We start from the raw sequence: 57,339 nt of genomic DNA on the forward strand, positions 1-57,339 counted from the left end.
ACAGAAAATCAGAACAAATGTATTCCAAAATACAGTTAATTAGACAGCATTCTGATTTTAAATCTGTTTTTCAAGGCGATCGCAAAAGTTTTCGGTCTACTGAAATTATTTTGGTCAATACTCGAACCAGATGGTGCAGACGTGGTAATTTCTTTATCGGCAGTAGAGGTAGTTTTTTTCCGAGTCTGCTTCTTTTTGTTCTGTGGTGGAGAATCATTAAACTGTGCTGTTTTGCTACGTCCGCGCCCTTTCTTCTCCCATGTCTGAGTAGCTTCAATATCTACCAGCATTCGACGCTCGTAAAATGGCTCGCCCAAAAGCTTAAGCGCAGTGCGGTAATAGTCAGTTCGATTAAACACCTTTTCATCCGGTGGTCGTGTTTCCATAATTAATAAGGGCAACTGAGGTACATGAGCGTTGCGGTAGCCTAAATCATTGGATGCAGTATCCGAACTATTAATCTCATTTAAGCGTCTGGCAATTTGCCGTATCATGGTCGTCTTACCTACACCACTCGGTCCATATACCAATACGTGAGCAAATCCCGCAGGCTCCCGAATTGCACGCATTAGATGCATATCAACCTGCGCCAACTGGGGATGTCTTACAGCATACTCCTTGAATTGCGTAAGTTTTTGAGCGTAAACCATCAATTGATTGCGATCGCTTCACAAATAAGATTAAAATTCATTTTAATTTATCCGATTTCCATCTTGCCCATAAGCCTGCCAAGCTAAATCTATCAGACCGTCGGCGATCGCTGCTGCTACCACAGCATTACCTTTGCGACTGTCAATTGTAATGTGAGGTACAAGAGAATCTTGCAAACGTTCTTTAGCCACATCCACATTTACAAATCCGGCTGGGGTGGCGATGATTAAAGCTGGTCGAATTTCTTCCGCTTCAATTAAATCAACAAGTGCTGTGAGAGCGGTTTGCGCTTGACCGACAATATAAATGCCTTCTGGGTAACGTTTAGCTAAAGTTTCAATTCCCCAGGCAACACGAGTTTTGTCTTTTTGAGGACGTGTCAGCGCTTCCATGCTGCAATACACCGGATTGGCAAAAGTATTTTGAATGTGTTGGGCGATACCCATTTGTACCATTGACACATCTACAACAATCGTGGTACGCGCCGCTAGTGCTGCTGCTCCCGCTTGCAAAGCACGCTCAGAAAAGCGAATCAAAGACTTATACTCAAAGTCAGCCGTAGCGTAAATTACCCGTCGGACAATTTCATACTCTGCGGGTGAAAAGACATGTTCGCCAATTTCACTATCAATGATTGCCAAACTTTGAGCATCAGTTACGTGCCATTCCATCGGTATCAGCAAAAAGAGAGCTTTCAGCTTACAGCTTATCAGCAATAGAGAGGCGCGGAGTTAGGAGTTATGAGTTGTAGAGACGCGACCGATCGCGTCTGTACAGGAGGAGCAAAGTTAGGACTCAGCACTAGGAGAAGACCGGCTGAAAACAACTGAGAGATAGGCAACTAACGCACCAATGAGAAAACCGGAGATATTACGAACTATAGGTAGCCATTCCTGCGTCCGCGTTACTACTGGTCCAATACCGAAGGCAATAAACAAAATTCCCCACAAAGGCGAGAAAATTAAAGCCCATTGCCAAGCAAATGCTTGTTTATCGCTGCGGGGTTGACCTGCAAATCCACAAATTACCCCACCAAGTATAGAGCTAATCAGGGTGAGAATCCACTGCTCTCGTGGTAGTCCGGGAACGGCAATGCAACCACCTTTAAGCAAACAGCCTTTAACTGATTGTAAGGCTTGGAGAATCGCTTGGTCTTCGCCTTCTTCTCGGACAAAGTACAAGTTACCGAAGCGGGTTTGTAATTCGATCCAAAAAGTGCGCGGTAGAAGTTCATAAACTGCATCGCCGACACTAAAGCTGAGGATGTTACCCCCACGGGAATCGGCAACTAGCAAAATGCTTTTGTCATCCAAACCCCAAAATTTAATTACAGCGCGACCTGGGGTGCGATCGTATTGAGTCAAAACTCTCAGTTTCCAGCCGGTTTCAGCTTGAAATTGATTTAGGTCATTGACAAGCTGTTGTTCTTGAATGTCGGTGAGAGTTTTGGCTAAGTCTACAACTGGGGTTGGTTTGTCAGGTAGTAACTCAGGATTGTTATAAGCCAGTGCGCTTTGGGAATGCATCACCCAAATTGACCCAACCAAGAAAAATACAGTAATCGATACCAGAATTCGTCGCCAAAAACAATTCTGCATGGACGTTTTTATACAAATTTCAACAGTAGACGTAAAGAAGTTGTTTTAAAAGAATACGGTAAAAGTGATACTTCTTTACACTTGTTTACTTTACTCTAATCTAATGGTGTAGATCAAAGCATTGTTTCACATCCTCATTTTTGGGGCAATGGGCAATTGTTTAATGGGCAATGGGCATGGGGCATTGGGGAGCCAGTGCGTTGGGCGGGTTTCCCGACTTGAAGCATCTGGCGTCATTGGGAATTGGGCAATGGGCCCTATCGCAATGGGCAATGGGAATAGGTTTGGCTGTGCGCCCAAAGGAGGTCACGAACGCTATCTGCACCTGCCGATCCGTTGGGCATTCATGAGCGAATTGGGAATTAAAGAAGAAATAGTTCGCTCATCGTGAATAAATACGATTCTTTCCATGCCCGATGCCCACTTGGACGATGCCCACTTGGACGATGCCCGATGCCCCATGCCCTAGTCCTCAGACCATTCCTCAGCGGCAGTGGATTGAGGCAACGAATCTTCATCATCGAAATCCCAGTTAGCAGCGTCATTGTAATTGTTGTCATTGCGTTGGCGTTGCCTCTTGGCTTCTCGTTCTCGCAACGTCAGCGCTGATGAGGCATTGGGTGACAAACGGTCAACTTGTCGTTTGGGAGATTTTTGGCGTGTAAACGTTTTCCAGGCTGCTTTCACGCCAACAAATATGCTGCGCGTACCTATTTGAACGTTTTGCGCTTGCTTTCTGGCACCATCCAGGCTTTGATCGACTTGTTGAACAACTTGACTAGCACTTTTGACACCTTCACTGACATCATCAGTCAAGTCAGTGATTTCCATACCAGTGGTGCGGATAGCATTTAGAGTCGGTGGTAACTCTCGTGAGAGGGTATCAAATAATTTTTCAGCACTGCGGGCGGCTCTAGCTAATTCCTGCAAAGCTGGTATAGCCGCTATTAAAACAGCAGTTAAACTAACGGCGACCAAAAGAATCGATAGTCCCAGCCAAAACAGGGGGTCAATCACAGTTATGCTATTTATGGGCGATCTAGATTTGATGTTCGGGAATCGGAATTTTCTACTTGCACTTTTGCAGCGCTTCGGTTTTCTTGTGCGCTTTTTTGCTTCAAGACTTGGCTTTCTCGCGCAGTTGCATCTATCCCCGAGGCGATCGCATCTCGCAATCGATCCAATGTCTCATCCCAGTTTTTCATTGCGCTGGTAGACAGACGATCTGCCTGAATCTGGACGCTTGTTGATAAATCTTCTGCCAATTCTGGCAAAGCATCGGCAGATTTCTTTAATATTTTCCGCGTTTCGCGCCCTGTGCGTGGAGCTGCCAGTAAACCGGTCAAAGCACCGATGGTAGCTCCCAACATCAAACCGCCAATAAATACTCCAGAACGGTTGTTAGACATCTTCTTATTTTTCTCCTTACACCCATTTTAGGTGGGTTTTCACGCCTTGCAAGTCAAAATAATTTTACTTATCTTTTTTCAGTGACAATATCCTAGCTGGAATTGTTGCCTTTATTTCTCAATTGATTTTACTACTATCTTTTTCTTAAATTTTGTTCCTAACCCACGTTTAACAAAATAGCGCCCGTGAATTTGCTGTCCCACAAGCAGCAGGCTGAAGATTTGCCGCACTTGTTGAATTTGTACTTGTATCGAGTGGTTTCCCTGGCGCAAGTTGTGGATATTCTGCTGTCGTATAGAAATATTGGACGGTGCTTTGTCAAGTACCGCATGAGTGCAGCGTTCAGCAGCAGTTAACTGATTGGCTATGTTCGCCAACCGCTTTTTAAGTTGCCACACTCGCCGAGCGATATAAAGTAATATTAAGGAAATGACAGTATTAATAATAACAACTACTGTTACCATTTTTTACCTGGGGTAGATGCTTTCAGGGAGCTTGTTTTCAACAAACCCCTATTAATGATAGCGACAGCACCAAAAATATAGATCCAAATCTTCAGTAATCATAAACTAATAAATCATCAGCCCGATTTCTTGAAGAAATCGGGCTGATAGCAATACAAGCATTCTCACAAGTCAAGTAGGATTGCTATAGCTCAATACGCTTGGTATTAAGACTTGATCCTCCCTAACCCTCCTTAAAAAGGAGGGAATTAAGCCCCCCTTTTTAAGGGGAGCCACTTGCACAGTCAGGGTTTCCCACGCCAGTCCGCACAACGGGGCGGCACGTTTTGGGGGGAAGCTTCCCCCCAAAAGCTGCCTTGGGAAAATACGCAAGCAACTGGCTCGACTTGAGCAAAGTGGCGTGGGTTGGGGGGATTTACCAGAATCGAACAACACTAACACCAAGCGTATTGTGCTATAGCTTGCGATTAGCCGATTGTATTTGTACCTGGTATGTAGTAAGTAAGTGGGTTGAATTAAATATAAAACCACCTGCGGGTGTGTTAACTTATTTCATTACGGCAGCTTGGACTAATAATGGTGCGTTAAACTTCGTTATAACGCACCCTACTTGTTTTTTTCCCATGCTTTATGCTTTTTGCCCAACCTTAAGGAGTGATGTTTAATTGTACCGATTACTTACAAATATCAATTTGTTCTTGCCCAGCGAGTTCCTCTCCAAATACTAATAAACAAACCACTAGCAACTAAAGCTCCCAAATTCCATTTGACAGAAGACTTAATTAAACTTAAACCTCGAGAAGATTGAGTTGCTTCAGCTTGAGTTTGAATTTGTTTCTTAGCTTGAGAAACTTGTGACAATACTTGAGTTTTTAATTCGTCAGGATTTTTACCTTCTAATGAGCGACCTTGGCTTTTGATAAAATTATCAATTTGTTGCGGTGTAGCTTGATTCAGTTGCTTTTCAAACTGTTCGGCTTGAGATATTTGTTGCTTAGATAAAGTACTAATTTGAGCGGCACTTTGATTATTGAGCCGGAGAGTGTTACCAATTCCTAAAGGAATTAGTAAGAAAAACAATAAGGCAAATAACAAAGTTAACCAAGATAATAACTTTAATATAAGGAATTCCCATTTCGTTCGCGAATTCATTTCTCCAAAAAATACCAACACCAAACCGATTAACGGCACGGGTACTCGTTCAACCAGCGCTCCAAAAGTTTTAAATTCCCAAGCGGGGTTCATAAAGTTGGGTGGAACAAACATCTCAACGATGTCAAAAAGTGCTAATAATAGCAGACCATAGCCAAGCGATCGCAAAATAGTCATCGACCCTTGCTGACTAAAAGCAAACGCCTGTAACTCTTGTACTATGGGAGTAAATCTATCACTATTTGATTTAGTCATTTTGTTAGTTGTTGGTTGTTGGTTGTTGGTTGTTATTTGTTAGTTGTTATTTGTTAGTTGCTAGTTGATGTTATTTGACCACTATCCACTATCCCCTAACACCTATCCACTAACAACTATCGACTAACCACTATCCACTATCCACTTCAAAGTTTGGGAAAGCGGGGTTGCCACCATTGATGCCAGGAAAACCAGGCGTTTTCCAGTTTTTTGTAAGCAGCTTCTGGGGTAGAATTCTGTACAGGAATCGACAAATGCGCCCATAAACAACGTTTATCTTCGATTGGCTTTTTGCCCAGTAACCAAGGTAATAGGCGCTCTGTAGGGCGATCGTATAAAGACCGATTTTGGGTAAACTGTTTATAAGTGAACGTACTGTTCCCTTGTGGGTTAATACAGGCACTCAAATATGCTCGTCCTTTGTCAACCCCAAGCCCGTAGTAACCTACTTTATCTTGCTGACGCACCGCAGCAGAGGATGAAATCGAAGTGTATTCTTCGATAAGTTTGCTAACATCAAAAATTGTCACATAGCGCATTTCGATATTTAAGGACTGGTCTTTTTGAATGTATTGATAATGCTTTTGGGCAATGAGATTAGAATGTTCTTTAGTTAATGTTGGCTGGGAATATTTTGTATTTAACTGCCATTCTGATAATGGTACTGCATCTGGAAAAACCAAGGGGGTAAGCGTGCTTTTTTCGGCTTTGGGAAATAGAATGACTTTGCCCAAAACTAAAAAGACACCGCTAAAGGTGAGAGCCAAAAGTGGAAGGCGAAATTGTTTCCAAATAATCATCACCTTATTGAAGACTTGTGCTGTTTGTTTTTTGTTTCATTGATATTTAGTATAAACCAGCAAAATAAACCAAAAAATATGACAGCAATCATGGAAAAAATTAAAGAACCATCTCCATGATGCCAATATTCAAATGCTTCCGGATTGCCTTTTGCGACTATAACACCCATGACAGCAACTCGTACCCCATTGACGATAAATCCCAAAGTTGCCGCTACTATCGGCGCAAGAATTTTTTGCTGCCGATTTAGAGGAAACATTAAAATAAAAATTATTGCTAAACCCAATTGTTGGAAGATGATTTGTACACCAGAACAGCCACTAGCTACTTCTATACTTCCTGTTGGCAGATAAATGTTTACTCCAGAGCGAGTAATTTCAAAACCTGTGTACCAAAGGATAAAAGCGGCTAGTTTTGCCGTGAGTAAAGTTATATGCTTAATCAGGAATGATGGTAATAGTTTGGGTGCGCCAAGAAAAAACAGTGCTAGCAATTCTCCTTTATATTGTTTTAATCCGCGAAAGCCAGAAGCTAGCAAGGCAAGACCAAGGGCAAGAATGAAAGGAGAGAGAAATAGAAAGCCACCAAAACTTGTTAAAGATGCGCTTTTGAAAAGTATAATTGCAATGATTGACAGACCCAAAAAGCTGGGTAAAACTCCGCTTTCTAGATTTAAGCTGTGGCGTTTTTCCCAAATGAGAGAAGAGACAGCTATCCAAAATAAAAGACTGCTTCCTAAAAGACTAGGAATATTTGATTTCCAAGTTAAAGTTATGTGAATTGCAATTAAGCCTGCGCCTATTGCTAATAGCCAGAATTGGGCATTTTTTAAACGACTGACTGGGGTCAGGTGGATGGATTTCATGTAGATGTAGCGGCAGTTTCAGCTAATATTTAATAGGTAATGGGGAATCGGTAATGGGGAATCGGTAATGGGGAATGGGGATTTTCAGGGGGGAAAAGAGGTGCATGGGAAAGGGGAAAAGAACGCTTTCCCAATTACCAATTACCACGCTATTACCAATTACCAATTCGCTATTACCAATTACCAATTCCCAATTCGCTATTACCAATTCCCAATTTGCTTGTTAAACCTACTTAGGTTAGACTTTGGCGGCTTCTTTTTGTTGCTGCTGGCGTTTGCGACGTAAAGCTACACCGATACCACCGGCAGTTAATGAACCTAAGATGGTAAAAGGTTCGGGTACTGGCTCAGATGGTGTGGAAGCTTTGAATTTGCTGGTTACAAACAGACCATACACATTATCATCATTACTTGGGTTTTTAGTATTCAACTCGACGAACGTATCACCTGCTTTGATAAAAGGAGTGGCATCTGCGCTATTACCAAGGGCTAGATTATAAAGTTCATCATCAGTGCGAGGACCGCCAGAATCAGAGGCAAACGGATCTGGGTTAGTAGGACTATCGCCAATACCGCCGGCGGTGATTAGAGCACCATTAGCTCCCTCCCCATCATCTTGACCACCAGCAGAGCTGGTCAAGCGACGAGAAGTAGTAGAGTTTGTCGTCACGTCTACAGTGGTGAACTGACCAGATGGTTGAAAGCTGTAGCTACTGGAGAGAGATGTCAAGAAATCGCCACCGCTATAAGGTTTAGCAAAATTAAATCTTGTTGTATCACCTCCTGTAGCAAGCTCCCCATCAAGGATAAAAGACGAGAAGCCAGTGGTGCTGGCATCTTTATAAGCTACAACCAAAGTTTCTCCATCATTGTCTCCTAGCTCCTCAATAGTATGATTCTGCAAACCACCCAACGTACCAAGGATGTTGGTGACATCCCAAACTCTGGTAGTTGCTGGGTTCGCGTCAGGTATAAGCAAGTTTGAGTCAGCAACCTTCAACAAATTCCCGTTCAGTTTCACATCATTTACAGGACTTAAATCCCAAACAGAAGACGCATAAAGGTAGGCTTTGAGGATAGTTGCACCTACAGGTACGTTTGTTTGCAATGAGCCGTTGTTGCTGGTGCTACCAAAAGCGTCTACAGAGAGTGCCGCATCTTGGAAGGTATCACGAGCTATCAAGGCTGCGGATGCTGGCAAACTTGAGCCAACGAATCCAAAACCGACACCTAGTACTGCAAGTGTTTTTAGACTAGTTTTCCGTATTCCCAGTCTGGATTTGCTTTGAGGGACATTCCCCATCTGAATGCTAAATGCGCCCACAGCAATAGATTTTGCTTTAGAACCAGCTTTGCGTAACTTCTTTCTAACTTGAAATCTTGTCATTAAACTCACTTCCATACATAGGTAAAGGTTGATGGTAGATTTACCCGGTAGTGAGATTCGCTCTTTATCTCAAAGTTGCTGCACAAACTCCCGCAAGAGGCATTTACGCGGCGATAGGTGGGTGCTGTTTGTCACAAGAAAGCGCAGATACGACTTAAGTCTTTAATCTGGCTTTGACTTCGAGTTGCTGGCGATGTCTTCAGTGTTTCTTCTCGAGTTGCACAGTAATCAGTGTTGCTAGTTAGGTAGAAAAAATCAACTAGTAGAGGCTTGTCTTAATGAAATCTTTAAACTAGTGGAGGTTACTTTTAGATATATTCACCTACCAAAAGTTAGATTTTATAAGGGTTGTAGCCTAAATTTAGTTGTTTGTTGTATAAAATTTGTGTGAATACTCTTTAAATTGTAGTAAATTACTTAGTATTTTCTAATGTGCGTTTTCATACTTACATGTTGCACCACAACGCCGTCACCCTAGAAGGGTGCGGCTATACGTACAAAGCCTGCGTAGGCAGGCTTCAAAAACCTTAATTTTCCCTAGTTTTGTAGGGGAGCCACTGCGTTGCGGAGGCAGTGCGTTGCGGTGAGACCAGCGAGAAAGGGAGGGTTTCCCTCGTGCCGGCAAGGAGCGAACCCGCTCGTGAGGTCACGAACGTTATAGCACCTGCCGTCGGGTTTCCCGCGCTATCTGCAAGTGGCGTTGTGTTATGCCGTAGGAAGATCGCACCATCCTAGATTTTCGGTGCGTTAGGACGTTCCGTCCATAACGCACCCTACCAGATTATACTTGTATCTGTTTTAAGCACTCTCCGTGCTTACTACGAAAAAAATTAAGGTGGGATATTATACCCCACCTTATTTAATCACAACTTACACACAACTCAAAAAGGAAGCTATTATTTGTGATGACCACCCAGCCATTTGGCTGCTGCGATTCCCAAAACGGCTGCGACGACGGGGTTGCTGAGAAACTTGAGAATACCTGGTTGCTCGGCTAGGACTTCGCGGAATATGTCGGGATGGTTGTGATATGCGAAGGATGCGAGTTTGCTGACATCATCAGCGCTCATGCGACCGGCATGATGAGTGGAAAGTCCAAGCTGCTGCTCTAGATGACGCTCGTCCAATCCTCTTTGCTTGAGGTGTTTGAAAAACGATCGCGCTACATCATCGCGTTCGTTAGGTTTAATTTGCGCGATCGCCTTCTGCAATTCCGGTTCCATTTGGCTGGTTGGAATGCGATCGGGATGCAAAGATTTACCAAACATCTGACGACGTTCATCTGTAGTTGTCCGTTGAGCAAAATCGTCAAAGTTTTGATATTGCTTTGATGGATCTACTGGCGCATCATCCAACGATTCTACATTTCCCTGAGCCAAGTCGTTCATTATTTGACGCTTGTACTGATCGCTACTTGACACTTTACTTACCTCCATTATTCCGAAAGCTCATAGCTTTCTTTGTCAAATTTCCACGCAGCAACTAATTAACGTGCATTTATGTTGCTTGCTTTGATTTTTTCTTGGTAATTGTAAATTGGTAAAAACCCATTACCTATTACCAATTACCAATTACCGCGTTCCCCATGACCAATATCGAGTAATTAGGCGTTATACTCAATTTTATTGGTCTGAACATCATACTTAGTCGTCAAAATCAATTTCTTATCAGGTGCATAAACCAAAACTGTTAAGTCTTGATTGGGGAAATTCTTCCGGAAACCTTGCGCTAAAGATTTTGCCAAGTCTCGCACTTCGTTAGGACGAACTTGAGGGGAAATCACAACACCTAGTTTGTTATTATCACGCACGTAAGCATCACGAATTAATCCCTTCGATGATTGCACAACCCAGTCACCAAAGGTTTGTCCTGTGGGGGTATTTCCTCGCTCTAGTTCGGCGTAAGCTGTAGTTGTACCAATTGCTGGTTGATTAGTTGTGCGGTCAAGTTGTGCTACATTACCGCTACTGCAAGCAGTACTTATTGTCAGAACTAAAATCAAGACAAAAGCTGTCAAGATTTTCCGACCCCGCTGAAGCAGAATCATTTTTGTATCCTCCCAAAAATTACATTTGCGATCGGACAAAATATAGTAATCCTATCTAAGGTTTTTTAAACCCATGTTTTTCTAGCAACTACACTATATTTACGATTCGTTTAGGATTGCTATATTTCTTCTTTAACTGATGAATTTATTACTTTGCAGGTCTATTCATTACAACAATTTTCACATTAAGAAACTGCATTACTGCCGCAGAGACGTTTCACCGAAACGTCTCTACAGTAATTTATATATCTGAAAATCGCTGTTGGTAGTAAGCATCCCTTAATTTTTGAATTTAGTCTGCACATCTATCCTTTGCACCTTTATCCCCCATTCAAGGGGGATAAAAGGAGTGTGGGGATTTACGTTTTTCAGCCATCCAGTCAGGGAATGCACCCTATCCTACAGACCTTCAAACAAAAGCATTCTGCTTAGTCAATTGCTTTTTTGACGTTATCTTTTACGTCTTCAACACCGTGACGTACTTCGCTTTCGGCTTGCTTTGCTTTGCCTTCTGCTTTATCTTCTGGGTCGCCGGTAACATTTCCTAGAGCTTCTTGAGCTTTACCTTCTACATTTTTAGCAGCAGCTTTAGCGCGATCTTCTATGCTCATTTTTGTTGTCCTTATGAAGAATAGTTTTTATTTCAAAGCTTATTGAGAACTTTGAAATTGTTTTTTATCACTATTACAAACTACCTTAATGTTTTTACTGTAGCCTTCCGTCACAAGATATATTAGTTATCTATGCTGAAAGAGGGAGATAAGAAAATCAACAAGAACTAAGGTACTAAGAACAAATATAGCTATAGCAATCTGTTTAAAGTAGATCCCCGACTTCGAGCGAGAAGTCGGGGATCTGAATAATTGTTAACTATTTAGCTATTTAATAAAAAACTCGGTTTCTCTGCGGAACCGAGTTGATAAAGTTCTAAGTATTATTTTTATTTAATCCAGAAAACCCATTATACTATCTGGATCGTCAATCGTATTTGATGCTACTGGACGATCGCCCATTGCCGAGTAAGTTTGCGAAATTACTAATCCACTTGAGGTGATTGGACGAATCCCAGAATCGTAAACACTTTCAACAATTTCCATTGTATTCTCACCAATTGGACGAATTCCGGAAGCGTTCATTGTATGAGCAACATGCAAATCACCCGCGCTAGTTGGACGTACATGAGAGATAGCTAGTGTGTCATGAACTTCTACATTTGGTGACTCTAGCTTCACTGGTTTATTATCTTGCTTTTCTGCATCTGTATTCAAGCTATTACCTTGGTTATTTTTAACTTCCACTGTCGTGTCTCCCTTTAGCTTTGCAAGCTTTTGTCTAGGACTGATGTTTTACCAGTACTACTAACGCTCATGACCTAACCCCCTCTCGATTGTTAAGTAAATTTTACAATAATTAGTGAAAAAATGAATTTTTCCTTAATATTTAAAGTGTAACCTTAAAAAAGTTGCTATGGATATATATTTATTCAAAAGATACATATAAGTAAATTTAAATAGTAAATTTTTGTAATAAAAAGTGACGTTTTATTAAGTTTATCGTTCGGGTGTGCGATCGCGTTCGGTTAGTACTCAACGTAAAACACAGTGTATTCGCTACCATGAGATAGGGTATTTATAGTACATTTGTATGACAGAATTTTGTCTTCAAGCACCGTTTGTGCCGACAGGAGATCAACCACAAGCGATCGCCCAACTTACCACGAGTATCCAAGCTAACAACCATTATCAAACTTTACTGGGAGCGACGGGAACAGGCAAGACATTTACAGTCGCATCAGTAATTGAGAAGGTAGGGAAACCCACACTTGTATTAGCGCATAATAAAACCCTCGCCGCACAACTTTGTAACGAGTTGCGGGAATTCTTTCCCCACAACGCAGTCGAGTACTTCGTCAGCTACTACGACTACTATCAGCCAGAAGCTTATATTCCCGTCACCGATACATATATAGAAAAGACAGCTTCGATTAACGATGAAATTGACATGTTGCGTCACTCAGCGACGCGATCGCTTTTTGAACGTCGCGATGTCATCGTTGTTGCTTCCATCAGCTGCATCTACGGTTTAGGAATTCCCTCAGAATACCTCAAAGCTGCCATTCCCTTTCAAGTGGGTATGGAAGTTAATCAACGCGAGATTTTACGAGATTTAGCATCAGTTCAATATAGCCGCAACGATATAGAAATGGGTCGCGGTAAATTTCGCGTTCGAGGTGATGTTTTAGAAATTGGTCCAGCTTACGAAGATAGAATTATTCGCGTTGAATTCTTTGGCGATGAAATTGACGCAATTCGTTACGTCGATCCGGTGACGGGTGAAATCATTAAAAGTATACAAGCGGTGAATATCTATCCAGCGCGTCACTTTGTCACTCCAGAAGAAAGATTGCAAATCGCTTGTGATGAAATTCAAGCAGAATTAAAACAACGCAAAGCCGAATTAGAAGAAGCCGGAAAATTATTAGAAGCGCAACGGATAGATCAGCGGACGCGCTATGATTTGGAAATGCTGCGCGAAGTCGGTTATTGCAACGGTGTAGAAAACTATTCTCGCCACTTAGCCGGCAGACAAGCTGGAGAACCTCCAGAATCTTTAATTGATTATTTTCCTAAAGATTGGCTGTTAGTAATCGATGAATCTCACGTTACTGTGCCACAAATTCGCGGCATGTACAACGGCGACCAAGCGAGGAAAAAAGTCTTAATTGAGCATGGATTTCGTTTACCCAGTGCTGCTGATAACCGTCCTTTGAAAGCAGAAGAATTTTGGGAAAAGGTGAATCAATGTATTTTTGTTTCTGCGACACCGGGAAATTGGGAATTAGAAGTTTCTGATAGTCATGTGGTGGAACAAGTAATTCGTCCAACCGGAGTAATCGACCCAGAAATTGTTGTGCGTCCGACAGAAGGACAAATTGATGATTTGTTAGGAGAAATTAAAGATAGAGTTGACCTTCGCGAACGGGTGTTAATTACCACATTAACTAAGCGGATGGCGGAAGATTTAACTGAGTATTTGGAAGATAATGGGATTCGGGTGCGATATTTGCATTCTGAGATTAATTCAATTCAAAGAATTGAGATAATTCAGGATTTGCGCGAAGGTAAATTTGATGTGTTGGTTGGGGTGAACTTGCTGCGGGAAGGTTTGGATTTACCGGAAGTTTCGCTGGTGGCGATTTTGGACGCAGATAAAGAAGGATTTTTGCGTGCAGAGCGATCGCTCATTCAAACTATAGGTAGAGCAGCGCGTCACATTCGCGGCAAAGCAATCATGTATGCTGATAATCTCACAGATAGCATGATTAAGGCAATTGACGAAACTGACAGGCGGCGTGGTATTCAAACAGCATACAACAAGCTGCACAACATTACACCGCAACCGATTGTGAAAAAATCGAGTAATGCGATTTTGTCATTTTTGGAAGTATCGCGGCGGTTGAATGCAACTGAGTTAGAAACGGTAGATGAACATATCGACGAATTACCGTTAGAACAAATTCCAGATTTGATTACTTTGCTAGAAGCACAGATGAAAGAAGCGGCAAAGAAATTGGAATTTGAAGAAGCAGCAAAATTGCGCGATCGTATTAAGAATTTGCGCGATAAATTAGTGGGACGTTAAGCCAAATTTATAATTAAGTAGGAATGAGCGCACTCATGTCGTCAAAGCTTGAATTTACGTAAGGGCAATTCATGAATTGCCCCTACAAGACTTTAGGAAAGCGCTCATTCCTATTAAGGACAAAACCTCACTCTTAAAGCTGATGAACGCTATCACATTGAATATCCCCAATCTGGGTGCAGAGGGATTTAAGGAACTGTGCCAAGCTAATCAAAATTTGCAGTTAGAACGTACTGCGACTGGAGAAGTCATAATTATGCCTCCAACATATCCTTGGACAGGTAAGAAAAACTCTGGTTTGAATGCTCAACTATGGAATTGGAACGATCGCACAAATAATGGTATTGTATTTGACTCTTCCAGTGGTTTTACCTTGCCTAATGGTGCAGTTTACTCACCCGATGCTTCTTGGGTAAGTAATGAAAAATGGGAGGCTTTAACCCAGATTCAACAAGAAGAATAATTTTCTCCTCTTGCACCTGATTTTGTCGTGGAATTGCGTTCTAGTAGTGATTCCCTGAAAAAACTTAGAGAAAAAATGCAAGAGTATATTAACAACGGGGTTCGTTTAGGTTGGTTGCTTGACCCGAAGAATAAAACAGTAGAAATTTATCGTTTAGAGAAAGAGGTAGAAATATTGCAATCTCCTACAACTGTATCCGGTGAAGATGTTTTACCTGGGTTTGAGTTGAATTTAAATAAAGTGTGGTAGCACTCTTCTACTCAGATATTTTCACAGATCAATTCCCCTTTCTTGCAGTCGCCTTAACAAATCTTGATAGCGCTGTCGTTCTTCCTCCAACTGAAGCTGCACTGCTTCTTTGTCCTGACGTTCAGCTTCAGCGCGTTGTCGTTCAGCTTCAGCTCGTTGACGTTCAGCTTCAGCGCGTTGTCTTTCGTGTTCTCGTATTTGATCTAGTTCTACAGAAGTGAGAAACTTTCGTCCTGAGGGAGAGAAAATTTCCAAAGTATTCGCTGTAAGTTCAAAACGTATTTCTAAGCGAGGACTAACCCAATTATTTATCTCTTCAATAACTTCTAGATTCTCTTGCTCACGCAGCAACCCAGTTAATTCATTCGTCTGTGGATCGTAGATATAATACTCTTCTACACCGTGGCGTTGATAGAACAGCAGTTTATTTGCCATATCTTTAGTTTTGTTACCGGGCGATAAAATTTCAAATACCACCTGTGGGGGAATATTATCTTCTTCCCACTGTTTATATGAACCGCGTTTTCCTTTTGGTCTACCGAACACAACCATTGCATCAGGTGCTTGTCGGACTTTCACATCGCCTTGGACAGCATACCAAAGTAAATTACCTGCCACAAAGACATTATCCTGTAATGCGAATAAGATTTCTAAATTTTCTTTAATTTTTACTCTCCATTGAAATTGTTCGGTATTATCTGCCATCGGTTGACCGTCGCTTTCAGGGTAGATGACAAGAGCGGCTGTGTCCGGCGTTAGTTGTTGTACCATGCTTACAGTACCTCTATATTTGGCGTTTTCAGGCTGATATCAGTGTAGTTGGCACTAAGAAGGGAGACTCACATCGTTGTAGATAGTAATAATGTACTATATAGTTGCTCCGCCAACACTTAGGACTCATCATCAAATTTCACCCCAAAGTCAACGCCTAACACTTCCTCTATCCGTCTTAATGTCTCTATTGGTAAAGCTTTAGTCTCTTCAGCTTCAATCCTATACCAGTTCATCGTAGTCATAGGTATCTGACGGCAAATCTCCGCTAGCGAACGATTGTCAGCAATTCTTGCTTGACGCACGCGATCGCCCAAGGAAAGGAACCTCTAGCTCTCAGGACTTACGCAACTGGCACAAGCGACAGCGCGGCGTTGCGTAAGTCCTGGATGAGTTAGACCTTGCCTACGCTGTAATTAACGGAGTTAAAACCAGAGGGGAGCGAGGAAACTACACTACAGAGCGTGTTAAATTTTACTCAAACCACGTTCCTTAACTTTTCGTTACATACATCTAAATTTTTCCGCCGACTTACTTAGTCGTTGGGGTAGTGTCTCGACGAACAGTTTCACGCGCCTTTGTGTAGGTTTACACATGAAAAGAAGGAATGGAGAGCGATCGCGCACGCCTCGCAGCCGGCTGCACTTTTTAAACCTTATGGAACAAAAAGGAAAGTACATCACCAAAAGTAAACGCTTACGCCAACTTGAAAAACAAGTTGAGGAACTTCAAAAACAAATCGAGACTTTAACCATTTATCTGGATCGAAGTCACTCTATGCTATTGCGTTCCAATCCACGTTTGGCGGAATCTTTAAAGCGCGACTGGGAAGAAATTAATCCACCACCGCCAAAACCCAAACAACCAAAACAGCGGTATAAGACATTACCTCTATTACCCCGCGCCGACGCCCGTTTTAACACGAGATTCAAACGGGCGCTTCGTCGCCTCACCCCGCCCCAACAAAGTTTAGTTGTACGTTGAGGACTCGCCTATGAAAAAATAATGCCGCTTTCTTTTTCAAATGACTACTGCAATTACAAGGTTTAATGTGGGGGATTAGCTTTAATCCCCCTTCCTCACGGGACTACCAATGAATAAAACACGACAAAAAGACACAAAAAAACCCAATTCGCTTACGTCAACGCCTTGGGCTGTACTTACTTTCAAAGAAAAAGAAATTAGGATTGTTAGTCGATTTAAGACTATGTACGATGCCACTTGTTACGCAAGTATACTCCGACAAACTAATCCGGCGGGAAGATTTGAAGTGAGATTTTTATCAAGTGAGGCTTTTTGTGCCGATTAAAAACATCACCTACAAGCGGATTAAAAATCTACGTAACTACGAGTCAATAACCCTTGAGCCGCCGCAGGCATCGCGCACCCCAATAACTAACTAGAGTGAAACATTATGGTGCAATAGATGTAGGGTGCGTTACTACATTAACGCACCCTACGGACTACTAACTCTCACGCATAGACGTTTTAGACCGAACGTCTCTACTGTGGTCTATACATCTGAAAATGGCTGTAAATCGAGAAATAACAACATCTGCACTTCCCTACTTCCTATCACCATTCGCGTAAAGTTTTGTGTACCTGCGCCAGATGCCACATATAATCATCAATTTTGTATCTGTCGGCAGCTTTAACTATGTATTTACAAGCCATTTCAACATTATTGTGAGCCTCGTAATACAATCCTAGATAAAGATGACTGTAAAACTTGCCGCGTAGACGCGCAGCGGTGAGGGAGTCGCAGGGAAAGGACGCCAATGAGCGCGTCTGCCGGGGAACCCGCATATAGCGCAGTGGCTCCGATCAACCGTCGATTGCGAACTCCCTCTCCCGTTGGGCTTGTCGTGAGACATCGCCTTCTAATTCACCAACACTTAAAATATCATCTGGCGTACAATTTTCCGCATACAAATCGTAAACGCCTGGCATTACCCGTCGCGGGTCATTTTTCACCATTAATAGAGAATTGCGTGCCTCTGCCACACCCGCAAGCCTTGCAATGCAGAGATATCGCCACACTGTTTCTTCTACATCTTCGGCGTTCACCGTCAAATCTATCTCAAATCGAAAACGTGCTTCTGTGGAATGTCATAGATGGGGAAAATCGGTACTGTGGTCAAGCTGCCTTCTTCTCACAGTATAAATTTATTTAAGTGTGCAATTAGATGTTATTTTGCACCTACACGACAAAATCCAAAATCTGCCCACTGGCTAGAAGAAACTATGTAAAAAATTCTGTATTGTGAGGCTAGTTTATCAAAAATGAGTAAAAAAGCTTGTGGTTCCAATTAGAGACAATAATCCGATAACAATCACGCCTTATGTCACTTATGGGCTGATTGCTGCCAACGTCCTTGCTTTTCTTTATGAATCAAGTCTTCCTCCCCAAGCATTAAATGGATTTTTACATTTGGCAGCTATAGTACCGCGAGAACTAACCGCCAGTTTTTCCGGAATTCCTGTAAATCAACCAGTTCCAGAGTGGGCAACCTTGATTACTTCCCAATTTCTCCACGGTGGTTTGTTGCACTTGGGCGGTAATATGTTGTTTCTCTGGATTTTTGGCAACAACATTGAAGACAGATTGGGGCATTTCAAATATTTGCTTTTCTATATATCTTGCGGTGTTTTGGCAGGGTTAAGCCAGTGGTACTTTTCACAAAGTTCTAATATTCCATCTTTGGGTGCGAGTGGAGCGATCGCCGGCGTTCTGGGTGCATACATTCTCCGCTTTCCCCAAGCGGAAATTCTCGGTGTAGTTCCTCTAGGCTTTTTCTTCCCCACCTTTAGGGTTCCAGCTTATTTCTTTCTCGGATTTTGGTTTCTCCAGCAAGCTTTCTACGGAGTCGCAAGTTTAGAAACACCGGCTAACATCGGTATGGAAAACGGCGGAATTGCTTACTGGGCACACGCCGGCGGTTTTGTGTTTGGAGCGATTCTCGGTCCTGTGTTAGGTTTGTTTAGCGATAAATCTAACGACGATTATTTGTACAGACAGTGAAATAAAGCAAATTGACAACTCAGCATAAACTTTACTCGTAGTCAGCGCTGAAGCGCTGAAGCGCTGACTACAAACTTTCATTATTATACTAACCTACTTACCAGCCAGTGAAATTCCGCACCCTTTAACAACGGCAAGACAAACAGGATATATTGCAATTAATCAATAATAAGGAAAAACACCTGTGTTTCCCCTTTACGACGAAAACCCGACGCGAATCACCCCGTATATCACCTACGGGTTGATTGGGATGAACATCTTAGTTTTTCTTCATGAAATCAGTCTGTCAGGACAAGCATTAGAGCCATTTTTAGAGATGTATGCGGTGATACCACAAGAATTAACCACCAACTTTGCCCAAGAATGGACAACCTTATTTACGTCACAATTTCTACACGGTGGCTGGTGGCACTTAATCTCGAATATGGTGTATCTCTGGGTTTTTGGCAACAATATTGAAGACCGCTTGGGTCATTTCAAGTATATAATTTTTTATTTGGCGTGCGGCGCTTTAGCTGCTATGTGCCAGTGGTTTGTGGGGGTAAATTCGCAAATTCCATCTTTGGGGGCAAGTGGTGCGATCGCCGGAATTTTAGGTGCGTACATAATCCGCTTTGCCCATGTGAGAGTTGTTACCTTAATTTTCTTAGGATTTTTCGTCACCACCATCAGAGTTCCGGCACTGGTAATCATCGGGCTTTTCTTTGTCCAGAATATTATATCTGGTTTAGCCAGCCTGCAACAAGCCGCCAACATGAGTGTAGAATCAGGCGGAGTTGCTTACTGGGCACACATCGGCGGCTTTGTCTTCGGGATAATTCTCGGTCCTGTGTTTGGCTTATTTAGGCAAAGTGAGTAGAGGAGTGGGGGAGTGGGGGAGTGGGGGAGTGGGGGAGTGGGGGCAGGGGAACCAGTGCGGTCTTGGGGTTTCCCCAAGTGAAGCATCTGGCGTGGCAGGGGAGCCAGTGCGGTCTTGGGGTTTCCCCAAGTGAAGCATCTGGCGTGGCAGGGGGACAAGGAGGACAAGGAGGCACTCTTGCAGGGGAGCCAGTGCGGTCTTGGGGTTTCCCCAAGTGAAGCATCTGGCGTGGCAGGGGGAGTTTGTCTCTCCATCTCCCCATCTCCCCATCCCCCCCTCCCCCCACTCCCCAACGCCAGGTGCACGGCTGCCGGGGAACCCGTCCAACGCACTGGTGACTCCCCACTCCCCACTCCCCTCTCCCCCTAGACATCACCCAACAGACACTTCTCGTTCCTCAGGTGGATAGACTCGTGGTGCAATTGGTTGAGGCATAGAAACGATGATATCAGCGCCATTAATAACGGTTCCCAATAGCCCCAATTCAGATTCAGTTAATTGATCGACAGCTTCACCAAGCATGTTTTCTTGTGTATAATTTGGTCGTGTTACCAGCACTATGCCATCGCTGTAAGGTTGAATTAACAAGGGGTCATTAGATAAACTGAGAGTGCCAGTATCTAAAATTACTAAATCGTAACGTTGGCGAGCATCCTCCATCAGCTTTCGCATTTCGCTAGATTCTAAAATAGCGGCAGATTGGCGCACAGGACCCGCGCTAGGAACAATGTATAAATTTTCGACTCCGGGGACTAAATAAATACATTCGCTCAAGCTGCCGTAATAGCGTAGGGGTTCAACAGTGGCATCGGCATCGAGAGTAACATTGAGGGATTGGCAACGGCTATGCGATCGCAAATCTGTTTCAATAATCAAAGTTCGTTTGCCAGCACGGGCAGAGGCAATGCCCAAATTATAAGCACTCACCGTTTTTCCTTCCAAACTGCTGGTGCTAGTAATCAATACCACCTTCAAGTTTTTCCCACCAATGCGGCGCAGATTACTGCGGAACTTTTCATAATACTCTAAATAGGGAGACTCCGCAGAAAGTATTGTTGGCACTGCATCTAAACTTAAATCATCAACTGGCATTAAAGGCAATTCGCCCAGCAAATTGACTTCTCGTTGTTTGAGGTTGTCGCGGATATCTTCTTTGGTTTTGAAAGTCCCTTCCAGCGCTCCCAACAAAAATATCACCCCACCACCAACCAACAATCCAAGTATTGCACCTACACCTAAAGTAATTGGCACATTCTTAGGCGGTTTTTGGTCGCTAATGACTACTGGTGGTCTAGCAATGCTGAGACTAGTAACAGTTTCTGCTTCTGCGGTTCTCGCATCAGCTAGCTTTGTTTGCATTTGGTCATAGACGGCTTTTTTGAGGAGAATTTCCTGTTCTATACGCGATCGCTCCAGTTGCTTATTAGGTATTAACGAATACTCCTGCCGCAATCGCGCCTCTTGTTTGATTTCGTCAGTTAGTTGCTTTCGGAGAGTATCGCGTTGGGTTTCCAAAGCCACCAGTTGATTTGCCAACAGTTGGCGGGCTGGGTCTAAATTGCTATTGCTACGAATAGCCCCAGAGTTAGGAGTCAAAGCCGCAGCCGTACCGCCACCACCTACAACCTCAGCTGCACGTTGTTGCAACAGTTTTTCGGAAGTTTCTTTCTGACGTCGCAATCCAATCATTGTTGGGTGTTCTGGGCGCAAGTCTTTTCTAAGCAATTCAATTTGCGACTCAGTTTGATAAATTTGCGCTCGCAAGTTCGCAAGAATCGGATCGGCACTCAAAGCCGAAGATACATAAGCTTGGTTAACTGTCAACCCCAGCTTATTTTGCAAACTGGCAATTTGAGCATCAATACCAGACAGCGTTAATTGAATTTGCCGTTGCTGACCTTGGCTGGTGGTAACTGCTGCCAGCAAACTGCCATTTTCAGCAGCTAATATAGCAGGTCGTTGCAGGCGATCGTACCTTTCTAATTTCTGTTCAGCAGCTTGCAATTCTACCTTCGCTCGTGGTAAACGCTCGTTAATTTTGGCAATAATTGCCTTTAATCGTCCAGTATTAATCTCACCGCTTAACTTGACCATTGCTTGCATCAACGCCAGCACAGTCTCTTGTGCCCGCTTTGGGTCACTATCTTTATATTTGATTTGAATAATTGCCGGGGCTGCTGCTTCTCCTTCCTTGGCTGCTTGGGGAACACTAAGCGCCACATTTTCACCAATTGTTTTCGGCTTGACCTTTACTTGCGTTGCCACAGATTCAATTATCTGGTCTGACAGCAAAATTTCCTGGCTGAGTTCTTGCCCTTGCTGCTGGATTTGCGTACCAGTTGCTGAGAAAGAAACTGGCGGACGAGTGTAGGCAAGTGCAGCACTGGCTAGATAGCTAGGGGCTGGATCTGGTTGCACAGCTACCAGAGTTGACCCCGCTACAACTAAACCAAAACTGGCTAATCCAATCCACTTGTATTTATCAAAAGCAATAAGATAGCGCTTAACAATCGGTGGAGCCATGACAATAATCAATTCTTAGGCAGGTTTTAGCAGAAAGGCAGAAGCACGAACCAGATAAATCACATCTTTTACTTACTTTAAACAAGTTTTGCGATCAACAGCAATCAAGCAACAAAGTAACTACCTTCTGTCACCGCTAAAAGTGTCAAAGAAGCGGATAAAGCTTTCAACATTAAAGAAAGGTCGAGTAATCGTACTTAAAACATTAGTGATTTTACCGATAAGGTTTCGACCTACAACAATAACATCATTGTCTTGCAGCGGCACGTTTTGAGACGCATCGCCGGAAAGCGCCTTTTTCGCATCAAGTCTCTGGGTGACGGCTTTACCTCGTTCCGGATCGAAGCGAACAAGAGCAATGTCTCGGAGATTGGCAGTATCCGGATTAATTCCTCCTAAAGCATCTATAAAACTACTACCATTAGGTAGCGTTTGAGTGCCAATTCCACCAGCCGCATAGTTTAAAATGCGGATTCTAATTTGCGGTTGAGCTAGAGTTGAACGAGCTACTAAATTTCGGTCATAACCGTCATCAGCACCAATTTCTCGACGCGGTACAATGATTGCATCACCATCTTGCAGCCGTAAATTAGGTAATGAGCTAGCATTTTGCAACGTGGCATACAAATCAATAGTTTGTGAAATTATAGAACCATCAATTAACTTCCGCCGCACTTGCACTTGTCGCAGGTCTGCGTTTAGTGTCGAACCCCCAGCTATCAGCAACGCATCACCAAGACGGGGTGTCGGCGAAGCGATAGGATAAATTCCTGGACGCGGCACTTCGCCACTAATCGTAACTTGAACTGGTCGCGCCCCTGCCAGCCCGACTGCCACAACCGGATCGACCAAAATGCGACTTAAACCCAAGCGAATTTTTTCTTGAGCTTCTTCCAAACTCAAGCCTTGTACCGAAACTGTTCCCAATTGCGGCACTGTAATATTGCCTTCGGGATTTATTTGCGCTTGAAAACTCAACTCAGGACGTTGCCCTGTCAGTGATAAAGCGACAATTGGATCGACTACAAACCGATTTAAACCAGAGCGAATTTTTCTTTCTGCTTGTTGTAAAGTTAAACCTTGTAGCGACAAGGTTCCCAGTAGTGGCACTGTAATATTGCCTTCGGGATTTATTTGCGCTTGAAAACTCAAATCGGAAAAGCGCTGAACCACAACGCTGATTACATCTCCAGGTCCTAAGCGGTAGCGACCTGGAGGACGCTGAACCGTTATCCCCAATACATCTCCGGGTCCTAAAAGATAGCGACCGAGTTGGGGTGATATTCCGTCGTTTAAACCCGCAGGTGCAAAATCAACACTCGACGGGGGTGAGGGAGGTTGCCCTTGCCCCTGTCTTGGGGAGGGTAAAGGTTGAGCCACAACATCCGGGACAGATATTGTACAGAACACCCCTACCTGAAGACTAACAAGACACAAAGCGCTAAATACACGCCTACAAGAATCGGTAACTATGAACATCGATGCAATCAAGCTAAGTTAAGAAATGCTACGCCGACTCGCTATTTTACTCTCGAAATACTCTGAGTGTCCGCTCTTAATCACAGGTATTTTTATACAATTTATCTTTTTTTGCATTACCTAAGAGCGAAACCTGTTTGATAAAGAAGTGGTCAAAAGTCAGAAGTCAGAAGTTAGATGGGAATAGGTATGTTACTGACACCATAAAGATTGGTTTAAAGCCTCATCTATGAGTGGACGAGAAAAAATTAATAAATATAAAGATTGAAACTCCACCCATAAAGCGATCGAGTTCTCCAAACTCCAAACTCCAAACTCCTAACTCTTAACTCCTAACTCTTAACTTTGCGCCTCCTAACTTTTTTATAAAAAAGCCGCCATTAATGCCCGTTGGACTGTTTCGCCAATAGACTTGGTTAAAGACCAAGTTGTTTCTACCTGCCCCAAAGGTTCCATCGGAATCATAATACTCACGCCAACCCAAGGGGCACGCTGCTTGCGTAACTGTGCTAATTGATCTGCCACAAACCACTGTATAGGTGATGGATTTCCACCATTAGGGAAAGCATACCATTGCAAAACCGCAAATGTTTGCTTATCTGTGGAGGCGCGAAAAAATTGAGCCTCGACTTTAACTTCGGTTGATGCAAGTTTTACCGTAAATTCCGCCGGACGAAATTGAGCTACGTTCCACTGCTGCCAGCTTTGAATCTCTGTCCATTCTACTTCTGGTTGATTTTTGGAATCAGTTTGCGGCAGCAAAAGCAAGATAGCCTGAGTTTGTGTGCCTTGTTTTTTGTTGATTTGCATTAACCATTTGCGTCCGCCAATTTGTTGTTGGCTTTTTTCAATTGTTTCCCAACCAGGAAGGTTTAACCCTTGCTGCCGCAACTGTCTCAACTGCTTGATACTGGTGATAGGAGGCAGCTTTTGCCATTGCCAGTGTCCTGTCAAGTATCCGGGAACAGCTCCTATCACCAGCAGTAGTAGTAACAACAAAAGCGCTGCTAGCTTAGGAAATTGGTTTTCTTTGAGTAATTTAGAAAAGGATATCATAAGTAAAATTTGCAATACTTACGCAAAATTTTACCTGCTAAATCACTTCCTGAGTTCAGTAATCTTGACAGTCCCCTACGTATTTCCCCAAGAGTAAACCGTATAGCGGCTTTTGGCGTTGCTGATCGCTGATTTGATATCTCTCGTAACTGGGCTGCTGCCTTGTTATGCAACCGGAGGTAGAGCGTTCCCAGGCAGAGCCTGGGAACAAGATAATAAGCTGTTCCACATTTAACTTGCATGTATTGGGCGGGCGAGACGCCCACCCCACAAGAAATGTACAATTTCAAATTATGCAAACTAGATGTGGTTTAACTTATCACTTCCTGAGTTCAGTAATCTTGACAGTCCCCCTTTTTTGAATCGAAATTGAGAGTGCGTCTTCGACTAAATCTCCTAACTTCATACGAAGTACGGAGGCGATCGCGTTCAAGACTTGCTGTAGTGTTGGCTTGGGTTGTTGAAGCTCTTCGTAGTGTTCAGCAATAACCTTTAATGTAAAGTCCAGAGTATCGGCAGGAGGATCGCCGATAATATCCTCATCTTCTCCTGTTGCCCACCATCCCATATTTAACTTTTACTTAATTAATGTTACAGTCCGTTTTAATTTGTAACTATACTTTATGATGTTGGTAGATTTTTATATACATGGGTCGTGCAAATATTTATAATCATTTTTAAGTTAAACCCCTTTCCCTCGAATAGTTCCTCCGCTTTTATTACTCCAATCTCATCAAATTATTCGGATAAATCAGGTTCAGTAACTTCACAAAAACCTTCTTTTGTTGACTATTTAGTGACTTTGAAAATAACGCGAATTTAACTGCTGGAAAAAATCAGAAGCATTATAAAGAGTCTCAACAACGCCTGTGCCGTCCCCGGACTATGATAATAATTTTTATCGATGTGATAGTGATATGTTTTCATTGAAAAAATTAATTTATGGCTGGGGTAATCATCTCAAGTTTAAACTCTACTAATCTACTAAAATCATCAGGGATATGGAACAAATATTAAACGAATACTGTAAACAATTTAATCCGGGGCTGCTTCTCCTGAGTATGCCGACTGGTTATGGTAAAACATACAATGTCCTCAACTTTATCTATTATAATTACGAGGAATTTGCTGCTCAAAACAGAAAAATACTGTTTATTACCAACCTCAAGAAAAACTTGCCAATTAACGAACTCAAAGAGCGTTTTATTGCTGACAGAAAAGAAGATGACTTTAACAAACATGTTCTTTTTATTGATTCTAATGTAGATACTGTTGTTAACCGATTACTCAAATTTGATAATGAAATTCCTGATCGATATAAAACAAAAGATTATTCTAAATTAAAATCTCATATAGAAATACTCCAAAATAGTAAACTTCCCAAAGAAGTTAAAGATAGCTGGGAAACAGAAATTCGCAAAAATATTGAGCCAAAATTCCGACAAATTATTAAAAAAGAACTCGATAATAATTTCAAAACAAAAAAAGCCCGCCTCTCAGCCATAAAGAATGATCAAGACTATCAATGGATTGGAAAATTATATCCCGCAGTATTTACAGATGATAAAACTGTTTTTTTCCTTAGTATAGATAAGTTCGTCGCTAAAAACACGACTCTTGTTGAGCCGTCATATTATTTCAATGAACGGTTGATTAATAAACCGCTTATTTTTATTGATGAGTTTGATACTACCAAAGAAGCTGTACTCAACAATATCATTAAATCAGGCTTACAGCATCGAGTGGATCTTCTTGATTTATTCTTGAATATTCATAACCATCTTATGCCAAACGAATGTCCTGAAAAGCTGCTTAAAGAATCCGAAACGTTCAAGAAAAAATCTTCCGTGAAAAATTGGTTATCCCCGCGACAACACATTGAAACCTTTCGAGAGAAAGCCAATCACATATTCACCACATATAAATTACAGCATACCTGTAAATCTCATGAGGACTTTTCAACAAAGCAAAGGAACTTTCTGTTCTATGATTATGAATTTCATTATGTGCTGGATCGTCATAAACGTATCGCTCTAAATTTTAGAATTATTCATGATGCCGACTTTTATGAAAAGATCGAGCAGGAAGACGAATATCTCCCTTCAACAGATAAATTTCAGCGGCAGCACCTCACAATTGAATCAACCATAAATGTCACTGAAGCTATCGTTAAAACAATCATAAAGGAACAGCTTATAAAGCGTGATATTAGCTCTCGAACATTGAACCTGTTTGATTGGTCTAAACTTGAATTAAAAGGAGTTTGGACTTTTGTTGCTTGGGATGAAGATGAAAATCACGTTATTTTTATGGAAATCCAACCGAATGGTAGTTTTGAATTCTATGAAAGTGAAGAACGAGGCATATTTAACTGGGAAAAATTTGACAAATATAAAGATGCTATGACAGATAGTAGCTCTGGAGATAAAACCAGGACATTGGAAGGTCTTGTTATTTCTGATACAGGTGATATAAATCAGATATTCCGTACCGATGAAATTACCATTCCTGAGCTTTCTAAAATTGAAGCTATTATCAACGAAGTCGAAACTGAGTTTCCCGAAAATAAGCGAAGTGGAAACGCTTTGGCAGCGTTGATACAAGAATTTATGACTGAAAGTTCTAGGAAAGATAATGAAGATATTGTGATATTTTCCGATGAATTGCAAATTTTGGGTAGCAATGAACTAGACAAAAAAAGCTTTAAAAAACTTCTGAATGAAAGGCTAGGAAAGAGTTCAAATATTTCATCTGAATTACGGAACTATCTTCTAAACAAACATAACATAAGGCTGATTTTTTCCAAACAGAAGGAAAATCTTGAAGATTTATTTGACGCTTCTCTCAATATAAAATATTTCGGTGAAACTGAAAAAGAAGCATATTATTTCGTGGGAGATCGAAATGTAAAAGATTATTCTTTCAACGATGCCTGTCATCTTCGTAAAATCGTTGCGGTGAATGAGTCGAAATTGATATTCAGACAACTCCTTCAAACTATGGATGTTGATTTTGTCCGCACGGGGCAAAGTACCGTAATCCCTTTTGCATTTAAGTATATTAGGGAGTATAAAAATTTTGGCGTTGCTAAATAACTGTATGAATCGGTATTAATCAACTACTGGGACACATATTCCCACACAAACAATACTAATTATCCCAATTCAATATCACTCCCCCAATGGGGGATTTTTTAGGGCAATGAGCGAAAAACACCGCCATGAACAGCAAATTTACAGTTTATTACCACAAAGCTTTTGGACACCACCTCGTACACCCATTGGATATTATCGCGCTTGCGGAGGGAAAGAGAGTTATTGCTGTGCCGAGGTGGAGTAAGACCAATAAACCGCAAGGTGGAAAGGCATCTGTCGTTGAAGCCAGAAGCCTACACTTACCCGAAGGGTAAGTGTGGGTAGTTCACCTTTCGTCTTCTGGCAAAGTTGCTTCAGGTTCGGAAAAATATCTATCAAGTCGATTGAGAATAGGCACTAACAAAAGCAGCATAATGGCAGAGTATAAGTCTCCACCCCAACTGTCATGCAGCCATTCAAAAGCTGCCTGTTGTCCTGTGCCATGAAAGAAACTCAGTAAAGTGTTGCGAATGATATTCGCGGTGATGCTGAGGACAACAGCTGTAGATAAAAACCAAATAGTTGTGCGACGCGATGATAAAGCACCTGTCCAATAAAGCAGCATTAAGCAGACGTATAAGGTAGTAAATAACATCTTCAACCCCGCACAGTAAGGGGCAACTTCCACAATGCGTCCCCCGACGAAGATATTTGTGCCATCCACAGCTACTTGCAGACCAAACTGACTTAGGATGAAGCCAGCGGTACCAGCGATGAAGCTTTGCAGAGGCAAGGTGTAGGGAGCGATGAGGTAAGGTAATGCTGTTGGAGTTGCCAAAAACACTAATAGTAGGGCAAATCCTTGCAATTTAAAGCCGGGAATTCCTTTTAACCACAAGCACAATCCTGTTAGGATGGCGGGGAAGGAAAGGTTAACCCATTCGGTGACACCGCTAAGATAAAAAATTGCCCCGATTATCAGCAAGACTACACCCAAAGGATGATTGACATCTGGCAGTCGTTGCCATTTTTTTCGGTTTATCCAGCTCAGATAAGCGGCAAAAGGTATACCAATAATACCGTGGCTAAAATATTCGTGTTCTGTACTAATACTTTTGTTTAGCCAACCATCGAACCAGTGCAACAATATTGGCGCATAAAGCAGCGCTAATACACCGAGAATGGCGAAGCTGAACAATTGTGTTGCGTTTCTGTTTTGAATCTGACGCTGGAATGTCATAATTTTCAGCGATTTAATATTAAATATTTCAAATTTGCGCTTTGGCTAACAGCTCATAATTAAATGATAATGAGCAATTAGCCATTGTGATTAAATGCACAACAACTGTTGTTGTTCGCCACTGAGGATTGATGCCAAGGCTGCGACAACTTCTTTGACTTGGCTATGGCTTAAGCCTGGGTACATGGGTAATGATAAGATTTGCTTTGCCTGCTTTTCTGCTTGGGGAAAGTCTCCAACTTGATAACCTAAGTCGGTAAATGCCGGCTGGAGATGGCAGGGAATTGGATAGTGAATGCCTGTTTGAATTCCTGCTGCTGTGAGTTGTTCCTGGATTTGTTGGCGTTCAAGCACGCAAGAATCATCGATTTTGATGACATAAAGGTGATAAACGTGTCCTGTGCCACTTTGGTTTTGCATGGGGATGATACCTAGCCGATTTAAGGGTGCTAATTCAGCATCATACTGTTGGGCAATGTTCAGGCGATCGCTATTCCAATTCGGCAAATATGGTAGTTTCTCTAGCAACACTGCCGCTTGCATCGTATCCAAACGGCTATTCGTCCCCGCTTCGGTATGATAATACTTCGACGATGCGCCGTAATTCCGCAAGCGTGTCATTTTCTGGGCAACATCTGCATCTTTTGTTAGCAGTATTCCCCCATCCCCAAATGCGCCTAAATTTTTACTCGGATAAAAACTAAATGCTGCTGCTATCCCCACCGAACCGGCGCGATATCCATCGCGTTCGGCTAAATGCGCTTGTGCCGCATCTTCAAAAATTAGTACTTTGTATCTATCGGCAAAGTCTAACAACTGCTGTGGCGATACCATTTGTCCATAAAGATGCACGGGGATAATCGCTTTGGTATGCGGCGTAATTGCTCTTGCTGCCGCTTCTAAATCAATTAAGGCTGTTTTGGGATCGCAATCGACAAAAACCGGTTTTGCTCCCGCTCGCAGCACGCCAATTAGGGTAGCGACAAAGGTGTTTGCTGGCAAAATTACTTCATCGCCGGCACCAATATTACACGCTTGCAAGCCAAGAGCGATCGCATCCGTTCCGGAAGCAACACCAATACCGTATTTTGTCCCAGACTCCGCTGCAAATGCTGTCTCAAATTCTTTTAAGGCTTGCCCTAAAATAAAATCTCCCTTTTCAAATACAGCCTGCATTGCCTGCTGCAATTGAGTTTTCATCGATTGGTGTTGTATCTTCAGGTCTACAAAAGGAATTCTAATTGTCATATTATTCTTTTTCAGAAAGCCTCAAAATTAATCTCAAAATCCGGTTTTTTCACATCTAATCCATTTTTGACTGAATACCCAAGTTTGGGTGATTTCTGATTATGAAGTATTTGTGAACTTTTTATTAAGTTTTTCTTTAGTTACCATTTTTATTTTTAGCCAAAAAGGATTGTATCTTTCATTTATTGTCAGATTTTATAAACTTATTACCGACAAAGTAAAAAATTATATTGAATATTTATTTTATTTATTTACCCAAAAAAATAACTATAAATGTGAAGCGCGTTAGCGTAGCTTACCGTAGGTATCGCTTTCACAATTTTCCCGAAAACAGCCTCAGTAAATTCAAGGAAAAAAATAATTTTTCCGGAAATGGGATTGAGTATATAAACGGAAAATTTTCCCTTTATATATTAAGAATCGGAAAATTTTATCCTTAGCGTTATCGTACCCACATCAAATGCAAAACTAACGCGCTTGTGGCATTAAAACCTAAACTAAGGTACAGCAGCGAGTTCAAAGAAAGCCCCTGCGCCTTTATTAACACGCTTGCGGTGGGAAAAGAAGTGCATGTTTTTTCTTACCCCTTTCCCCAAATAATTGCCATTCGTCTATTAGATAATTAGTGAACTGCAACGGCGATGTCTACCAACAAGCCACTATACGTGTAGGCATTGCTTACCAAAACGCATTCACATACCATAAACTTAATACACGAGTCGCATTCTCAAAGTATTTCTTGTTTTACTCAGCACTCAATAATTTTAAGTAAGATAAAAAATTTTGCGGCAAAATTGTTTATCGGCAGCAAAATTGGGGAATGCTTAAGTTAGCAAACAATAACCCATAAATAGGGGTTATATAAATTACAGTATCAAACAATTATCAAGGTAACAGTGGCAATGGTAGAGCCGGAAAACAAATTGTTTGCCCTCAAGGATGGTTGGGCTTCCCAGGAAACAAAAGAACAACAACGACTAAAAGCATTGTTGGAACTAGGTTTGCGGCAATCAGAAACGATTCCTGTTTTTGAAGAAGCGACTCAAACTGCTGCCCACTTTTTGGATGCCCCAATTTCCATATTGGGATTTGTCGATCAAGACCGTCATTGGTTCAAGTCAGCGGTAGGCTTATCGAGACTGGGAATCATGAATCAGCTGGCGCAAACTCGTCAACTGTTACGCCGGGAATCGTTTTGCACCCAGGTGGTAGAGACTTCGCAAATAGTGGTTATCACCGATACGCGAAAAATCACGGATGCAGAACTGCAAAGTAGCAAATTGGTAAAAGATTATGGCATTCGCGCTTACATGGGGGCACCGCTAATTGATGCTTCTGGGCATTGTCTGGGTTCGCTGGCAGTCATGTATCTCAAGGAACACGAATTTTCCCATCGAGATATTGAGTTTCTACAAATCATAGCTCGTTGGTGCATGAGTGAATTCGAGCGCAATCGACTTTTGCAATCAAAGCCAGAAAGCACTGACAATAACGCTTCTCATTTCTCATTTAAGGATGAGCAGCGCAGCGAAATCAGAATCACCACACCCCTAATAGAAAAAGATTCCGATCCTACCAAGGAACTGAAGTTGGAACTATTGGGGCAGCTAACTCAGGAGTTGCGTACACCGTTGACATCTGTGTTAGGTATGGCTAGTGTTTTGGGACGTGAGATTTATGGACCTTTGACGACTAAGCAAAGAGAATATCTAGAAATTATTCAACACAGTGGTCGATACTTGCTTTCGTTGGTAAATGAAATTAGCGAACTCGGAACAGTGGATGAAAGTCCGAATGTGCTGAATCTAGCTCCTATGGATATTGAAATGCTGTGTCAACAAGCTATCAATACTTTAGAAGAAGCAGCCAACCGTCGCGAGCAAGATATTCGCTTGTCGATAGAACCAAACCGCAGTCGCATTTGGACTTTGGATAAAGACAAGGTGCGACAAATGCTTTATCACCTGGTTTTCAGCGTGATTCAACTTTCTGCTACAGGTAGCGTTGTTCGCATTCATGTTTCTAACAAGGAAGATACACTCAACATTACTGTCTGGGTATCGCATCCCTGGTTGGGAGACGGTATAACCGAGGTCGATCCTTATTTTCGTCTAAGTCCACTAGCGTTGGTGGAACTGACTGCTGAGGCTGCAAGCTACAATATTCATCAGAAAAATCAAGAGCAAGTAAGGAGTTTGCCATTAGTAGAGTTGGATGATTCAAATTCATACGAATTTGGTGTTGATTCCAACTTAGATTTAACTAAGCCGCATAAAAGCATGTCTCGCGAAAGTTTGGGTCTGTTGCTTAGTTGTCATCTGGCTTCTTTGCATGGTGGGCAAATTTCGATTCAAGGTTCACCAGAATCAGGATACCGCTATGTGCTTTCTTTACCATTAAAAATAGCGACAACAGAAAAAGTTAGTGATATCTGATGCAGATCGTATGCCGATCGCGTTTGAGGATGGCAAAAACATTTGTTATGTTGGCACTGATTCCGGGAATTTTCGCTCTTATGCGTCGAAAATCAGCTATTTAGTCTATTTATCACAAGAGTGAGAAAAACTTAAGATTGATTGTTGCGATAGTCGTCACCGATAAAGGTAAAATTTGCTTTTGGTGACGACTGCGATCGCGCAAGTTTTTATTACCAAAGATGTCATGAAGCATTATATAGACGTGACTGTAGATTTTTAGTCTTTAAAGATACCAGTAAAGTCTTGTTATCAGAGCATTTTACCTTCGTAGGGGGAAAGGGTAAAAAAGGAAAAATATTGGATACTTTCCCATGCACCCCTTTCCCCACCACAAATGTTGGCTATACCTAAATATTTTATTTCCTGCTGGCTGCAATCTACTTTTATCATCACAGTTGGCAGTATATATTTTCCAAAGTAAACATACCTTATTAACACTCCCCCATGCTGATATCATGAAGTTATTAACTTATACGTAAGTAGGGACATGTATCAAATTATTGTTACAGCGTCGATTTAGAATGAGCAAAGACCTCATGTGTCTTTGTTTTCAACTAATTTTGTCAAAGGTATAACTTAAGACTGATGTTTGATTGTAGTAAATTTGCCTTCATGATAAATTAATTAGTTGACTCATGAGCTATATCAGACAAATGCGGCAGAGCTTTCTTCGGATATCACAGTGCATCCTAATTTTCTTTTCGATGTTATGTATCCCCCAATTTAGATTCCCGGTTAGAAATCAGTGAAATGTATAGTTGTTCATTTTTCGATTGATTCAATTGATGACTCATATTTACGCTTGTAGGCTTAACGTTTTCATCATCGCTTAAGTCAATATCAGCGTGTAAATATGTATTCGTTATTTCTTCGGCAGTTATTAAGCTTAGTGCTATAACTGTTCAATTTCTGCTGCAAACAATATTTATAAATTACTGAATTAAAAGGAAAATTGAAGTGAGCAAACATTTTTTAACAACAAAAGATAGTCAATTGAGTTCAGAAACACATTTGTTAAATAACTCTCATCAAGATTCTGGATTCCCAAAATTTCCACAATCTATCAATAAGCTTAGTTCCCTGCGAGTCAAATCTTCTTTATGGCAAAAGTTTGCTAATCTTTCTATTGCTCGCAAACAGTTGATTGTATTGATTGCTTCGGAACTAATAGCAATTTTGGGGCTGGGTATTGTTAGTAGATATTTAACTACAAGTAATCTTCAAGCTTTGTCACTGGAACAAGCTAAGTCAGAAGTTGCAGTTACAGATATGGCTTACAATATTAAAGTCGATCAAATGGGCTATGGTTTTCGAGGGCAATCAGATAATACTGCAATTATTAGAGCGGCAAATCTCAATGCTTCTGGTCAACTTATAAGTCCATACTTGAAGGCACAAGTCAAGCAAATTCTGACAAATGAAATCAAAGCAAGAAAAATAGAATATGCTACGCTTGTTGGCAAAGATTTCAAGATTATAGTCAATGCCAATGCTGACCGTCAAGGGGAAATTTTTAATCCGGACAATTTAGTTAGTGAAGTTTTCAACTATCCAAAACAGGTTAAAGCTACTCGCATTGTCAAATGGTCGGAACTAAGGCGAGAATCGCCACCTCTACCAAATGGATTTAGAAATAAAGATGCACTAATTCGTTATACAGTTACCCCGGTGAAAAATCCGGAAACAAACGTAGTAATCGGTGCTTTAGTTTCTGGGGATATAGTCAACGGCAAAAACTCAATTTTCCGAGATGCATTGACAACTACTGCTGGTGGCTATAGCGCAGTTTATTTTCGCCAGCCAACAGGAGAATTTACCTTAGCAACATCTTTAGCTCAAAACGAATCGGAGAAACTCTCAAATTTCGACTTACCTCAAACAGGTAAATCGTTACTAGAAACAGCATTAAATTCGGCAGGTGAAGCAGTCACAGCGCGGATGAAAATTGACAATGAAACTTACACTGTAGCGACGAAGGCTGTACCCTACAAAATTATCCAAGCAGATGATGAGCCGATTGCTATTTTTAGTAAGCAGCCTGTGGCTATTTTAGTGCGGGTAACTCCAGAAACAGCGTTGAATAAATTGCTTGCAGATAGTTTTTGGGTGCAGTTGTTGACGATTATTTTGGCATTAACGATTATCTTGATTTGGGCTTTGATTCAGAGACGGACAATTATTAAACCGATTCAGCAGCTACAGCGAACAGCGTTAAAATATGCAGCAGGCGATCGCGCTGCTCGTGCAGAAATTTTTTCAGCTGATGAAGTTGGACAATTAGCTCTCAGTTTCAACCAATTAGCAAACAAGATTACTCAACAAATCCGCAAACAAGAAGATGAAGTAAAACTAGCAAAACTAGTTAATGAAATTACTGCTCGTTGCCGTGGCTCTCTGAATACTCAGTACATTTTGACTGCTGCTGTAACGAGTGTACAAGCAGCTCTCGAAGCAGATAGAGTTATTGTCTACAAATTTGATGAAAAGTGGCAAGGCAAGATAATTGCTGAATCGCTAAATCCTGAATTCCCGGTAGCTTTAGGAACAGAAATCGCCGATCCTTGTTTTGCCGACAGTTATGTAGAAAAGTACCAGAAAGGACGCGTGCTAGCGATCGCAAACATTTATGCAGCTGGTTTGACTGATTGTCACATAGCTCAGTTGGAACAATTTGATGTCAAAGCAAATTTAGTTGCACCGATTTTGATTAACAATAAACTTTATGGTTTGCTCATCGCTCATCAATGTTCTCGTCCCCGTCAATGGCAAGAATTAGAAATTAATTTGTTGAGGCAAGTGACAATTCCGATTGGCTATGCTCTAGAGCAAGCATCACTCATCGAAAAAGTTGAAAATGCCAACTCTTATGCTGAAATTTTCTCCGATGAGCAATCTCAACAACAACAATTACTACAACAGCAGATTCTCAAATTGCTCAAAGATATCGACAAAGCATCTCAAGGCGATTTGACAGTTAAGGCAGAAGTGATATCTGGGGAAATAGGCATTATCGCTGAGAATTTTAACACTATAATCGATAATCTCAAAGCAATTGTGGCGAAAGTACAATCATCTACCTCTCAGCTAAATATAGCTGTTAATGAAAACGAAGATGCAATTCGACAACTATCTGAAAAAGCGCTTACACAAGACACTAAAATCAACTCCACTTTAGATAGCGTTCATCAAATAAAGCGGGATCTGCAATCAATGTCAGAAAACGCTCAAAAAGCTGCGTCCTTCGCTCAGACAGCCACTTTTAATGCTCAAGAAAGCGGAACGGCAATAGATTTGACGATGCAAAACATGTTGAATTTGCGCTCCACAATTTACGATATGGCAAAAAAAATAAAGCGTTTGCGAGAATCTTCACAACAAATTAGCCGTATAGTTTCTTTGATTGACGAGATAGGAACGCGAACCAACATATTAGCATTCAATGCGGAATTAGAAGCTGGCAGAATTAATCAAGACAATAACAGTTTTTTGCTATTTGCTACAGAGCTAGGAGAACTAGCTATACGATGTACAGGTGCTACCCAAGAAATTGAGCAAATAGCGAAAAACACGCAACGAGAAACACAAGAAGTTGTCAAGGCAATCGAGTTGGGAACTTCGGAAGTGGTGAAAGGAACGCACATTGTAGAAGATGTGAAAAAATCCCTAAATCAAATTTTGAATGTATCCCAGCAACTTGATAATTTAGTGCAATCTATTTCTCAGGCAACAGTATCTCAGGTGGAAACATCCCAAGCAGTTACAAAACTTCTATCAGAAATTTATCAAGTATCAGAACTTACTAGTAGTTCCCAGAAAATTTCTCAATCTTTGCAAAAAACTGTAGACATTGCTCAAGAATTGCAAACAAATGTAAGTAAGTTCAAAATCAGTTAGTCAAAATTTACTTACGTTTGTAGCGATCGCCTATATCTAATAAAATCTTTCATTAGGAAATAAGAGCGCAATTAATTCCTAATGAAAGGAACTACTCGCATTACAATCGAGTCCAAGTTCGAGCTGATTGTTAATTGATCGCAGTTTTCTTTATGAATTTAGTCTGGCAAAGATTCACTTTATCTTACTTGCCCCTTAAACAATATCTCACAACTAGCTACCTGCACCGTTTTCTAGTCGGGTTGTTGAGTTCCTGGCGGCAAGGCAGTATCCTAATGCAATGGGGAGACACAATCGCGGCTGCTTTATTGAGTGTCGTGTATGCTCTTGCGCCTTTTGTATCGACTACACTTATCGGGTTATTGCTGACGGGTTGTGTGGGATTTTGGCTGTTGTTGACTTTATCGGATGAACCAGCACCCGGAAATCAGCCGACTGTCACTCCGATTCACTTGTTGGTATTGCTTTACTGGGCTGTTGCTGCTGTCGCTACAGCATTATCACCAGTAAAAAAGGTGGCGGTTAATGATTTGACAACGTTAACGCTCTATTTGTTGCTGTTTGTCCTTTGTGCTAGGGTGTTGAGGTCGCCTCGCATCCGCTCTTGGATGATTGTCCTGTACTTGCATGTATCGCTGATTGTCAGTATTTATGGGATGCGGCAATGGTTTTTTGGCGCTCCTCCCCTAGCAACTTGGGTCGATCAAGAATCTACTTTTGCTAAAACTACAAGGGTTTATAGTTATTTGGGCAATCCTAACTTACTTGCTGGATACCTTCTACCCGCTGTGGTTTTCAGCTTGGTTGCCGTGTTTGTCTGGCAAGGTGGAATCAAGAAAGCTCTAGCATTAACGATGTTTGTTGTCAATACTGCTTGCCTAATTTTTACTTTTAGTCGTGGTGGCTGGATTGGGCTAGTTGTGGCACTTTTAATTGTGATGGCATTGTTGGTTTATTGGTGGAGTATAGAAATGCCTCCTTTTTGGCGAACTTGGTCGCTACCAATTATTTTGGGAGGTTTGATTAGCGTATTGCTGCTAGCGGTGATATTTGTAGAGCCGGTACGTTTGCGATTTTTGAGTATTTTTGCCGATCGCAGCAAAGACAGCAGTAATAATTTTCGCCGCAATGTTTGGGATGCTGTTTTTGAAATGATTCGCGATCGCCCAATTATCGGTATTGGTCCTGGTCACGGCTCTTTTAATAAAATTTACCCGCTTTACCAACACCCTCGTTATACTGCTTTGAGTGCCTATTCGATTTTGTTAGAGGTGACTGTAGAAACTGGCTTTGTTGGTTTAGCCGCTTTCCTCTGGTTACTAATAGTAACTTTTAATACAGCATTTTTACAACTGCAACGCTTGCGAAAATTCAGAAGTGCCGATGGCTTTTGGTTAATTGGAGCGATCGCCACAATGGCAGGTATACTCGCTCATGGCACAGTAGATACTGTATTTTATCGTCCTGAAGTCAATAGCGTTTGGTGGCTAGTAGTTGGTTTGATTGCCAGCTATTACACATACACACCTCAAGACCAAAGTCAAGAAGAAGGGTGTAGGGTGTAGGGTGTGGGGGAGCCACTGCGGTGGACGGGTTTCCCGGCATAAAGGAGCCAGCGCGTTGGGCGGCTCTGCCGACTTGAAGCGTCTGGCGTCAAGTGGCGTTGTGGGGTAATTGGGGGAACGCAAGTACCCACCAGCAGAAAGCCTACTTTTATAACAAACTGAAAAAAGAAGAAAGAGGCTATGAATCCCTTCTTTCTTCTTTTTCGTGATTCCCCTATTTTTATCCAAAATAAGCAACTGAAGCGGCGAATATCTTATTCTCTGTAAGTCGAAGTACCTACGGTGTTTGGGTCGCGATAGCGGCTTGCATCTTCACGGCGGTTTTTACCAGCTAAACCAGCTAGACCTAATAAACCTACTAATCCTAACCAACCCCAATCAAAATCATTTCTTTCATAAGTTGCTGTTGTTGTGCTTGGGGCAGTTGTTGTGGTTCCATCTGTGTTGCTGGTTCCACTATTAGATTGAGCTTGTGCAGGTAATGTTAAGGGCAACATTGTCATACTCAACGCGAAAACGCCAGCGCCAATAACTTTGGTGAGATTACTTTTCATAAATGTTTGTTCTTGATCGGTTCGTTTGTTACTCACCAATTTATCTACTTCAAAGATTAATTGAATCAATCTACAGCTATAAACTCAACTTTCTCTAAACTCACGCTGAGGATAGACAAATGCTGCTCACTTGAAGTTGTGGCTCACTCTGATGTAGTAGTCGCGTTTGTCACCCTGCGGCTTAATAATTCTTCATCGCCCGTTGAATATCGCGTTGATCTTGGCGTCGTTTCAAGTCTTCTCGCTTATCGTGCAGCTTTTTACCTTTGCCTAGAGCGATACTTACTTTTACTAAACCTCGTTTCAGATACATTTTTAAAGGAACTAAAGTTAAACCTTGCTGTTCCACCTTGCCAATTAGCTTGCGGATTTCTTGGCGATGCAGCAGCAGCTTGCGCGTGCGGCGCGGTTCATGGTTAAAATATTGTCCACTAGCAGTGTAAGGGGAGATATGTACGTTCAAAAGCCATGCTTCGCCGTCGCGAATCAAAGCATAGCCATCTTGGAGATTAACTTTTCCCGCACGGATTGACTTAACCTCGGTGCCTGTCAACTGAACTCCAGCCTCGTAGGTTTCCAAGATTTCGTACAAATAACGGGCTTGCCGATTATCGCTTACAACTTTGTAACTGTCGCTTTTCTCGCTCATTGAGTATTTTGCTTGCGTCAAATTTGCCTAAAAATTCGTGTTTAGTTGTTGCTAAACTTTAGTGGGGGATATTAAACCACTATAAATGCTTTACTCGATATCAGTGTTATCTTATTAATTTAACGTGCGAGGTGATTTATTTAGTAAGTATTAATTTATAGTTATAAAAAGGGCGATCGCCTTCAAGTACTCGTTTAGTGATGACAAATCATAAAACTATCTGCCCGCATCACACACCTGAAGAAAATGAGTTAAAATTTATTAAGCTATTGTAAGAATTTAAGATTTTATTTATAAATCAACCCAAAGGCAGTTACTAGCTGTTTATGCTGTCATAGTATGAAACATAAGAGTACTATTGTTGCTTAAGTCTACTGATATTGCTCATAGAAGCAAATTGTTTATTCAAAAAAATGCTAGGGGTGTACTGTCCATGCCCTTGACGATCCTTGTAGTGGATGACGACCTGGGCACTCGTCTGTCTATCAGCGATTATCTTGAATTATCTGGCTACATAGTAATTACAGCTGATGATGGTCAAGAGGCTCTGGAGATTGTGGAAGAGTACCATCCCGATCTGATTGTCACCGATATTGTCATGCCCCGAATGAATGGCTATGAATTGGTGCGCCAGGTGCGTCAAAAACCAGCGTTTCGTTTGTTACCGGTAATTTTGTTAACGGCAAGAATAAAGACTCAGGAAAGAATCTTGGGCTATCAGTCAGGGTGCGATTTATATTTGCCCAAGCCTTTTGAGTTAGAAGAGTTAGCCGCAGCGATTCGGAATTTATTAGAGCGATCGCAAATCATGAAATCAGAGTATGGCTTTTCTCATCAAGAAAATCCAGGTAATTCTGCGCCTAAAGTTGCTGACTCTTATAATCATGTTAATCATTTTGAGAAGGGAGAAGTACTTTTATCTTTAAGTTCTAGAGAACAGGAAGTCCTCTACCTGTTAACTCATGGTCTTTCTAATGCCCAGATGGGTAATCAGTTACATCTAAGTCCTCGGACAGTAGAAAAGTACGTTAGCAGCTTACTAAAGAAAACTGATACCAACAACCGCGCCGAACTGGTGCGTTTTGCGATTACGCACGGTTTAGTTAAATAACAGCTAATCACACCTTGATTACTGGCTGGTGACGTGTTTTAAAAGACCTTGACAAGCATCTACGAGTAAATCAATCACCTGATTAAATCCCTCTGAACCGCCATAGTAGGGGTCTGGAACTTCTGGAATAGTGTACCCAGAGCAAAAGTCACACATCAAACGCACTTTCTGACGATACAGCCCAGTTGGATCGAGAGAGAGGATATCTTCATAATTCTCTCGATCCATAGCCAAAATCAAATCAAAATCTTGAAAATCTGACTTTTGAAACTGTCGGGCTGAACCATGTAATTTAATTCCCAACTTTTGAATAGCCGCAGCACTCATGCGTCTGTCAGGTGGGCTACCAATGTGGTAACTAGATGTCCCTGCAGAGTCACAGAGAATGCTTTCGCTCAAGCCTGCCTGCTCGATTAAATGATACATGATATTTTCTGCCGATGGCGATCGGCAAATATTCCCCAGGCAGACAAAAAGCAGCTTATAAGGCATAAAAATCGGTTTTGCGCGTCAGTCGTTAGTTGTTAGTTGTTAGTTGTTAGTTGTCGGTTGTTAGTTGTGAGTGGTTAGTTGTCAGTTATTAGTTGTTGGTTGCAAAAAAATATTACTAACCACTATCCCCTAACCACGCTCCCACTATCCACTATCCCCTAACCACGCTCCCACTATCCCCTAACCACTATCCATTAACCACTATCCACTAACTACTAACCACTAACTATTGACACTTTACTAAAATCCGGGAAGTTCTAGCCCACTGGTCAAGTCTTCCATGCGATCGCGCATTGTCGCAGTGGACTTGTTGTAAGCATCTTTCATTGCTGCTGTCACAAGGTCGGAAAGTACATCTGCACCTTCTTCTAGAGCAGTTGGGGAAATTTCCACGCGCTTTGGTTCTTGGTTTCCGCTGACAATCACCTTGACCAGACCACCACCAGACTCTCCCAAAATTTCCATTTGCTCCAATTCTTCTTGGAGTTTTTTCGCGCCTTCTTGAACTTGCTGCGCTTTTTTAAACGCTTCGGCGAGTTCTTTCATTTTTCCTAAGCCGAAGCCAAATCCCTGTCCTTTTTCTGCCATAACTGATTGTCCGCGTGTGCGTTGAATAAGAAATCAAATTCAATTATAGATGCCGCAGGCAAGTTGCCTGTTTTTTTACCTATTAGGGGCAATGGGCAATGGGCAATGGGCAATGGGCAATGGGCAATGGGAATAAAAAGAAGCGATCGCGTATTTCACTTGCCCACTTGGATCATGCCCGATGCCCGATGCCCGATGCCCGATGCCCATTTCCTTCAAACTGGTTGAAACTCGCCGATCATTTTCACTTCTGGCTCTAACAAAATCGACCAGCGGTCTTGTACCCGTTGCTGAATGTGGCGAATTAGACCAAAGATATCGTTAGCTTTTGCTCCGCCACGATTGACGATAAAATTAGCGTGGAGTTGTGCAACTTGCGCTCCGCCTATTTGATAGCCTTTAAGACCGGTTTGTTCAATTAACCAGCCTGCGCTATGAGGTTTGGGATTGCGGAACACGCTACCACAGCTGGGGAAGTTGTAGGGTTGAGTGGTCAGACGATGTTGTTTGTGTTGTTTTGTTGCGGCTACAACTAAAGCCGGATCTGCCCCTGGCTTAAGTTGGAAGGTGGCTTGGGTGACTATGCGATCGCTTCCTTGTAGTAACGAAGTCCGATAGGCGTAACCCAACTGATCGGGGGTGACAATTTCTAATGTGCCATCAGGTGAAAGCACTTCGGCGCTGACTAACATATTAGCTACACAGCTACTGTGTGCCCCAGCATTCATCACAACCGCACCGCCGACGGTTCCGGGGATGCCAACCGCCCATTCTAATCCTTCCCAACCCAAGTCTGCTGCTTGCCAAGCCAAGCTGGGGATTGATTCTCCTGCCGCAACTGTTAATCGACCTGTTTGGGGGTCAAAGTGGCTGTGGCGCAGATGACGAGTCGCAATAACTAAACCGGATATACCGCGATCGCTTACCAACAAGTTAGAGCCAGCACCGAGTATTGTTACTGTTAAATCATGTTCTTTTGCATACTTCACACTCGCTTCCAGTGCTGCTAAGTTTCGCGGAGCTGCGTACCATTCGGCGGGTCCGCCAACTCTGTAGGAAGTAACTGCTGCGAGGGAAGCCTGAGACTTGATGGCAAAATCGCTACCGATTACGTAAACTTTCTTGTCGATAGAATTAACTGTTTCTTGCTTACTTGTCGCTAAGGTAGAAACTTTGCAGACGTTTTTAGCTGCCTGGGAAATTGTCATATAACTTCAATTGGTGATTTTTTTACATTTATATGCCGTATAGATACGGCAAAAAGGTGAAGTAAGGAAACTCTCGCGAGACAGACACAATGCTGAGGAATTAACCAATAAGTGTCAGCTTTTAGGATGTAGCTTTAGCTGGTTCGCAAAGAGTTGTAATTACTTCGGGTATCACCATGTTCAAGTTCCCGGCACCTAAAAACAAAGCTAAGTCTCCAGGACGCAGCTTAGAAAGTAAATATTCACGCACTGAGGATAAAGTCGGTTGATAAGTCACGTTGGACTGGTGAGTAGCAATTTTCGCCATTAGTTGTTCACCACTGACTTGTCCTAAATCTGGTTCGCCTGCACTATAAATGTCAGTGATGACGACCAAATCAGCATAAGTAAAGGATTCGGCAAATTCTTCTAAGAACGTGAGTGTGCGGCTGTAACGATGTGGTTGAAAGATAGCAACTACTCTTTGTCCGGGTCTAGCTTGGAGACGTGCGGCAGCAAGAGTGGCGCGAATTTCACTGGGGTGATGGGCGTAGTCGTCAATAAAGGTAATACCATTGACTTCACCGCGTAATTCAAAGCGGCGTCTTGCACCTTCAAAAGTGGCGAGAGATTCAGCAATTAAGCCAAATTCTAAACCTAAAACTCGACCAACAGCGACTGCGGCTAAGGAGTTGCTGAGGTTGTGACGACCGAGCAAACGCAAGTTTAATAAGCCCAAGGCTTTGCCTCGTTCCCAAACTAAAGCTGTTGTACCATCGGCGCGATATTCGATATTGGTGACAGTGTAATCAGCTTCGGTGTCTGAGTGTAAGCTGTAGCTGATAGTTGGTTTGAGGCGATTGCTTACCGTTTCACAATCAATACTACCGATCAATACTTTGCAACTTTTAGCGAATGTCTGGAAAGTTTCCACCACTTGCTCTAATGTGTCGTAGTGGTCGGGATGATCTAATTCAATATTGGTGATGATGCCAATTTCTGGGGCATGTTTTACCAAAGAACCATCTGATTCATCTGCCTCAGCTACTAGATATTTACTTTCTCCCAATCGGGCATTGCCAGACCAAGCTTTTACTTCGCCACCTATCAGAATCGTTGGGTCTAAACCAGCTTGTAGTAGCATATAACCAATCATGCTACTAGTTGTTGTTTTACCGTGCGTTCCTGCGACTGCAATACTGTAATATTCCGCAATTAATGCGGCTAGCACATCAGACCTATGAAAGATTGGACAACCTAATTCTAGTGCTGCTTTGTATTCTAAATTATTTGTATTAATTGCTGTTGAACATATGACTTGGGGCAGTATTGCTTTACTTACAGTAGGCAATTTTTCTGGTGAATTTAATACTACTGTATTCTTCTCAGTAATAACCTCACTTGCAGGATGAAAAAACGCGAGATTGCTTGCTGATTGTGTCCCAAATATATGAGATCCGATACCTTCCAACTTTCGTGTAATGTGGTTGGGACGAAGATCCGAACCTGACACTGGCAAATGGCGTTTTGTCAGAACGTATGCCAGAGCAGACATACCTATACCGCCAATACCAATAAAGTGAAATGGTCTACCACTAAAGTCTACAGAATTGCTCATTTTTTAATCCTCTTACACCACACCACACCAATATTCACAAATGACACGCGTATCATAACAGGAATTTGATTTTTATCGTTACAGATCGTGCATCATTTTCTCTTTCATGATTCGGTTGCTATCGAATGCTAAACATCTGCATGTTCAGAATGATTTTACCAAGGCAGGCGATTTTTTCTTTTTCCGAACTGTTTTTATGTTTATTCTGAAAATTTCCGCTGCATCGGGAAAGAAATGAGTGTAATTTCAAATACATTTTTTGTTTTCCTTACTGGAATTATTGCTCAATAGTACATTGGGATGCGAAACTGCTTTTAAACTGAAATGAAACTCACAAATCGTGCGAATGCGGTCTATAGCAATTTTCGGCGGCACTTTTGATCCTGTTCATTGGGGACACTTGATTTTAGCCGAGACAGCTTTGCATCAAGTACCCTTAGAATACGTAATTTGGGTGCCATCGTTAAATCCTCCTCATAAACAAGCGACTTCCTTTGAGCATCGAGTAGAAATGCTCCAACTAGCGATCAAAGACAACCCCTCGTTTACTATTTCATTGGTTGAGATGAATCGCTCCGGAACTTCCTATGCGATTGATACCCTACTTGAGTTATCTGCTTTTTACCCTAATACTCACTGGTACTGGATTCTAGGCTTGGATGCCTTCCTTACTTTGCCCCGTTGGTATCGTGGACGAGAATTAGTACAAATGTGTGATTTGTTGGTCGCACCCCGATTAGTCGGTGGTGAGAATATAGCTCAAAGCGAGTTGATCTGCAAGCAAGTACAACAACTGCAAAAACAATCCTATACCATTAGCTGGCAATTATTGCCTATACCTTTAGTGGGACTTTCGTCAAGTTTAATTCGGCAGATGTGCGGCGAACGCCAGTCAATTCGTTATCTAGTCCCGGAATCGGTTAGATTGTACATCACCGCCCAAAACCTCTACTTCGATAAATCTAAATAAAATATGTATTTTTTTGTTGCTTCAGCACTTTATAGTTATAAATACCCCCCCCGTTTGCGGTATGATCGTGGTCAACGATATTAATGTATAGGCATAAATACAGAGGGGCAAGACGCTGTGATTAGAGTTGCAATCAACGGTTTTGGGCGCATTGGACGTAACTTTATGCGCTGCTGGGTAGGTAGAGAACATAGCAACATCGAGATAGTTGCTGTCAACGACACCTCAGACCCAAGAACCAACGCGCATCTGCTCAGATATGACACGATGCTAGGAAAGTTACAGAATGCTGACATTTCTGCCGATGATAATTCTATCATCGTTAACGGTAAAACCGTTAAGTGCGTATCCGATCGCAATCCAGAAAACTTGCCCTGGAGAGACTGGCAAATAGACCTGGTTATTGAAGCAACAGGTGTATTTACCAGCAAAGAAGGGGCAATGAAGCATGTAAATGCAGGTGCCAAAAAAGTTCTGATCACTGCCCCAGGCAAAAACGAAGATGGTACGTTTGTAGTTGGCGTGAATCATCACGATTACGACCACAACAAACACAACATCATCAGTAATGCCAGCTGTACTACCAACTGTTTGGCTCCTGTTGCCAAGGTGTTGCACGAAAAGTTCAACATCATCAAAGGCACCATGACCACCACTCACAGCTACACCGGCGACCAACGTCTGTTAGACGCCAGTCACCGAGATTTGCGACGTGCTCGTGCTGCGGCAATGAACATTGTACCCACCTCCACAGGTGCGGCAAAAGCTGTAGCGTTGGTACTACCAGACCTCAAAGGTAAGCTGAATGGTGTGGCATTGCGCGTACCCACCCCGAATGTTTCGATGGTGGATTTCGTCGTTCAAGTCGAAAAGCGTACCATTACCGAAGAAGTCAACCAAGCCCTAAAAGATGCCTCCGAGGGTTCACTCAAAGGCATTTTAGACTATTGCGATCTACCTTTGGTATCATCCGATCACCAAGGTACTGAAGCTTCTTCGATTGTCGATGCTAGCTTGACAATGGTCATGGGCAGCGACATGGTGAAGGTGATGGCATGGTATGACAACGAGTGGGGTTACAGCCAGCGAGTCTTGGATTTGGCAGAGCTAGTAGCCGATAAGTGGAGTTAAGCAAAAAGTTAGGAATTAGGAGTTATGAGTGAGGAATTTTAAGTTTTGAGTTGTCAGTTGTGGTTTTTGAATCAAAAATGGGCTTCAACTCCCAACTGACAACTCCCAACTGACAACTCCCAACTCCTAACTCATAAAGTGTTGAAACCCTCGACCAAGAGTGAGAACTTGGTCGGGGTTTTTTGCGTTCTGGTCGTGCAAAATGACTTTGGAGCCAGATGTAATTGTTCCGACGATCGCTGCCCCTTTACCAAGTTTTTCAACTAATGCATAAGCTGGTTGTTTTGGCAAGCAAAGCACTAATTCAAAGTCTTCGCCACCGTAAAGAGCGTTAAAGAGCGCTTTTTCTTTTGTCAGCCAGTAGTTGAAAGCATCTGGTAAAAGAATTTGCGTAGATTCTAGAACAGCGCCAACACCACTGGCGCGGCAAATTTGCAAAACTGTATCCGCCAAACCGTCGCTGCTGTCCATACCGGAGATGGGGAGTGGGGAGTGGGGAATGGGGAGTGGGGGGAAGGGGGAGAGGGGGGGATGGGGGGATGGGGAGCCAGTGCGTTGCGTATTTTCCCCCCGTTGTAGCACCTGGCGTGGGATAGGGGGAGTTGTAGGGGCGGGGTTTTCCCGCCCATCGGGGTTTCCCCGCCCATCGGGGTTTTCCCGCCCATCGGGGTTTCCCCGCCCATCGGGGTTTTCCCGCCCTTGTGGAATTGAGTCAGATAAAATTTCCCAGAGGATGGGTAAGACATCTAAACGGGGTTGTGGGCGCTGGTGTGCGCGGATGAGAGCCGTATAATCCCCTTGAGTGAGGTTTTGCCCCAATTCTGGATGTAACAGCAGTTCTAAGCCAGCGCGGGAGGCTCCATGAACGCCTGTGACAACGATCGCATCCCCGACTTGGGCTTGATTGCGGCGGATAATTTGATGGGGATGAGCTTGACCAAAAGCGGTGATTGATAAAGTGATGACAGGCGATCGCACTACATCACCGCCCACAATTGAGGTATTGTATTTTTGCAGGCATTGTGTTATACCCTGGTACAATTCCTCAACCCAACTGACGCTAACTTCTCCCGGAAGTCCCAAACCAACAGTAATCCCCAGTGGAGAAGCGCCCATTGCCGCCAAATCTGATAAATTAGCAGCAGCAGCTCGCCAACCGGCATCTTCTGGCGAAGTGGTAATCTCGCTAAAATGCACGCCGTCAACCAGCACATCGGTTGTCACCACCAAAGATTCCCCTGGTTTAGTCACCAGCACCGCTGCGTCATCCCCGATAATCTCCGGTGGACAAAAGCGCTGCAATCTTTCTAAAAGACCTTGTTCACCAATATCTCGAACTTGCATATTTTGATAGTGGATAGTGGAATTTGGATAGTTGGAGGGTTGACGGTTGACGGTTGACGGTTGACGGTTAACAATTAACCACTAACCACTAACCACTAACCACTAACCACTAACAATTATCTATGCTGTTTTCGGCTCGACTAAATTTTCTATGCCTTGGGTGACTTTTGCCGATTCGATTTTGTCACCTGCCTTAAGTTTATCTAAAACTTCTTTGCCCTCGCTGAGGTAACCAAAAACGGAGTAGCGTCCATCTAACAAATTGCGTCCGGCTGGGGTAAGTTCTGGTTCAAACAAAAAGAAGAAAAATTGCGAAGAACCGCCATTAACTTCATTTTCCGGACGAGCCATCGCCAATGCGCCAAAGGCAGAAAAAGGCAGAACTGGCATATCAGTATAACGCCCAGCGGCTTCTAGTGTAATCCCGTAGGTGGGTTCTTTATCGCCTTCTGCGAGAATTTCTAAGGGAATAGCCCGGTATTTTTTCGTTTTTGGGTCAATAAAACCGACTTCTTTACCTGGGGGATCTCCGGTTTGCAAAACGTAAGATTCTTCAGAGCGGGTAAATTCTAAACCGTTATAAAACCCTCTTTGTACCAAATCAACAAAGTTTCCGGCGGTGACAGGGGCGCTGTAACCGTCCACAATCATAGTAAGATTACCTTTGTTGGTTTTCATTTCTACGGTGGCACGACCTTTGAGTTGAGGTAGGTTGCTGTACTCAGCAGGCACTTCAAAGGGGTATTTTTTCACCATTGACTCTTCTAACAAAGTAACGAGATTCAGCAGCTTGGCTCGTCCAGAGCGAAGTTTTTCTTTATCTTTGGTTTTAACGACATCATTCAGGGAAGTCACGCCAGATTTTAACTCAGCAATCCAAGCTTCAGCTTGGGGTTGGCGTTCTTCAGAGACGCTTGCGAGGATTTTGTCGGGATTATTCAGAATCCGCGATGCTTTGCTGAGGTCTTTGGAAATAGCCCCCCAGCGGCGATTTGCTCGCAGTTGGGCGGCAATGTCTTCTAAAGACGCTTGCAAGTCCCGCACGGGTTTATTATCTATGGGAAGGGCGTAGCGTAACAAGGCGTTGCCATCGGTGATCGCATTTCCAGCTGGTAGCGCGGCTCTACTGATGGGAGTCCACCCAGCTGTACTTATGCCTAAACTTATTGTCACCAACAACACTGCAATTAGGCTTTTTTTCAGCCAGGATTTTAATAAGTTGAACATGGCATGGCTCAAATACAACATCTAAATTTTTGACTTCTTGCGTAACCCATGAATAATCTTCCCACAGTACAGGGGAATTGGGCATGGGGCATGGGACATGGGGCATGGGGCATAGAAAGAGATTTGGCTTTATTCCCATTGCCCATTGCCCATTGCCCATTAAACAATTGCGATAGGGCCCAATTCCCAATTCTCAATGACAAAATGACTAATTCCTCCGCTTGAGGGGTACAATAAATGCCGATTGTCTTCCAAAGAGTAAAAGCTTCATGATCTCCAGTAACGACTTTCGACCCGGTGTTTCAATTGTTTTAGATGGATCTGTATGGCGGGTGGTAGAATTCCTGCACGTTAAGCCAGGTAAAGGTTCTGCGTTTGTCCGAACAAAGCTAAAAAATGTCCAGAGTGGGAGCGTGGTAGAAAAAACGTTCCGAGCTGGGGAAACTGTGCCGCAGGCTAATCTAGAAAAAAGCACGATGCAACATACTTATAAAGAAGGCGATGAGTATGTCTTTATGGATATGGAAACTTATGAAGAAGGCAGATTGAGCGCTAAACAAATTGGCGATCGCGTAAAATACCTCAAAGAAGGTATGGAAGCTGAAGTCATCCGCTGGGGCGATCAAGTCCTAGGTGTGGAATTGCCTAAGTCTGTGGTTTTGGAAATTGTCCAAACAGATCCAGGTGTCAAAGGTGACACGGCTACAGGTGGGTCAAAACCAGCAACTCTCGAAACTGGCGCAGTTATCATGGTTCCTTTGTTTATTGCTCAAGGAGAACGCATCAGAATTGATACTCAGGAAGATAAATATATCAGTAGGGAATAATTTTTATCTCACCTGGTTTATCTGAAGGCGGAATTCCACCACAATCGGGATGCGAGCTTTTTGCCACGAAAAATATTTCATACGGATAGGTTGAGGTAAGAAAAACTGTGCCATTGGACTTTAATGAAATCCGCCAATTGCTGGTAACTATTGCACAAACAGATATTGCAGAAGTAACCCTTAAAAGTAACGATTTTGAATTAACGGTACGTAGGGGGGTTAATGTCAGCAATCAAGAGCACCTTAGCGGTGCAGCTGGATCGGGATTGACAACGACACCAGCTGCACCCCAAGTGGCATTTACTCCGTTACCGGAGATTGCCGTAAGTCGCGTTACAGAAAATGCCGGGACTGCGGTGCCGTCGTCAGCACAAAACTCGACGCGTGACCTGCGATTAGTAGAAGTGCCTTCCCCGATGGTGGGAACATTTTATCGCGCTCCGGCTCCAGGTGAATCGTTTTTTGTGGAAGTGGGCGATCGCGTCAAGAGCGGTCAAACTGTCTGTATTATCGAAGCAATGAAGTTGATGAATGAGATCGAAACCGAAATATCCGGACAAGTGATGGAAATTTTGGTGCAAAATGGCGAATCGGTCGAATATGGTCAACCTTTGATGAGAATTAACCCTGATTAAGTATTAATCTATATATGAAATGAGTAATTGTTGATATTTTCTGTCCTTGCGGGTTAAACAGTAATGAAACAAGTGTTGCCTATACCCCCTGAAGTGGTGCAACAAGTAGCCGAATACTTCAGCCTGTTGAGTGAACCGATGCGCTTGCGGCTGTTGCACCTACTACGGGATGATGAAAAATGCGTGCAAGAGTTGGTAGAGGCAACACAAACTTCTCAGGCAAATGTGTCAAAACACCTGAAGGTAATGTGGCAAGCGGGAATTCTCAGCCGTCGCAGTGAAGGAACTTGCGCTTATTACCGCGTGGAAGACCAAATGATTTTTGATTTGTGCAATCGAGTTTGCGATCGCCTTGCCACTAGGTTAGAACAGCAAGCTCGTAGTTTTCGGATTTTGAATAGCAAGCTGTAAGGTTAGTTGTTGGTTGTTGGTTGATGGTTGTTGATTGATAGTTGATGGTTGTTGGTTGGTTGATAGTTGTTGGTTGTTAGGTACGAAAAATTACTCTTAACCACTAACCACTAACCACTAACCCCTAACCACTAACCACTAACCCCTAACCACTAACCCCTAACCACTAACCACTAACCACTAACCACGTTCCTAAAGCGAATAGTCTTTTTTAAAGCTTTCGCGAGTTAATGGCTGTTCTACTTCCAAACCTTCACCGCCTAAAGTTTCTAATTTTTTACCGTTCACATCAATGTATACTTTGGCGGTGGGATTCAATGTGGTAGCGGTGTAAACAACTTGTCCCACGCGACCCATCATTGAAGTACTACCACCTCCACTAGTAAATTCATTCGATAAGTTAACGTGGATCTCATCATTTTGCACTTTTAAACTTTCTAGTTTTGTTCCTTTGGGGATGGTGGTGGAACCTGTTCCTTCTGTAGGTCCTGCTAACAAACTTTGGAAAACCTCTTCTAAAACTTGGTCGGGCTTGTTACCAGATGCTTTAGTTTGAACTTGAACTGGTTGAGGAACGAATTCAAAGTTTCTACCATTATCTTTCAACCAATAAATATTAGTTGCTTTTTCAACAGGCTGGGTTGGTATAGTATTGCCTGAATTTGGTAAGCTTGTAGCTCCTGGAGTTGGCACTCCAGGGTGATTGGCATTCCAAGTTAGCCAAGCTACACCACCACTGACGGCTATAACTGCGGCTGAAACAGCTGCTATTACACCTGAAGAAATACGTTTAGATCCTTGTTGGTCTTTCATGCTTAAAAGCTTCCTGAGAGCTAAGATAATATTTATGTGAGCCAGCGCGGTCTTGGGGAGCCACTGCGTTGGGCGGCTCTGCCGACTTGAAGCAAGTGGCGTGGTTTCCCCCATGAGCGACTGGCGAACCCGAAGGGTGAGTAGAAGCCTGGGTAACGACGATACTTATAAACGGGGAGTTTCCAAAAGCGCTAAGTAGGATGGCTCTATCCTTACAAATGCTGCCATCTCTAATTCTCCTTGGCTTATCTTCAATTTTAGAATTCGCGCTTGCAGTCCGCCACCTTCTAGGTTACGTAAATCTAATCGTTTGTTGATGTTATTTAGGATTACGTTAATAAGTTTTGGTGGAACTTCTACTTGATCGACTTGGGCAACTAAATTAACTAGCTGTATTTGTCTGCCATTAACTATACTCACTTGTGATTCTGCTTTAATTAAAAGTGGTTTGCTTTTTTGTTTTTCCTGCAATTCTACTTGGATTCGCAGGCGGTTATTAGGTAAAAATCGTACCTGTGGATTGACTAAATTGTATACGGGGTTAGCCCCTGTATTTGCAAAATTCTGTAAATTGATGTTTAGCTTTTGTAGCCTAGCTATTAATTGTGGCGATCGCAAAGCTTGGTTAATATCTTCTTCTGTCAAAACTAATCGCACCCCCGCTTGTAAAGGTTTCTTTAATTGAGGTTTGCGAGTTAAACTACGCGGTTTGATTTCAATGCGATCGCTTTCTAATTCTAAAACTGCAATCCGGATATTTTGCCTTTTCAATTGCAAAGAACGTCCGGCAATTCTCACACGTTCAAATGTACCTTGCAACAATTGATAACTGGGTGCGTTATCAACACGCACTTGCAATTCTCCTACTTTACTAAATTGAGAACGGATGGCATTTTCCGCAATGTGATCGACTGCGATTCCCACGGGGGAAACTAAACCCAGCAAACCTGATAAAAGGATTGTGAGGAATTCCATTTTTTTGAAGATATTTTTTAACGCAGAGGAACGCTGAGGATAACGCAAAGGAACGCGGAGTATTTCTCTGCGAACCTTTGCGTAAGCCTTTGTGTCCCTCTGCGTTTATTTTTTAACTTCTATTGCTGACGAAATCCACTGTTTAAGAATTGTCACGACTTCTTCAATGGCGATTTCTTGAGATTGGCGAGTTTGGCGTTGGACTACTTCGACTTTGTTGTTTGCGATCGCTCTTCCGGTTACAATCCTGTAGGGGATGCCTATTAAGTCGGCATCTTTGAATTTAACGCCTGCACGCTCATCGCGGTCATCGAGTAAGGTTTCTACTCCCGCTTGATTGAGTTCTTTGTAAAGTTTTTCAGCGATTTCGACTTGTTGAGCGTCTTTTATGTTAGGGATTGTGACTATGGCGTGATAAGGTGCGATCGCTACTGGAAAGATAATTCCGTCTTTGTCATAAGATTGTTCTACAGCGGCTTGAGCGAGTCGAGAGACACCAAAACCATAACAACCCATGTATAAAGGCTTCTCTTCACCTTGTTCGTTGGTATAATTTGCTTGCATGATTTGGGAATATATGGTTCCGAGTTGGAAAATATGCCCTACTTCGATTCCCCGCGCTGTTTGCAGAGTTTGTTCTGGGTTGTGCTGGGCGCGATCGCCCGGTCTTGCTTTGCGTATATCTACTACTAATTCTGGTTGCTTAATTTGCTCTACCCAATTTGCCCCAACTACGTGATAGCCTGATTCATTCGCGCCGGTGACAAAGTTCTTTAAATCGACTGCGGTTTTATCTACCAGCCGGACAAAGTTCGGTGAAACATCTTTGGTAGATTGAATATAATCATCGGCGATATCGGGGGCAATATAACCCAAAGGAAGAGATTTTGCTGCCCATTTTTGCTGCGCTTCTGCATCTGGTACACTTAAATTGATAATCGTCTTCGCGCCGTACTGGGAAGCTAGTTTTGTTAACTCATTCTGCAACTTGATTTGGTTAACTTCTTGATCGCCGCGAATGCTCACCAGTACTAATACTGTTGTACCATTATCGTAAACTGTCTGATAAAGAACGTTTTTGACAACTTGGGTAGGAGAACATTTGAGAAATTCGCAAAGCGTCTCGATTGTCTCTGTTCCTGGTGTTTCGCGTTTCTCAAATGTTGTAAACTGTGAAGGTTCGGCATCAATCGGTAAAGAAACAGCCTTTTCGACGTTGGCAGCGTATTTACCATCTTCAGTGTAGAGAACTTCATCTTCACCAGCTTCCGCCAATACCATAAATTCTGTAGAACCAGATCCACCGATCGCACCAGAATCTGCTTCCACTGCTCGGAAAGCTAAACCAGAACGCCGCAGCATATTGCTGTATGCTATGTACATATCTTGGTAAGTTTTTTTCAGGCTTTCTTCATCGGCGTGGAAGGAGTAGCCATCCTTCATGATAAATTCGCGTCCGCGCATTAAACCGAAGCGGGGACGAATTTCATCGCGGAACTTAGTTTGAATTTGGTAGAGATGCAGCGGTAATTGGCGGTATGAGCGAATCATATCACGAGCGATCGCTGTAATTATTTCCTCGTGAGTTGGACCTAGTGCCAATTGTTCGTCTTTGCGATCGATGAGGGAAAACATGATTCCCTCAGCTTTAGTATAAGTATCCCAGCGACCAGATTCGCGCCATAATTCAGCGGGTTGTAATTGCGGTAACAAACATTCTTGTGCGTTTGTTTTGTTCATTTCTTCGCGCACAATCTGAGATACTTTTTGTAAAACACGCCACATCAAGGGGAGATACGCATAGAGACCTCGACCGATGCGACGAATATAACCTGCACGGACTAGTAATTTGTGGCTGGGAATCTCGGCATCTGCTGGATCGTCCCGGAGTGTAACGAATAACATTTGTGACAGTCGCATCGTTTGTCCTTTTTTAGATTCGATAATTTCTATCTCAGTTAAAGTCTATTGAAGTATCAAGTATGAAGTATAAAGTGTAAAGTCTTAAACTTTCTGCGTCAATTTTTTCTTTTAGGAATTTCTAATTTTTTTCTTGTTTCTCTCAATCCAAGCGTCCCCAGTCCCCAATCCAGGAGAAAACCACTTTGTCAGATGTAATTTATCAAGCACAACCACCCTTAGAATTCATTCCCCCAGCGCTGAATCCGTTATTTTTGAGATTTGTCCATCTGTTTTTACCGAGTTGGATGCGTTGGAAAACTGCGATCGCTGATGTTGAAGCAGACAAAGTAGAGATTTTGGTGGATCTCTATCGCCAATTTCAAGATGGTAAAATCCGCTTTATGTTGGCGTTTCGTCATCCGAAGACGGACGATCCATTTTGTTTAGCTTACTTGCTTTCGCAACTCGTGCCAAAGGTAGCACGTTATCAGGGTACAATACTAGAGTCGCCGATTCATGCTCATTTTATCTACGATCGCGGCATTCCTTTATGGGCTGGTTCCTACGTCGGTTGGATCGCTTCTAATTTGGGTGGTACGCCAATTCAACGGGGTAAAGCTGATTGGACGGGTTTGCGATCGGCGCGTGAGTTGTTTGTGAATGGAAAATTCCCGATGGCGGCGGCGCCAGAAGGTGCTACTAATGGTTTAAGTGAGTTTATCAGTCCATTAGAACCGGGAATCGCGCAATTAAGCTTTTGGTGCGCGGAAGATTTGCACAAAGCACAACGCTCGGAACAAGTTTTAATTGTACCAGTTGGAATTAAATATAGTTATGTCGAAGCGCCTTGGGATGCGATCGCTTCTCTTTTAAGTGAATTAGAAGCAGCTAGCGGTTTAGCCGTACAAGGAAATAATCCTAGCTTCGAGTCGCTTTATCCCAGGTTGTTAAATGTGGCTGAACATTTAATGTCTCTGATGGAACAGTTTTACACGCGGTTTTATCATCAAAAGCTGCCAGATATTAAGATTGTTGAAGGAAGCGATAGAAATGAAGCGTTAGCAGCTAGACTGCAAGCGATGTTAAACATAATTCTACAAGTACCAGAGCAATATTTTGACTTGCACCCCATAGGAAATTTAACCGATCGCTGTCGTCGAGTAGAACAAGCGGGATGGAATTATATATTTAGAGAAGAATTTAAAGATGTAAAAAAGCTGTCTGCTGTAGAAAAAGGTTTAGGCGATCGGATTGCCGAAGAAGCAAATTTACGAATGTGGCACATGCGACTTGTAGAAAGCTTCGTTGCAGTTACAGGAAAATACATTCAAGAAAAACCGACAGCAGAAAGGTTTGCGGAAACAACCTTACTTTTATGGGATATGGTAACACGAATTAAAGGCAGCAATCCCTTCAAGCGTCCGCAATTAGGTAAACAAAAAGCAAAAATTACTATCGGTGAACCGATATCAGTTTCTGAACGTTATTCTGTTTATAAAGCAACTCGTCAAGGTGCGAGACAATCAGTTGCTGACTTAACAAAAGATTTGCAGCAAGCGATGGAAAAATTGATTTGAGGGTTAGTGGATGGTGGATAGTGGATGGTGGGGCATGGGGCATGGGGCATGGGGCATGGGGCATGGGGCATGGGGCATGGGGCAAGCGTCCAAGTGGGCTGAGATCGAAATTTGGCTTTATTCCCATTGCCCATTGCCCATTGCCCATTGCCCATTGCCCAACAACCAACACCCAACAACTATCAACTATCCTAAGGTAATTCGCCAAAGCGATCGCGATACCGTTGTAACAAAGCTTGCATTTCTGCTGCTTGTTGTTCAACTAACTCTCTTTGCTGTCTTTCTTGTTGTGCAACTTCTTCAGGAGTGGGGAATCTGTTTCCTTGTTCGTCAAACCAATATAACCACTCACGCTGCCATCCTTCATGAACACCTTGACCTCTACCAATTCCCAAACCTATTTCTGGCATCCACACTGGTTCACCAGAACAAAGCAAATATACGCCATTTTCTAAGCGATAAACCTCAAAAGGTTGATGCTTGTCACGCTGATAATATTCAGGGTTGTAAATGACATAATACAACACACCCAGACGAGCATAAGCGGTTATTTTATCTTCGTATTCTTTCCCGTAGGTTTGAGAAACAAGTTCTAACACCAAAATGGGAGCAATATTATTTTCTTCTAACAAAACGTAACTTAAACGTCCCTTTGGATCATTTTTGCGACGCGGTACTCCTAAACTTAAGAAACCATCAGGAATTATTGGAGTTCGTCGAATTTGACCTGTGCGGTCATAAATTCCCATATCGACACCAAAAAACCAGTCCCATCGGTCTTGCCAAATTAAAGCTAAAATAGTTTTTAACAAATTGGGAATCAGGTTTTGTAGTTCATTATCCACAGGGGTATCGTCCGAGCAAGGTAACTCTTCTGAGGAGGGTAAATATTCATACTCAGGTGTATTGTATAGCATGAGGAGTTATTTATTTTAGATTGATTGTATTGCCGTCGAAATCATTTTTTTAACGCAAAGGAGCGCAAAGGTTTCGCTAAGGTTCGCAGAGTTATTTTATGTATGTATGGTGTGTAGGTTATCTTAACTTGAATAACTACTTTTATTTTAATGGTTGGAAGTTGAGAGGAATGCGTTCTAAAATGCTAGAACCAAATACTTTTTCTAGTTCTAAATACT

Annotated in this window: 60 protein-coding genes and 2 pseudogenes (1 of these 62 only partly in view); 23 read left to right on the forward strand and 39 right to left on the reverse strand. The window is 42.5% G+C overall.

Translation table 11 applies throughout. The annotated features are described in order from the left end of the window. Window positions 1-35 precede the first annotated feature (35 nt). The 11 genes from AABK37_RS01255 to crtA form a co-directional block, all read right to left on the reverse strand. Entirely contained in the window at window positions 36-650 is a 615-nt protein-coding gene (locus tag AABK37_RS01255; protein ID WP_432549805.1) for an AAA family ATPase, read from the reverse strand. A 42-nt stretch (window positions 651-692) separates the two neighbouring features. Next, the gene (locus AABK37_RS01260; RefSeq protein WP_432549806.1) at window positions 693-1,322 is read right to left on the reverse strand and encodes a precorrin-8X methylmutase; all 630 of its coding nucleotides are present in this window, start codon (window positions 1,320-1,322) and stop codon (window positions 693-695) included. 117 nt (window positions 1,323-1,439) lie between these two features. After that, window positions 1,440-2,249 (reverse strand): TPM domain-containing protein, encoded by an 810-nt coding sequence (locus tag AABK37_RS01265; protein ID WP_432549807.1) that lies wholly within the window; start codon window positions 2,247-2,249, stop codon window positions 1,440-1,442. Between the two features lie 160 nt (window positions 2,250-2,409). Next, window positions 2,410-2,559, reverse strand: coding sequence for a hypothetical protein (locus AABK37_RS01270; protein ID WP_432549808.1), 150 nt, complete (start codon window positions 2,557-2,559; stop codon window positions 2,410-2,412). A gap of 5 nt (window positions 2,560-2,564) precedes the next feature. Further along, window positions 2,565-2,711, reverse strand: a complete 147-nt coding sequence (locus AABK37_RS01275; RefSeq protein WP_432549809.1) for a hypothetical protein — start codon at window positions 2,709-2,711, stop codon at window positions 2,565-2,567. A 3-nt stretch (window positions 2,712-2,714) separates the two neighbouring features. Further along, entirely contained in the window at window positions 2,715-3,266 is a 552-nt protein-coding gene (locus tag AABK37_RS01280; protein WP_432549810.1) for a DUF948 domain-containing protein, read from the reverse strand. Window positions 3,267-3,277: 11 nt separating this feature from the next. Then, window positions 3,278-3,658: a YtxH domain-containing protein gene (locus AABK37_RS01285; protein WP_432549811.1), complete on the reverse strand. Its 381-nt coding sequence runs from the start codon at window positions 3,656-3,658 to the stop codon at window positions 3,278-3,280. A gap of 111 nt (window positions 3,659-3,769) precedes the next feature. Further along, window positions 3,770-4,123, reverse strand: coding sequence for a hypothetical protein (locus AABK37_RS01290; RefSeq protein ID WP_432549812.1), 354 nt, complete (start codon window positions 4,121-4,123; stop codon window positions 3,770-3,772). Between the two features lie 687 nt (window positions 4,124-4,810). Beyond that, the gene (gene hpsJ-A, locus AABK37_RS01295) at window positions 4,811-5,530 is read right to left on the reverse strand and encodes an HpsJ-like protein, cyanoexosortase A-associated (protein ID WP_432549813.1); all 720 of its coding nucleotides are present in this window, start codon (window positions 5,528-5,530) and stop codon (window positions 4,811-4,813) included. A gap of 146 nt (window positions 5,531-5,676) precedes the next feature. After that, a complete protein-coding gene (locus tag AABK37_RS01300) occupies window positions 5,677-6,330 on the reverse strand; it encodes a cyanoexosortase A system-associated protein (protein ID WP_432549814.1) in 654 nt (217 codons plus the stop codon). Then, the gene (gene crtA, locus AABK37_RS01305; protein WP_432549815.1) at window positions 6,330-7,196 is read right to left on the reverse strand and encodes a cyanoexosortase A; all 867 of its coding nucleotides are present in this window, start codon (window positions 7,194-7,196) and stop codon (window positions 6,330-6,332) included. Before crtA ends, AABK37_RS01300 begins: the two co-directional genes overlap by 1 nt. Before the next feature lie 67 nt (window positions 7,197-7,263). Between crtA and AABK37_RS01310 the strand changes: the two genes are divergently transcribed. Continuing rightward, window positions 7,264-7,482 (forward strand): hypothetical protein, encoded by a 219-nt coding sequence (locus AABK37_RS01310; protein ID WP_432549816.1) that lies wholly within the window; start codon window positions 7,264-7,266, stop codon window positions 7,480-7,482. On the opposite strand, the gene AABK37_RS01315 is transcribed toward AABK37_RS01310, so the two are convergent. From AABK37_RS01315 to AABK37_RS01335, 5 genes are all read right to left on the reverse strand, one after another. Next, complete coding sequence (locus tag AABK37_RS01315) at window positions 7,435-8,583, reverse strand: PEP-CTERM sorting domain-containing protein (protein ID WP_432549817.1); 1,149 nt, start codon at window positions 8,581-8,583, stop codon at window positions 7,435-7,437. The two genes, AABK37_RS01310 and AABK37_RS01315, sit on opposite strands and share 48 nt — an antisense overlap. Before the next feature lie 896 nt (window positions 8,584-9,479). Continuing rightward, window positions 9,480-10,004 (reverse strand): hypothetical protein, encoded by a 525-nt coding sequence (locus AABK37_RS01320; protein WP_432549818.1) that lies wholly within the window; start codon window positions 10,002-10,004, stop codon window positions 9,480-9,482. 182 nt (window positions 10,005-10,186) lie between these two features. Next, window positions 10,187-10,630 carry a hypothetical protein gene (locus tag AABK37_RS01325; RefSeq protein WP_432549819.1) on the reverse strand — a complete coding sequence of 148 codons (444 nt, stop codon included), beginning with the start codon at window positions 10,628-10,630 and terminating at the stop codon, window positions 10,187-10,189. 428 nt (window positions 10,631-11,058) lie between these two features. Then, window positions 11,059-11,241, reverse strand: a complete 183-nt coding sequence (locus AABK37_RS01330; protein WP_432549820.1) for a CsbD family protein — start codon at window positions 11,239-11,241, stop codon at window positions 11,059-11,061. A 333-nt stretch (window positions 11,242-11,574) separates the two neighbouring features. Next, window positions 11,575-11,928, reverse strand: a complete 354-nt coding sequence (locus AABK37_RS01335) for a hypothetical protein (RefSeq protein WP_432549821.1) — start codon at window positions 11,926-11,928, stop codon at window positions 11,575-11,577. 346 nt (window positions 11,929-12,274) lie between these two features. Between AABK37_RS01335 and uvrB the strand changes: the two genes are divergently transcribed. Both uvrB and AABK37_RS01345 read left to right on the forward strand, forming a co-directional pair. Then, entirely contained in the window at window positions 12,275-14,272 is a 1,998-nt protein-coding gene (gene uvrB, locus AABK37_RS01340) for an excinuclease ABC subunit UvrB (RefSeq protein WP_432549822.1), read from the forward strand. Window positions 14,273-14,414: 142 nt separating this feature from the next. Further along, window positions 14,415-14,984: pseudogene (locus tag AABK37_RS01345) on the forward strand (Uma2 family endonuclease). Window positions 14,985-15,005: 21 nt separating this feature from the next. Here the strand turns inward: AABK37_RS01345 and AABK37_RS01350 are convergent. Together AABK37_RS01350 and AABK37_RS01355 are read right to left on the reverse strand one after the other, a co-directional pair. Next, complete coding sequence (locus AABK37_RS01350; RefSeq protein ID WP_432549823.1) at window positions 15,006-15,755, reverse strand: Uma2 family endonuclease; 750 nt, start codon at window positions 15,753-15,755, stop codon at window positions 15,006-15,008. A 119-nt stretch (window positions 15,756-15,874) separates the two neighbouring features. After that, window positions 15,875-16,072, reverse strand: a complete 198-nt coding sequence (locus AABK37_RS01355; RefSeq protein ID WP_432549824.1) for a helix-turn-helix domain-containing protein — start codon at window positions 16,070-16,072, stop codon at window positions 15,875-15,877. A gap of 277 nt (window positions 16,073-16,349) precedes the next feature. Here AABK37_RS01355 and AABK37_RS01360 point away from each other — a divergent pair, with 277 nt between their 5' ends. Then, on the forward strand, window positions 16,350-16,739 hold the full coding sequence (locus AABK37_RS01360; RefSeq protein WP_432549825.1) for a hypothetical protein: 390 nt from the start codon (window positions 16,350-16,352) through the stop codon (window positions 16,737-16,739). A gap of 840 nt (window positions 16,740-17,579) precedes the next feature. On the opposite strand, the pseudogene AABK37_RS01365 reads toward AABK37_RS01360, so the two are convergent. Continuing rightward, window positions 17,580-17,855: pseudogene (locus AABK37_RS01365) on the reverse strand (hypothetical protein); the annotation flags it as partial. Between AABK37_RS01365 and AABK37_RS01370 the strand changes: the two are divergent. The 3 genes from AABK37_RS01370 to AABK37_RS01380 all read left to right on the forward strand — a co-directional run bounded on the left by AABK37_RS01370 (window position 17,849) and on the right by AABK37_RS01380 (window position 19,636). Continuing rightward, the gene (locus tag AABK37_RS01370) at window positions 17,849-17,929 is read left to right on the forward strand and encodes an MEKHLA domain-containing protein (protein WP_432549936.1); all 81 of its coding nucleotides are present in this window, start codon (window positions 17,849-17,851) and stop codon (window positions 17,927-17,929) included. The pseudogene AABK37_RS01365 and the gene AABK37_RS01370 sit on opposite strands and share 7 nt — an antisense overlap. Window positions 17,930-18,054: 125 nt before the next feature. Further along, window positions 18,055-18,777 (forward strand): rhomboid family intramembrane serine protease, encoded by a 723-nt coding sequence (locus AABK37_RS01375; RefSeq protein ID WP_432549826.1) that lies wholly within the window; start codon window positions 18,055-18,057, stop codon window positions 18,775-18,777. 184 nt (window positions 18,778-18,961) lie between these two features. Then, on the forward strand, window positions 18,962-19,636 hold the full coding sequence (locus AABK37_RS01380; protein ID WP_432549827.1) for a rhomboid family intramembrane serine protease: 675 nt from the start codon (window positions 18,962-18,964) through the stop codon (window positions 19,634-19,636). Here AABK37_RS01380 and AABK37_RS01385 read toward each other — a convergent pair. Continuing rightward, window positions 19,616-19,765, reverse strand: a complete 150-nt coding sequence (locus AABK37_RS01385; protein ID WP_432549828.1) for a hypothetical protein — start codon at window positions 19,763-19,765, stop codon at window positions 19,616-19,618. The genes AABK37_RS01380 and AABK37_RS01385 overlap by 21 nt on opposite strands. Between AABK37_RS01385 and AABK37_RS01390 the strand changes: the two genes are divergently transcribed. After that, window positions 19,766-20,005 (forward strand): hypothetical protein, encoded by a 240-nt coding sequence (locus tag AABK37_RS01390; protein ID WP_432549829.1) that lies wholly within the window; start codon window positions 19,766-19,768, stop codon window positions 20,003-20,005. Between the two features lie 3 nt (window positions 20,006-20,008). Here the strand turns inward: AABK37_RS01390 and AABK37_RS01395 are convergent, their stop codons facing one another. The 4 genes from AABK37_RS01395 to AABK37_RS01410 form a co-directional block, all read right to left on the reverse strand. After that, on the reverse strand, window positions 20,009-22,159 hold the full coding sequence (locus AABK37_RS01395) for a GumC family protein (RefSeq protein ID WP_432549830.1): 2,151 nt from the start codon (window positions 22,157-22,159) through the stop codon (window positions 20,009-20,011). Between the two features lie 120 nt (window positions 22,160-22,279). Beyond that, complete coding sequence (locus AABK37_RS01400) at window positions 22,280-23,638, reverse strand: polysaccharide biosynthesis/export family protein (protein WP_432549831.1); 1,359 nt, start codon at window positions 23,636-23,638, stop codon at window positions 22,280-22,282. Between the two features lie 363 nt (window positions 23,639-24,001). Then, entirely contained in the window at window positions 24,002-24,694 is a 693-nt protein-coding gene (locus AABK37_RS01405; RefSeq protein ID WP_432549832.1) for a cyanoexosortase B system-associated protein, read from the reverse strand. Between the two features lie 319 nt (window positions 24,695-25,013). Further along, entirely contained in the window at window positions 25,014-25,262 is a 249-nt protein-coding gene (locus AABK37_RS01410) for a hypothetical protein (protein ID WP_432549833.1), read from the reverse strand. A gap of 433 nt (window positions 25,263-25,695) precedes the next feature. Here AABK37_RS01410 and AABK37_RS01415 point away from each other — a divergent pair, with 433 nt between their 5' ends. Next, a complete protein-coding gene (locus AABK37_RS01415) occupies window positions 25,696-27,789 on the forward strand; it encodes a hypothetical protein (RefSeq protein ID WP_432549834.1) in 2,094 nt (697 codons plus the stop codon). 125 nt (window positions 27,790-27,914) lie between these two features. Further along, a complete protein-coding gene (locus AABK37_RS01420) occupies window positions 27,915-28,103 on the forward strand; it encodes a hypothetical protein (RefSeq protein WP_432549835.1) in 189 nt (62 codons plus the stop codon). An 11-nt stretch (window positions 28,104-28,114) separates the two neighbouring features. On the opposite strand, the gene crtB is transcribed toward AABK37_RS01420, so the two are convergent. Together crtB and AABK37_RS01430 are read right to left on the reverse strand one after the other, a co-directional pair. After that, complete coding sequence (crtB, locus tag AABK37_RS01425) at window positions 28,115-29,008, reverse strand: cyanoexosortase B (RefSeq protein WP_432549836.1); 894 nt, start codon at window positions 29,006-29,008, stop codon at window positions 28,115-28,117. Between the two features lie 90 nt (window positions 29,009-29,098). After that, window positions 29,099-30,256 carry a DegT/DnrJ/EryC1/StrS family aminotransferase gene (locus AABK37_RS01430; RefSeq protein WP_432549837.1) on the reverse strand — a complete coding sequence of 386 codons (1,158 nt, stop codon included), beginning with the start codon at window positions 30,254-30,256 and terminating at the stop codon, window positions 29,099-29,101. A gap of 902 nt (window positions 30,257-31,158) precedes the next feature. Between AABK37_RS01430 and AABK37_RS01435 the strand changes: the two genes are divergently transcribed. From AABK37_RS01435 to AABK37_RS01445, 3 genes are all read left to right on the forward strand, one after another. Next, complete coding sequence (locus AABK37_RS01435) at window positions 31,159-32,691, forward strand: GAF domain-containing sensor histidine kinase (protein ID WP_432549838.1); 1,533 nt, start codon at window positions 31,159-31,161, stop codon at window positions 32,689-32,691. 999 nt (window positions 32,692-33,690) lie between these two features. After that, a complete protein-coding gene (locus AABK37_RS01440) occupies window positions 33,691-36,627 on the forward strand; it encodes a methyl-accepting chemotaxis protein (protein WP_432549839.1) in 2,937 nt (978 codons plus the stop codon). Between the two features lie 152 nt (window positions 36,628-36,779). Then, window positions 36,780-38,192, forward strand: coding sequence for an IctB family putative bicarbonate transporter (locus tag AABK37_RS01445; RefSeq protein WP_432549840.1), 1,413 nt, complete (start codon window positions 36,780-36,782; stop codon window positions 38,190-38,192). A gap of 254 nt (window positions 38,193-38,446) precedes the next feature. On the opposite strand, the gene AABK37_RS01450 is transcribed toward AABK37_RS01445, so the two are convergent. Both AABK37_RS01450 and smpB read right to left on the reverse strand, forming a co-directional pair. Next, window positions 38,447-38,746, reverse strand: coding sequence for a WGxxGxxG family protein (locus AABK37_RS01450; RefSeq protein WP_432549937.1), 300 nt, complete (start codon window positions 38,744-38,746; stop codon window positions 38,447-38,449). A 181-nt stretch (window positions 38,747-38,927) separates the two neighbouring features. Beyond that, window positions 38,928-39,395 (reverse strand): SsrA-binding protein SmpB, encoded by a 468-nt coding sequence (gene smpB / locus AABK37_RS01455; protein ID WP_039753509.1) that lies wholly within the window; start codon window positions 39,393-39,395, stop codon window positions 38,928-38,930. 433 nt (window positions 39,396-39,828) lie between these two features. Between smpB and AABK37_RS01460 the strand changes: the two genes are divergently transcribed. Next, the gene (locus AABK37_RS01460; RefSeq protein WP_432549841.1) at window positions 39,829-40,506 is read left to right on the forward strand and encodes a response regulator transcription factor; all 678 of its coding nucleotides are present in this window, start codon (window positions 39,829-39,831) and stop codon (window positions 40,504-40,506) included. 18 nt (window positions 40,507-40,524) lie between these two features. Here the strand turns inward: AABK37_RS01460 and AABK37_RS01465 are convergent, their stop codons facing one another. Both AABK37_RS01465 and AABK37_RS01470 read right to left on the reverse strand, forming a co-directional pair. Next, a complete protein-coding gene (locus tag AABK37_RS01465) occupies window positions 40,525-40,998 on the reverse strand; it encodes a low molecular weight protein-tyrosine-phosphatase (protein WP_432549842.1) in 474 nt (157 codons plus the stop codon). Between the two features lie 240 nt (window positions 40,999-41,238). Further along, a complete protein-coding gene (locus AABK37_RS01470) occupies window positions 41,239-41,586 on the reverse strand; it encodes a YbaB/EbfC family nucleoid-associated protein (protein WP_039753505.1) in 348 nt (115 codons plus the stop codon). Window positions 41,587-41,691: 105 nt separating this feature from the next. Here AABK37_RS01470 and AABK37_RS01475 point away from each other — a divergent pair, with 105 nt between their 5' ends. Continuing rightward, a complete protein-coding gene (locus AABK37_RS01475; protein ID WP_432549843.1) occupies window positions 41,692-41,814 on the forward strand; it encodes a hypothetical protein in 123 nt (40 codons plus the stop codon). Here the strand turns inward: AABK37_RS01475 and murB are convergent. Further along, window positions 41,802-42,794, reverse strand: a complete 993-nt coding sequence (gene murB / locus AABK37_RS01480) for a UDP-N-acetylmuramate dehydrogenase (RefSeq protein WP_432549844.1) — start codon at window positions 42,792-42,794, stop codon at window positions 41,802-41,804. The genes AABK37_RS01475 and murB overlap by 13 nt on opposite strands. 121 nt (window positions 42,795-42,915) lie before the next feature. Then, window positions 42,916-44,391, reverse strand: coding sequence for a UDP-N-acetylmuramate--L-alanine ligase (gene murC / locus AABK37_RS01485; RefSeq protein WP_432549845.1), 1,476 nt, complete (start codon window positions 44,389-44,391; stop codon window positions 42,916-42,918). 346 nt (window positions 44,392-44,737) lie between these two features. Here murC and nadD point away from each other — a divergent pair, with 346 nt between their 5' ends. Together nadD and AABK37_RS01495 are read left to right on the forward strand one after the other, a co-directional pair. Next, the gene (nadD, locus tag AABK37_RS01490) at window positions 44,738-45,361 is read left to right on the forward strand and encodes a nicotinate (nicotinamide) nucleotide adenylyltransferase (RefSeq protein ID WP_432549846.1); all 624 of its coding nucleotides are present in this window, start codon (window positions 44,738-44,740) and stop codon (window positions 45,359-45,361) included. Between the two features lie 117 nt (window positions 45,362-45,478). Continuing rightward, window positions 45,479-46,492, forward strand: coding sequence for a type I glyceraldehyde-3-phosphate dehydrogenase (locus AABK37_RS01495; RefSeq protein ID WP_432549847.1), 1,014 nt, complete (start codon window positions 45,479-45,481; stop codon window positions 46,490-46,492). A gap of 126 nt (window positions 46,493-46,618) precedes the next feature. Here the strand turns inward: AABK37_RS01495 and thiL are convergent, their stop codons facing one another. Next, window positions 46,619-47,836 carry a thiamine-phosphate kinase gene (thiL, locus tag AABK37_RS01500; RefSeq protein ID WP_432549848.1) on the reverse strand — a complete coding sequence of 406 codons (1,218 nt, stop codon included), beginning with the start codon at window positions 47,834-47,836 and terminating at the stop codon, window positions 46,619-46,621. Window positions 47,837-47,956: 120 nt separating this feature from the next. Next, window positions 47,957-49,084 (reverse strand): peptidylprolyl isomerase, encoded by a 1,128-nt coding sequence (locus AABK37_RS01505; protein ID WP_432549849.1) that lies wholly within the window; start codon window positions 49,082-49,084, stop codon window positions 47,957-47,959. 27 nt (window positions 49,085-49,111) lie between these two features. Between AABK37_RS01505 and AABK37_RS01510 the strand changes: the two genes are divergently transcribed. From AABK37_RS01510 to AABK37_RS01525, 4 genes are all read left to right on the forward strand, one after another. After that, a complete protein-coding gene (locus tag AABK37_RS01510) occupies window positions 49,112-49,288 on the forward strand; it encodes a hypothetical protein (protein WP_432549850.1) in 177 nt (58 codons plus the stop codon). Window positions 49,289-49,332: 44 nt separating this feature from the next. Then, window positions 49,333-49,890 carry an elongation factor P gene (gene efp, locus AABK37_RS01515; protein ID WP_432549851.1) on the forward strand — a complete coding sequence of 186 codons (558 nt, stop codon included), beginning with the start codon at window positions 49,333-49,335 and terminating at the stop codon, window positions 49,888-49,890. 107 nt (window positions 49,891-49,997) lie between these two features. Further along, window positions 49,998-50,525 carry an acetyl-CoA carboxylase biotin carboxyl carrier protein gene (gene accB, locus AABK37_RS01520; protein ID WP_432549852.1) on the forward strand — a complete coding sequence of 176 codons (528 nt, stop codon included), beginning with the start codon at window positions 49,998-50,000 and terminating at the stop codon, window positions 50,523-50,525. A gap of 63 nt (window positions 50,526-50,588) precedes the next feature. Continuing rightward, the gene (locus AABK37_RS01525) at window positions 50,589-50,936 is read left to right on the forward strand and encodes an ArsR/SmtB family transcription factor (protein ID WP_039753487.1); all 348 of its coding nucleotides are present in this window, start codon (window positions 50,589-50,591) and stop codon (window positions 50,934-50,936) included. Between the two features lie 192 nt (window positions 50,937-51,128). On the opposite strand, the gene AABK37_RS01530 is transcribed toward AABK37_RS01525, so the two are convergent. The 3 genes from AABK37_RS01530 to AABK37_RS01540 form a co-directional block, all read right to left on the reverse strand. Beyond that, window positions 51,129-51,749, reverse strand: coding sequence for a GerMN domain-containing protein (locus AABK37_RS01530; RefSeq protein WP_432549853.1), 621 nt, complete (start codon window positions 51,747-51,749; stop codon window positions 51,129-51,131). A gap of 165 nt (window positions 51,750-51,914) precedes the next feature. Then, window positions 51,915-52,724: an LmeA family phospholipid-binding protein gene (locus AABK37_RS01535; RefSeq protein WP_432549854.1), complete on the reverse strand. Its 810-nt coding sequence runs from the start codon at window positions 52,722-52,724 to the stop codon at window positions 51,915-51,917. A 105-nt stretch (window positions 52,725-52,829) separates the two neighbouring features. After that, complete coding sequence (locus AABK37_RS01540; protein WP_432549855.1) at window positions 52,830-54,644, reverse strand: proline--tRNA ligase; 1,815 nt, start codon at window positions 54,642-54,644, stop codon at window positions 52,830-52,832. A gap of 185 nt (window positions 54,645-54,829) precedes the next feature. On the opposite strand from AABK37_RS01540, the gene AABK37_RS01545 reads away from it, so the two are divergent. After that, on the forward strand, window positions 54,830-56,203 hold the full coding sequence (locus tag AABK37_RS01545) for a 1-acyl-sn-glycerol-3-phosphate acyltransferase (RefSeq protein ID WP_432549856.1): 1,374 nt from the start codon (window positions 54,830-54,832) through the stop codon (window positions 56,201-56,203). Continuing rightward, window positions 56,200-56,403: a hypothetical protein gene (locus AABK37_RS01550; RefSeq protein ID WP_432549857.1), complete on the forward strand. Its 204-nt coding sequence runs from the start codon at window positions 56,200-56,202 to the stop codon at window positions 56,401-56,403. The genes AABK37_RS01545 and AABK37_RS01550 overlap by 4 nt, the downstream gene beginning before the upstream one ends. Here the strand turns inward: AABK37_RS01550 and AABK37_RS01555 are convergent. Both AABK37_RS01555 and AABK37_RS01560 read right to left on the reverse strand, forming a co-directional pair. After that, a complete protein-coding gene (locus tag AABK37_RS01555; protein WP_432549858.1) occupies window positions 56,395-57,120 on the reverse strand; it encodes a Uma2 family endonuclease in 726 nt (241 codons plus the stop codon). The genes AABK37_RS01550 and AABK37_RS01555 overlap by 9 nt on opposite strands. A gap of 142 nt (window positions 57,121-57,262) precedes the next feature. Then, on the reverse strand, window positions 57,263-57,339 hold the 3' portion of the coding sequence (locus AABK37_RS01560; protein WP_432549859.1) for an STM4011 family radical SAM protein. 787 nt of this gene lie beyond the right edge of the window; 77 of the gene's 864 nt are visible here — the last part of the coding sequence; the start codon falls outside the window, past its right edge; its stop codon occupies window positions 57,263-57,265.

The organism is Tolypothrix sp. VBCCA 56010 (assembly GCF_050875635.1).
In the GTDB taxonomy this organism is placed as follows: domain Bacteria; phylum Cyanobacteriota; class Cyanobacteriia; order Cyanobacteriales; family Nostocaceae; genus Hassallia.

What these genes read in the sequence shown, in the direction of transcription:
- AABK37_RS01330 (WP_432549820.1), bottom strand. Translation starts at nt 11,241, where the DNA reads ATGAGCATAGAAGATCGCGCTAAAGCTGCTGCTAAAAATGTAGAAGGT.
- AABK37_RS01350 (WP_432549823.1), bottom strand. Translation starts at nt 15,755, where the DNA reads ATGGTACAACAACTAACGCCGGACACAGCCGCTCTTGTCATCTACCCT.
- AABK37_RS01460 (WP_432549841.1), top strand. Translation starts at nt 39,829, where the DNA reads ATGCCCTTGACGATCCTTGTAGTGGATGACGACCTGGGCACTCGTCTG.
- AABK37_RS01530 (WP_432549853.1), bottom strand. Translation starts at nt 51,749, where the DNA reads ATGAAAGACCAACAAGGATCTAAACGTATTTCTTCAGGTGTAATAGCA.
- AABK37_RS01525 (WP_039753487.1), top strand. Translation starts at nt 50,589, where the DNA reads ATGAAACAAGTGTTGCCTATACCCCCTGAAGTGGTGCAACAAGTAGCC.
- AABK37_RS01445 (WP_432549840.1), top strand. Translation starts at nt 36,780, where the DNA reads ATGAATTTAGTCTGGCAAAGATTCACTTTATCTTACTTGCCCCTTAAA.
- AABK37_RS01255 (WP_432549805.1), bottom strand. Translation starts at nt 650, where the DNA reads ATGGTTTACGCTCAAAAACTTACGCAATTCAAGGAGTATGCTGTAAGA.
- AABK37_RS01540 (WP_432549855.1), bottom strand. Translation starts at nt 54,644, where the DNA reads ATGCGACTGTCACAAATGTTATTCGTTACACTCCGGGACGATCCAGCA.
- crtA (WP_432549815.1), bottom strand. Translation starts at nt 7,196, where the DNA reads ATGAAATCCATCCACCTGACCCCAGTCAGTCGTTTAAAAAATGCCCAA.
- AABK37_RS01325 (WP_432549819.1), bottom strand. Translation starts at nt 10,630, where the DNA reads ATGATTCTGCTTCAGCGGGGTCGGAAAATCTTGACAGCTTTTGTCTTG.
- AABK37_RS01475 (WP_432549843.1), top strand. Translation starts at nt 41,692, where the DNA reads ATGGGCAATGGGCAATGGGCAATGGGAATAAAAAGAAGCGATCGCGTA.
- AABK37_RS01290 (WP_432549812.1), bottom strand. Translation starts at nt 4,123, where the DNA reads ATGGTAACAGTAGTTGTTATTATTAATACTGTCATTTCCTTAATATTA.
- AABK37_RS01535 (WP_432549854.1), bottom strand. Translation starts at nt 52,724, where the DNA reads ATGGAATTCCTCACAATCCTTTTATCAGGTTTGCTGGGTTTAGTTTCC.
- AABK37_RS01300 (WP_432549814.1), bottom strand. Translation starts at nt 6,330, where the DNA reads ATGATTATTTGGAAACAATTTCGCCTTCCACTTTTGGCTCTCACCTTT.
- AABK37_RS01360 (WP_432549825.1), top strand. Translation starts at nt 16,350, where the DNA reads ATGAAAAGAAGGAATGGAGAGCGATCGCGCACGCCTCGCAGCCGGCTG.
- AABK37_RS01405 (WP_432549832.1), bottom strand. Translation starts at nt 24,694, where the DNA reads ATGATATCCTTTTCTAAATTACTCAAAGAAAACCAATTTCCTAAGCTA.
- AABK37_RS01285 (WP_432549811.1), bottom strand. Translation starts at nt 3,658, where the DNA reads ATGTCTAACAACCGTTCTGGAGTATTTATTGGCGGTTTGATGTTGGGA.
- AABK37_RS01420 (WP_432549835.1), top strand. Translation starts at nt 27,915, where the DNA reads ATGAACAGCAAATTTACAGTTTATTACCACAAAGCTTTTGGACACCAC.
- AABK37_RS01400 (WP_432549831.1), bottom strand. Translation starts at nt 23,638, where the DNA reads ATGTTCATAGTTACCGATTCTTGTAGGCGTGTATTTAGCGCTTTGTGT.
- AABK37_RS01555 (WP_432549858.1), bottom strand. Translation starts at nt 57,120, where the DNA reads ATGCTATACAATACACCTGAGTATGAATATTTACCCTCCTCAGAAGAG.
- AABK37_RS01465 (WP_432549842.1), bottom strand. Translation starts at nt 40,998, where the DNA reads ATGCCTTATAAGCTGCTTTTTGTCTGCCTGGGGAATATTTGCCGATCG.
- crtB (WP_432549836.1), bottom strand. Translation starts at nt 29,008, where the DNA reads ATGACATTCCAGCGTCAGATTCAAAACAGAAACGCAACACAATTGTTC.
- uvrB (WP_432549822.1), top strand. Translation starts at nt 12,275, where the DNA reads ATGACAGAATTTTGTCTTCAAGCACCGTTTGTGCCGACAGGAGATCAA.
- AABK37_RS01275 (WP_432549809.1), bottom strand. Translation starts at nt 2,711, where the DNA reads ATGGGGCATCGGGCATCGTCCAAGTGGGCATCGTCCAAGTGGGCATCG.
- AABK37_RS01265 (WP_432549807.1), bottom strand. Translation starts at nt 2,249, where the DNA reads ATGCAGAATTGTTTTTGGCGACGAATTCTGGTATCGATTACTGTATTT.
- AABK37_RS01505 (WP_432549849.1), bottom strand. Translation starts at nt 49,084, where the DNA reads ATGTTGTATTTGAGCCATGCCATGTTCAACTTATTAAAATCCTGGCTG.
- murC (WP_432549845.1), bottom strand. Translation starts at nt 44,391, where the DNA reads ATGAGCAATTCTGTAGACTTTAGTGGTAGACCATTTCACTTTATTGGT.
- AABK37_RS01310 (WP_432549816.1), top strand. Translation starts at nt 7,264, where the DNA reads ATGGGGAATGGGGATTTTCAGGGGGGAAAAGAGGTGCATGGGAAAGGG.
- AABK37_RS01260 (WP_432549806.1), bottom strand. Translation starts at nt 1,322, where the DNA reads ATGGAATGGCACGTAACTGATGCTCAAAGTTTGGCAATCATTGATAGT.
- AABK37_RS01415 (WP_432549834.1), top strand. Translation starts at nt 25,696, where the DNA reads ATGGAACAAATATTAAACGAATACTGTAAACAATTTAATCCGGGGCTG.
- murB (WP_432549844.1), bottom strand. Translation starts at nt 42,794, where the DNA reads ATGACAATTTCCCAGGCAGCTAAAAACGTCTGCAAAGTTTCTACCTTA.
- AABK37_RS01315 (WP_432549817.1), bottom strand. Translation starts at nt 8,583, where the DNA reads ATGACAAGATTTCAAGTTAGAAAGAAGTTACGCAAAGCTGGTTCTAAA.
- AABK37_RS01510 (WP_432549850.1), top strand. Translation starts at nt 49,112, where the DNA reads ATGAATAATCTTCCCACAGTACAGGGGAATTGGGCATGGGGCATGGGA.
- smpB (WP_039753509.1), bottom strand. Translation starts at nt 39,395, where the DNA reads ATGAGCGAGAAAAGCGACAGTTACAAAGTTGTAAGCGATAATCGGCAA.
- thiL (WP_432549848.1), bottom strand. Translation starts at nt 47,836, where the DNA reads ATGCAAGTTCGAGATATTGGTGAACAAGGTCTTTTAGAAAGATTGCAG.
- nadD (WP_432549846.1), top strand. Translation starts at nt 44,738, where the DNA reads ATGCGGTCTATAGCAATTTTCGGCGGCACTTTTGATCCTGTTCATTGG.
- AABK37_RS01450 (WP_432549937.1), bottom strand. Translation starts at nt 38,746, where the DNA reads ATGAAAAGTAATCTCACCAAAGTTATTGGCGCTGGCGTTTTCGCGTTG.
- AABK37_RS01430 (WP_432549837.1), bottom strand. Translation starts at nt 30,256, where the DNA reads ATGACAATTAGAATTCCTTTTGTAGACCTGAAGATACAACACCAATCG.
- AABK37_RS01395 (WP_432549830.1), bottom strand. Translation starts at nt 22,159, where the DNA reads ATGGCTCCACCGATTGTTAAGCGCTATCTTATTGCTTTTGATAAATAC.
- AABK37_RS01435 (WP_432549838.1), top strand. Translation starts at nt 31,159, where the DNA reads ATGGTAGAGCCGGAAAACAAATTGTTTGCCCTCAAGGATGGTTGGGCT.
- hpsJ-A (WP_432549813.1), bottom strand. Translation starts at nt 5,530, where the DNA reads ATGACTAAATCAAATAGTGATAGATTTACTCCCATAGTACAAGAGTTA.
- AABK37_RS01470 (WP_039753505.1), bottom strand. Translation starts at nt 41,586, where the DNA reads ATGGCAGAAAAAGGACAGGGATTTGGCTTCGGCTTAGGAAAAATGAAA.
- efp (WP_432549851.1), top strand. Translation starts at nt 49,333, where the DNA reads ATGATCTCCAGTAACGACTTTCGACCCGGTGTTTCAATTGTTTTAGAT.
- AABK37_RS01410 (WP_432549833.1), bottom strand. Translation starts at nt 25,262, where the DNA reads ATGGGATGGTGGGCAACAGGAGAAGATGAGGATATTATCGGCGATCCT.